This is a genomic window from Psychrobacter sp. GW64-MNA-CIBAN-0177, from assembly GCF_040309585.1.
Taxonomy (GTDB): Bacteria; Pseudomonadota; Gammaproteobacteria; order Pseudomonadales; family Moraxellaceae; genus Psychrobacter; species Psychrobacter okhotskensis.
In genome coordinates this window covers 1-57671 of sequence record NZ_JBEOOY010000006.1, presented here as the reverse complement: position 1 = coordinate 57671, position 57671 = coordinate 1, and the positions used below count along the sequence as shown (strand labels likewise).

General features: G+C 43.6%; 61 protein-coding genes and 1 tRNA gene. 30 read left to right on the top strand and 32 right to left on the bottom strand.

What is annotated here, in order from left to right; translation table 11 throughout:
* The first annotated feature begins 233 nt into the window (after positions 1 to 233).
* A complete protein-coding gene (gene miaB / locus AAEY79_RS05820) occupies positions 234 to 1727 on the top strand; it encodes a tRNA (N6-isopentenyl adenosine(37)-C2)-methylthiotransferase MiaB (protein WP_201606427.1) in 1494 nt (497 codons plus the stop codon).
* A gap of 103 nt (positions 1728 to 1830) precedes the next feature.
* On the opposite strand, the gene AAEY79_RS05815 is transcribed toward miaB, so the two are convergent.
* From AAEY79_RS05815 to AAEY79_RS05800, 4 genes are all read right to left on the bottom strand, one after another.
* Entirely contained in the window at positions 1831 to 2568 is a 738-nt protein-coding gene (locus AAEY79_RS05815) for a LysE family translocator (protein ID WP_201565474.1), read from the bottom strand.
* Positions 2569 to 2709: 141 nt separating this feature from the next.
* Positions 2710 to 3960 (bottom strand): acetylornithine deacetylase, encoded by a 1251-nt coding sequence (gene argE / locus AAEY79_RS05810; protein WP_025652390.1) that lies wholly within the window; start codon positions 3958 to 3960, stop codon positions 2710 to 2712.
* A 33-nt stretch (positions 3961 to 3993) separates the two neighbouring features.
* The gene (locus tag AAEY79_RS05805; protein WP_025652389.1) at positions 3994 to 4476 is read right to left on the bottom strand and encodes a nucleoside deaminase; all 483 of its coding nucleotides are present in this window, start codon (positions 4474 to 4476) and stop codon (positions 3994 to 3996) included.
* Positions 4477 to 4535: 59 nt separating this feature from the next.
* Positions 4536 to 5201: a UPF0149 family protein gene (locus AAEY79_RS05800; RefSeq protein ID WP_025652388.1), complete on the bottom strand. Its 666-nt coding sequence runs from the start codon at positions 5199 to 5201 to the stop codon at positions 4536 to 4538.
* 207 nt (positions 5202 to 5408) lie between these two features.
* Here AAEY79_RS05800 and AAEY79_RS05795 point away from each other — a divergent pair, with 207 nt between their 5' ends.
* Together AAEY79_RS05795 and AAEY79_RS05790 are read left to right on the top strand one after the other, a co-directional pair.
* A complete protein-coding gene (locus AAEY79_RS05795) occupies positions 5409 to 5849 on the top strand; it encodes a hypothetical protein (RefSeq protein WP_025652387.1) in 441 nt (146 codons plus the stop codon).
* Between the two features lie 255 nt (positions 5850 to 6104).
* Positions 6105 to 6581, top strand: a complete 477-nt coding sequence (locus AAEY79_RS05790) for a cell division protein ZapA (protein WP_101212328.1) — start codon at positions 6105 to 6107, stop codon at positions 6579 to 6581.
* Positions 6582 to 6677: 96 nt separating this feature from the next.
* Here AAEY79_RS05790 and AAEY79_RS05785 read toward each other — a convergent pair whose 3' ends face one another.
* From AAEY79_RS05785 to AAEY79_RS05770, 4 genes are all read right to left on the bottom strand, one after another.
* Positions 6678 to 7055 (bottom strand): hypothetical protein, encoded by a 378-nt coding sequence (locus AAEY79_RS05785; protein WP_352287609.1) that lies wholly within the window; start codon positions 7053 to 7055, stop codon positions 6678 to 6680.
* A 108-nt stretch (positions 7056 to 7163) separates the two neighbouring features.
* Positions 7164 to 9257, bottom strand: coding sequence for a glycine--tRNA ligase subunit beta (glyS, locus tag AAEY79_RS05780; RefSeq protein WP_350587896.1), 2094 nt, complete (start codon positions 9255 to 9257; stop codon positions 7164 to 7166).
* Between the two features lie 9 nt (positions 9258 to 9266).
* Positions 9267 to 10253, bottom strand: coding sequence for a glycine--tRNA ligase subunit alpha (gene glyQ / locus AAEY79_RS05775; RefSeq protein ID WP_025652383.1), 987 nt, complete (start codon positions 10251 to 10253; stop codon positions 9267 to 9269).
* Between the two features lie 539 nt (positions 10254 to 10792).
* The gene (locus tag AAEY79_RS05770; RefSeq protein ID WP_101212324.1) at positions 10793 to 11005 is read right to left on the bottom strand and encodes a PspC domain-containing protein; all 213 of its coding nucleotides are present in this window, start codon (positions 11003 to 11005) and stop codon (positions 10793 to 10795) included.
* Between the two features lie 569 nt (positions 11006 to 11574).
* Between AAEY79_RS05770 and nadR the strand changes: the two genes are divergently transcribed.
* The 3 genes from nadR to AAEY79_RS05755 all read left to right on the top strand — a co-directional run bounded on the left by nadR (position 11575) and on the right by AAEY79_RS05755 (position 14079).
* Positions 11575 to 12621 (top strand): multifunctional transcriptional regulator/nicotinamide-nucleotide adenylyltransferase/ribosylnicotinamide kinase NadR, encoded by a 1047-nt coding sequence (gene nadR / locus AAEY79_RS05765; RefSeq protein ID WP_352287605.1) that lies wholly within the window; start codon positions 11575 to 11577, stop codon positions 12619 to 12621.
* A 120-nt stretch (positions 12622 to 12741) separates the two neighbouring features.
* Positions 12742 to 13476 carry a nicotinamide riboside transporter PnuC gene (pnuC, locus tag AAEY79_RS05760; protein ID WP_352287602.1) on the top strand — a complete coding sequence of 245 codons (735 nt, stop codon included), beginning with the start codon at positions 12742 to 12744 and terminating at the stop codon, positions 13474 to 13476.
* A 162-nt stretch (positions 13477 to 13638) separates the two neighbouring features.
* Complete coding sequence (locus tag AAEY79_RS05755; RefSeq protein ID WP_352287600.1) at positions 13639 to 14079, top strand: Mpo1-like protein; 441 nt, start codon at positions 13639 to 13641, stop codon at positions 14077 to 14079.
* A 260-nt stretch (positions 14080 to 14339) separates the two neighbouring features.
* Here AAEY79_RS05755 and AAEY79_RS05750 read toward each other — a convergent pair whose 3' ends face one another.
* The 3 genes from AAEY79_RS05750 to AAEY79_RS05740 form a co-directional block, all read right to left on the bottom strand.
* Positions 14340 to 14948, bottom strand: a complete 609-nt coding sequence (locus AAEY79_RS05750; RefSeq protein WP_352287597.1) for a nitroreductase family protein — start codon at positions 14946 to 14948, stop codon at positions 14340 to 14342.
* Positions 14949 to 15174: 226 nt separating this feature from the next.
* Complete coding sequence (locus AAEY79_RS05745) at positions 15175 to 16113, bottom strand: pirin family protein (protein ID WP_352287594.1); 939 nt, start codon at positions 16111 to 16113, stop codon at positions 15175 to 15177.
* Positions 16114 to 16294: 181 nt separating this feature from the next.
* On the bottom strand, positions 16295 to 17002 hold the full coding sequence (locus tag AAEY79_RS05740; RefSeq protein WP_101212313.1) for a pirin family protein: 708 nt from the start codon (positions 17000 to 17002) through the stop codon (positions 16295 to 16297).
* Positions 17003 to 17303: 301 nt separating this feature from the next.
* Between AAEY79_RS05740 and AAEY79_RS05735 the strand changes: the two genes are divergently transcribed.
* Positions 17304 to 17630: a GNAT family N-acetyltransferase gene (locus AAEY79_RS05735; protein WP_025652375.1), complete on the top strand. Its 327-nt coding sequence runs from the start codon at positions 17304 to 17306 to the stop codon at positions 17628 to 17630.
* A 224-nt stretch (positions 17631 to 17854) separates the two neighbouring features.
* Here the strand turns inward: AAEY79_RS05735 and AAEY79_RS05730 are convergent, their stop codons facing one another.
* Genes AAEY79_RS05730 through AAEY79_RS05720 form a run of 3 tightly spaced genes read right to left on the bottom strand, consistent with a single transcriptional unit; the run spans position 17855 to position 19585 of the window.
* Complete coding sequence (locus AAEY79_RS05730; protein WP_025652374.1) at positions 17855 to 18586, bottom strand: YoaK family protein; 732 nt, start codon at positions 18584 to 18586, stop codon at positions 17855 to 17857.
* A 13-nt stretch (positions 18587 to 18599) separates the two neighbouring features.
* Complete coding sequence (locus tag AAEY79_RS05725) at positions 18600 to 19154, bottom strand: NADPH-dependent FMN reductase (protein ID WP_201576939.1); 555 nt, start codon at positions 19152 to 19154, stop codon at positions 18600 to 18602.
* Positions 19155 to 19186: 32 nt separating this feature from the next.
* Positions 19187 to 19585 carry a DoxX family protein gene (locus AAEY79_RS05720; protein ID WP_350587900.1) on the bottom strand — a complete coding sequence of 133 codons (399 nt, stop codon included), beginning with the start codon at positions 19583 to 19585 and terminating at the stop codon, positions 19187 to 19189.
* A gap of 135 nt (positions 19586 to 19720) precedes the next feature.
* On the opposite strand from AAEY79_RS05720, the gene AAEY79_RS05715 reads away from it, so the two are divergent.
* From AAEY79_RS05715 to AAEY79_RS05700, 4 genes are all read left to right on the top strand, one after another.
* On the top strand, positions 19721 to 20626 hold the full coding sequence (locus tag AAEY79_RS05715; protein WP_101212305.1) for a LysR family transcriptional regulator: 906 nt from the start codon (positions 19721 to 19723) through the stop codon (positions 20624 to 20626).
* Between the two features lie 151 nt (positions 20627 to 20777).
* Positions 20778 to 21491 (top strand): hypothetical protein, encoded by a 714-nt coding sequence (locus AAEY79_RS05710; RefSeq protein ID WP_350587901.1) that lies wholly within the window; start codon positions 20778 to 20780, stop codon positions 21489 to 21491.
* On the top strand, positions 21491 to 21895 hold the full coding sequence (locus tag AAEY79_RS05705; protein WP_350587902.1) for a hypothetical protein: 405 nt from the start codon (positions 21491 to 21493) through the stop codon (positions 21893 to 21895). The genes AAEY79_RS05710 and AAEY79_RS05705 overlap by 1 nt, the downstream gene beginning before the upstream one ends.
* Positions 21895 to 22698 carry an SDR family NAD(P)-dependent oxidoreductase gene (locus AAEY79_RS05700; protein ID WP_173238801.1) on the top strand — a complete coding sequence of 268 codons (804 nt, stop codon included), beginning with the start codon at positions 21895 to 21897 and terminating at the stop codon, positions 22696 to 22698. Before AAEY79_RS05705 ends, AAEY79_RS05700 begins: the two co-directional genes overlap by 1 nt.
* A gap of 205 nt (positions 22699 to 22903) precedes the next feature.
* Here the strand turns inward: AAEY79_RS05700 and AAEY79_RS05695 are convergent.
* Positions 22904 to 22978, bottom strand: a tRNA-Gly gene (locus tag AAEY79_RS05695).
* Positions 22979 to 23615: 637 nt separating this feature from the next.
* Between AAEY79_RS05695 and AAEY79_RS05690 the strand changes: the two genes are divergently transcribed.
* From AAEY79_RS05690 to AAEY79_RS05675, 4 genes are all read left to right on the top strand, one after another.
* A complete protein-coding gene (locus tag AAEY79_RS05690; protein WP_025652368.1) occupies positions 23616 to 24428 on the top strand; it encodes a M48 family metallopeptidase in 813 nt (270 codons plus the stop codon).
* Between the two features lie 282 nt (positions 24429 to 24710).
* Positions 24711 to 25037, top strand: a complete 327-nt coding sequence (locus AAEY79_RS05685) for a BolA family transcriptional regulator (protein ID WP_025652367.1) — start codon at positions 24711 to 24713, stop codon at positions 25035 to 25037.
* Between the two features lie 138 nt (positions 25038 to 25175).
* Positions 25176 to 25535: a SirB2 family protein gene (locus AAEY79_RS05680; RefSeq protein WP_201565496.1), complete on the top strand. Its 360-nt coding sequence runs from the start codon at positions 25176 to 25178 to the stop codon at positions 25533 to 25535.
* Positions 25536 to 25960: 425 nt separating this feature from the next.
* Positions 25961 to 26362 (top strand): hypothetical protein, encoded by a 402-nt coding sequence (locus AAEY79_RS05675; protein WP_025652365.1) that lies wholly within the window; start codon positions 25961 to 25963, stop codon positions 26360 to 26362.
* 134 nt (positions 26363 to 26496) lie between these two features.
* On the opposite strand, the gene trxA is transcribed toward AAEY79_RS05675, so the two are convergent.
* Both trxA and AAEY79_RS05665 read right to left on the bottom strand, forming a co-directional pair.
* Entirely contained in the window at positions 26497 to 26934 is a 438-nt protein-coding gene (gene trxA / locus AAEY79_RS05670) for a thioredoxin (protein ID WP_173238799.1), read from the bottom strand.
* A gap of 150 nt (positions 26935 to 27084) precedes the next feature.
* Positions 27085 to 27957, bottom strand: a complete 873-nt coding sequence (locus AAEY79_RS05665; protein ID WP_025652362.1) for an MBL fold metallo-hydrolase — start codon at positions 27955 to 27957, stop codon at positions 27085 to 27087.
* A gap of 395 nt (positions 27958 to 28352) precedes the next feature.
* Here AAEY79_RS05665 and AAEY79_RS05660 point away from each other — a divergent pair, with 395 nt between their 5' ends.
* The 5 genes from AAEY79_RS05660 (at position 28353) to AAEY79_RS05640 (ending at position 32448) form a co-directional block, all read left to right on the top strand.
* Complete coding sequence (locus AAEY79_RS05660; RefSeq protein ID WP_307783250.1) at positions 28353 to 28724, top strand: metalloregulator ArsR/SmtB family transcription factor; 372 nt, start codon at positions 28353 to 28355, stop codon at positions 28722 to 28724.
* Positions 28725 to 28780: 56 nt separating this feature from the next.
* A complete protein-coding gene (locus AAEY79_RS05655) occupies positions 28781 to 30490 on the top strand; it encodes a SulP family inorganic anion transporter (RefSeq protein WP_101212295.1) in 1710 nt (569 codons plus the stop codon).
* A 291-nt stretch (positions 30491 to 30781) separates the two neighbouring features.
* Entirely contained in the window at positions 30782 to 31108 is a 327-nt protein-coding gene (locus tag AAEY79_RS05650) for a beta-lactamase hydrolase domain-containing protein (protein WP_025652359.1), read from the top strand.
* Between the two features lie 119 nt (positions 31109 to 31227).
* Positions 31228 to 31560, top strand: a complete 333-nt coding sequence (locus tag AAEY79_RS05645; RefSeq protein ID WP_350587904.1) for a TIGR01244 family sulfur transferase — start codon at positions 31228 to 31230, stop codon at positions 31558 to 31560.
* Positions 31561 to 31713: 153 nt separating this feature from the next.
* Positions 31714 to 32448 (top strand): glutathione S-transferase family protein, encoded by a 735-nt coding sequence (locus AAEY79_RS05640; protein ID WP_352287585.1) that lies wholly within the window; start codon positions 31714 to 31716, stop codon positions 32446 to 32448.
* A 94-nt stretch (positions 32449 to 32542) separates the two neighbouring features.
* Here AAEY79_RS05640 and AAEY79_RS05635 read toward each other — a convergent pair whose 3' ends face one another.
* The 3 genes from AAEY79_RS05635 to ahpF all read right to left on the bottom strand — a co-directional run bounded on the left by AAEY79_RS05635 (position 32543) and on the right by ahpF (position 36025).
* Entirely contained in the window at positions 32543 to 33388 is an 846-nt protein-coding gene (locus AAEY79_RS05635) for a hypothetical protein (RefSeq protein ID WP_101212289.1), read from the bottom strand.
* A gap of 93 nt (positions 33389 to 33481) precedes the next feature.
* A complete protein-coding gene (locus tag AAEY79_RS05630) occupies positions 33482 to 34300 on the bottom strand; it encodes a hypothetical protein (protein ID WP_173238795.1) in 819 nt (272 codons plus the stop codon).
* A gap of 144 nt (positions 34301 to 34444) precedes the next feature.
* Positions 34445 to 36025, bottom strand: a complete 1581-nt coding sequence (ahpF, locus tag AAEY79_RS05625) for an alkyl hydroperoxide reductase subunit F (protein WP_352287580.1) — start codon at positions 36023 to 36025, stop codon at positions 34445 to 34447.
* Between the two features lie 488 nt (positions 36026 to 36513).
* Here ahpF and AAEY79_RS05620 point away from each other — a divergent pair, with 488 nt between their 5' ends.
* Together AAEY79_RS05620 and AAEY79_RS05615 are read left to right on the top strand one after the other, a co-directional pair.
* The gene (locus AAEY79_RS05620) at positions 36514 to 36762 is read left to right on the top strand and encodes a YdcH family protein (RefSeq protein WP_025652353.1); all 249 of its coding nucleotides are present in this window, start codon (positions 36514 to 36516) and stop codon (positions 36760 to 36762) included.
* 385 nt (positions 36763 to 37147) lie between these two features.
* A complete protein-coding gene (locus AAEY79_RS05615; protein ID WP_201565502.1) occupies positions 37148 to 37396 on the top strand; it encodes a YdcH family protein in 249 nt (82 codons plus the stop codon).
* A 172-nt stretch (positions 37397 to 37568) separates the two neighbouring features.
* Here AAEY79_RS05615 and ahpC read toward each other — a convergent pair whose 3' ends face one another.
* Positions 37569 to 38135: an alkyl hydroperoxide reductase subunit C gene (ahpC, locus tag AAEY79_RS05610; RefSeq protein WP_025652351.1), complete on the bottom strand. Its 567-nt coding sequence runs from the start codon at positions 38133 to 38135 to the stop codon at positions 37569 to 37571.
* 278 nt (positions 38136 to 38413) lie between these two features.
* On the opposite strand from ahpC, the gene AAEY79_RS05605 reads away from it, so the two are divergent.
* Both AAEY79_RS05605 and AAEY79_RS05600 read left to right on the top strand, forming a co-directional pair.
* Positions 38414 to 39322 carry a hydrogen peroxide-inducible genes activator gene (locus tag AAEY79_RS05605; RefSeq protein WP_025652350.1) on the top strand — a complete coding sequence of 303 codons (909 nt, stop codon included), beginning with the start codon at positions 38414 to 38416 and terminating at the stop codon, positions 39320 to 39322.
* 53 nt (positions 39323 to 39375) lie between these two features.
* Positions 39376 to 40044, top strand: coding sequence for a hypothetical protein (locus tag AAEY79_RS05600; RefSeq protein WP_025652349.1), 669 nt, complete (start codon positions 39376 to 39378; stop codon positions 40042 to 40044).
* On the opposite strand, the gene AAEY79_RS05595 is transcribed toward AAEY79_RS05600, so the two are convergent.
* The 7 genes from AAEY79_RS05595 to AAEY79_RS05565 form a co-directional block, all read right to left on the bottom strand.
* A complete protein-coding gene (locus AAEY79_RS05595) occupies positions 40025 to 40627 on the bottom strand; it encodes a methyltransferase domain-containing protein (RefSeq protein WP_025652348.1) in 603 nt (200 codons plus the stop codon). The genes AAEY79_RS05600 and AAEY79_RS05595 overlap by 20 nt on opposite strands.
* 106 nt (positions 40628 to 40733) lie before the next feature.
* Positions 40734 to 41396, bottom strand: coding sequence for a M48 family metallopeptidase (locus AAEY79_RS05590; protein WP_201576969.1), 663 nt, complete (start codon positions 41394 to 41396; stop codon positions 40734 to 40736).
* A gap of 24 nt (positions 41397 to 41420) precedes the next feature.
* Entirely contained in the window at positions 41421 to 43046 is a 1626-nt protein-coding gene (locus AAEY79_RS05585) for a DUF1513 domain-containing protein (protein ID WP_201576972.1), read from the bottom strand.
* Positions 43047 to 43049: 3 nt separating this feature from the next.
* Positions 43050 to 44198, bottom strand: a complete 1149-nt coding sequence (locus AAEY79_RS05580; protein ID WP_201576975.1) for an imelysin family protein — start codon at positions 44196 to 44198, stop codon at positions 43050 to 43052.
* 41 nt (positions 44199 to 44239) lie between these two features.
* Complete coding sequence (locus tag AAEY79_RS05575) at positions 44240 to 45901, bottom strand: di-heme oxidoredictase family protein (RefSeq protein WP_350642685.1); 1662 nt, start codon at positions 45899 to 45901, stop codon at positions 44240 to 44242.
* 265 nt (positions 45902 to 46166) lie between these two features.
* On the bottom strand, positions 46167 to 47621 hold the full coding sequence (locus AAEY79_RS05570) for an imelysin family protein (RefSeq protein WP_201565506.1): 1455 nt from the start codon (positions 47619 to 47621) through the stop codon (positions 46167 to 46169).
* Between the two features lie 320 nt (positions 47622 to 47941).
* Complete coding sequence (locus tag AAEY79_RS05565) at positions 47942 to 48598, bottom strand: OmpA family protein (RefSeq protein ID WP_025652341.1); 657 nt, start codon at positions 48596 to 48598, stop codon at positions 47942 to 47944.
* A gap of 402 nt (positions 48599 to 49000) precedes the next feature.
* Here AAEY79_RS05565 and AAEY79_RS05560 point away from each other — a divergent pair, with 402 nt between their 5' ends.
* The 5 genes from AAEY79_RS05560 (at position 49001) to minE (ending at position 54088) form a co-directional block, all read left to right on the top strand.
* Positions 49001 to 49957, top strand: a complete 957-nt coding sequence (locus tag AAEY79_RS05560) for an acyltransferase (protein ID WP_025652340.1) — start codon at positions 49001 to 49003, stop codon at positions 49955 to 49957.
* Between the two features lie 486 nt (positions 49958 to 50443).
* A complete protein-coding gene (locus AAEY79_RS05555) occupies positions 50444 to 51523 on the top strand; it encodes a hypothetical protein (protein WP_407074180.1) in 1080 nt (359 codons plus the stop codon).
* Between the two features lie 127 nt (positions 51524 to 51650).
* The gene (gene minC, locus AAEY79_RS05550) at positions 51651 to 52493 is read left to right on the top strand and encodes a septum site-determining protein MinC (RefSeq protein WP_025652338.1); all 843 of its coding nucleotides are present in this window, start codon (positions 51651 to 51653) and stop codon (positions 52491 to 52493) included.
* 489 nt (positions 52494 to 52982) lie between these two features.
* Complete coding sequence (gene minD, locus AAEY79_RS05545) at positions 52983 to 53795, top strand: septum site-determining protein MinD (protein WP_010201589.1); 813 nt, start codon at positions 52983 to 52985, stop codon at positions 53793 to 53795.
* 2 nt (positions 53796 to 53797) lie between these two features.
* Complete coding sequence (gene minE / locus AAEY79_RS05540; protein ID WP_025652337.1) at positions 53798 to 54088, top strand: cell division topological specificity factor MinE; 291 nt, start codon at positions 53798 to 53800, stop codon at positions 54086 to 54088.
* A 121-nt stretch (positions 54089 to 54209) separates the two neighbouring features.
* Here minE and AAEY79_RS05535 read toward each other — a convergent pair whose 3' ends face one another.
* Genes AAEY79_RS05535 through AAEY79_RS05520 form a run of 4 tightly spaced genes read right to left on the bottom strand, consistent with a single transcriptional unit; the run spans position 54210 to position 57339 of the window.
* Positions 54210 to 54818 (bottom strand): cytochrome b, encoded by a 609-nt coding sequence (locus AAEY79_RS05535; RefSeq protein WP_320158111.1) that lies wholly within the window; start codon positions 54816 to 54818, stop codon positions 54210 to 54212.
* Positions 54819 to 54870: 52 nt separating this feature from the next.
* The gene (locus tag AAEY79_RS05530) at positions 54871 to 55452 is read right to left on the bottom strand and encodes a hypothetical protein (protein ID WP_201577784.1); all 582 of its coding nucleotides are present in this window, start codon (positions 55450 to 55452) and stop codon (positions 54871 to 54873) included.
* 17 nt (positions 55453 to 55469) lie between these two features.
* A complete protein-coding gene (locus AAEY79_RS05525; RefSeq protein WP_201565509.1) occupies positions 55470 to 56471 on the bottom strand; it encodes a chemotaxis protein CheB in 1002 nt (333 codons plus the stop codon).
* On the bottom strand, positions 56461 to 57339 hold the full coding sequence (locus tag AAEY79_RS05520; protein WP_352287571.1) for a response regulator: 879 nt from the start codon (positions 57337 to 57339) through the stop codon (positions 56461 to 56463). Before AAEY79_RS05520 ends, AAEY79_RS05525 begins: the two co-directional genes overlap by 11 nt.
* Positions 57340 to 57393: 54 nt before the next feature.
* Here AAEY79_RS05520 and AAEY79_RS05515 point away from each other — a divergent pair.
* Positions 57394 to 57671 (top strand): transposase (locus AAEY79_RS05515; RefSeq protein ID WP_352287568.1); only part of this gene is annotated, 278 nt, incomplete at its 3' end.

Here is a 57671-nt window from a genome sequence, read left to right as displayed (position 1 = left end):
GCATGCCTACCTTTAGCATCAACAACAGTACAAGCTAAATACTTTATGAAAGGTTAGCGATTTTCAATCTCTGCTCTATTATTGATAAGCAATTGATACTATTATGAATAATTTATCCTGATTATAATCGAAAGCACACGCTTACTTTTCACATTGGCACAGGGTTGTGATAAAATACGCCACCTGTTAATCGCTTACCCCGCTACATTTTAGTCAATCATGGACTTATCCTTATGAGTGTTACTGTATTTAATCCCCGCATTAATGACGCTGCCGTTGCTGAGACGACTGTCACCGCGCCTGCTGTCACTGCACTCAACGAGCCAAGTTCAGCCCAAACGCCTGTCAATAAAGCGCCGACTAAAAAGGTGTTTGTCACCACGCAGGGCTGTCAGATGAATGTCTATGACTCTGGCAAAATGCTCGACGTGCTGGGTGATTCACACGGTATGGAAGTGACGCACGATATCGACGAAGCCGATGTGCTGCTAATGAACACCTGCTCCATTCGTGAAAAAGCGCAAGAAAAAGTCTTTTCAGAATTAGGTCGCTGGCGCAAGTTAAAAGAAAAACGTCCTGACCTCGTGATCGGTGTCGGCGGCTGTGTGGCCTCGCAAGAAGGCGATAACATTCAAAAGCGCGCACCTTATGTCGATATGGTTTTTGGCCCACAAACCTTGCATCGTTTGCCTGAACTCTATGATCAATCAAACGAGCAACGTGAAATTGCGCCTAAGAATCGTATCGGTACGGTAGATGTATCCTTCCCTAGTATCGAGAAGTTTGACTTTTTACCTGAGCCGCGCGTTGAAGGCTATAAGGCCTTTGTATCCATTATGGAAGGCTGCTCAAAGTATTGTTCATTCTGCGTTGTTCCTTATACGCGCGGTGAAGAGTTATCGCGTCCACTGGATGATGTATTAGCAGAGATTGACAGCTTAGCTGAGCAAGGCGTGCGTGAAATCAATCTATTGGGTCAAAACGTCAACGGCTATCGCGGTCAAAAAGACGATGGCAGTATTTGCCGTTTCGCTGAATTATTACACTATGTCTCACATGTCGATGGTGTCGAGCGCATTCGCTATACCACCAGTCATCCGCTAGAGTTCACTGATGACATCATTGACGCTTATGCCAAATTACCAGAGCTGGTATCGCACTTGCATCTACCGGTTCAAAGTGGCTCAAACGCTATCTTGGCGGCAATGAAACGTAACCATACTATTGACGTTTATATCAATCAGATCAATAAGCTTAAAGCCATTCGTCCTGATATCCATTTGTCGAGTGACTTTATTATTGGTTTCCCCGGTGAGACTGAGCAAGACTTCCAAGATACGTTGAACTTAGCAAAAGAGTTAAATTTCGATCACTCTTACAGCTTTATCTATTCGAAACGTCCGGGTACGCCAGCAGCAGAATTACCCGATGATGTGAGCTTCAAGACTAAAAAAGAGCGCTTGGCTGAATTCCAAAAAGTCATCATCGACTCAACGCTCGCCAAAACCCATGAAATGGTTGGCACTACTACTCGCGTATTGGTTGAGCAAGTCGCCAATCGTCATCCTGATTGCTTAATCGGTACGGCGGATAATACACGTACGGTCATGTTCCCTTATGACGTTGATACAATGGATGAAATGTTGGGTAAAATCGTGAGCGTACGTATTACTGACTTTGTGAGTCCGCATATGGTGAAAGGTGAGCTAGTCGAGGTATTGGCTTAAATTTTTAGAAAAATTGAATGAATGAAAAAGCCGTTCTCTATTTAATAGTGAACGGCTTTTTTATGAGTAAGCCCAAGGCCTGTTAAATTACTGACAAAGACCTTTAAGCCATAAAACTATTCAACACTTCAGCCAACAAAGCCACGGCAATTAAGAGAAAGATTACCCCACACGCACGATTTAACCACGCCAAGCGATTACTCACATTGAGCCAACTTGCCAGCTTTTTACCACCTAAGGTATAAATAATCTGCCAAATTGTCTCACTCAAAAACAACCCTACCGTCAATAGAATATATTGTGGCCATAGCGGCGCGCTGAAATTAATGAATTTAGGAAAGAAAGCGGCAAAGAACAAAATAGCTTTAGGGTTAGACAGCGATACCCAAATACCCGTACGAAACAAGGTAGTATTACTTGGCGATACTCTAACTGCTGCACTAGAAAGGGAGCGTGGCTGCGGCGTATTTTTATCATTAACAGACTCAATCGTATCAGGATAGTCAGCCGCCACTTCTTCGCCCATTTCGCGAGCATCATTCATCAAGCTGCCCTCGCCTGCATCACGCCAAGAGCTAATACCCAAGTAGATTAAATATACAGCGCCGACGGCTTTAATCACTGTCAGCAACCAAGGTGATTGGCGACTGATCACATCCAATCCAAGCAACGTAGAAAGTAGCAGAATGAACAAACCGAGGCTTAACCCTGCCAGCGTCCATAGCGTCCGCTTCACGCCGTAGTTCATACCATATTGAAACGCTAAGAGCATGTTGGGACCAGGGGTCGCCGAGATAAAAAACGTACTTGCAAAAAATACCGCAAACAGATGCCAAGACATCGACCAACCCCTACTCTTTTATTTAGAATAAATTAAATACGCGAAAAAATTAAAAAAATAAACACCGCCATAAAGACGGTGTATTTTATGCTAGCTCGCGACTTACTGATAATAGAAAAAAGCTGTTTCTGATTTAATCCATCAGTTGACTGTGCAGCTGTCTAATAACTTCTGTAAAAACCCATCACAACGCGCAATTTCACTCAGTTCAACGTATTCATCAGCTTTGTGCGCCTGCTCAATACTACCAGGACCACAGATGATCGTTGGGATACCACTATTGGTAAACTGACCACCCTCAGTCGCATAAGCCACTTTATGACGTTGGTCGTCTCCTGTCAGTGCTGCTATTAACGCTTGTAGCTCAGCGCTGTCGCTATCGGTCATTGCTGGTACGCTTTCTTCTTGCATCAGCTCAATACCCGTCTCCGGCGCGCGTGCTTGCATTTGTGCGCTGAGCTCTGTAACCTTCGCCTGAATCGGCGCAAGGATATCGTCTTGGGTCATGTGCGGCAGATTGCGATAGTCAAAGGTAAACTCGCATAGATTGGGGACAATATTGGTCGCCGTGCCACCTTTTATTGTGCCTACAGACAGTGTCGAATAAGGCACATCAAACAGTGCATCATTATCACTACGATGACTGATCTCTTCCGCTAAGGTATCAACATAACCGATCAAACGACTGGCATAGCTGATAGCGTTGACGCCCTGTGCAGTCAATGACGAATGCGCAGACTTGCCATGCACACGGCAACGATAAACCGCGATGCCTTTATGTGCCACCACCATCGTCATCTTGGTCGGCTCGCCAACGATACAATAATCAGGGGTGATACCCCGTGCTTTTAAATCTGCCAATATTAATGGTGCACCCAAACAGCCTACTTCTTCATCAAATGATAAAGCCAAATGTAATGGACGACGTAGCTGACCATTTTTAGATAGTTTTACCGCTTGTGGCAATAAAGTTAATGCACAGGCGATGAAGCCTTTCATATCACAAGCGCCGCGTCCGTATAGCTTGTCGCCACGTATCGTCGCGGTGAACGGCTCGGACGTCCATTCTTGCCCATCGACTGGCACGACATCAGTATGACCAGATAGCACGAGACCGTGATTGACTTCGTCAGCGTTTGCCCCTGCTGGCACAGTAACGAACAGATTGGCTTTATTTTTGGCTTCATTAAAGGTCAAGTCTACTGTTAAGCCCAATTGCTCATAGTAAGCTTGCACATCTTCAATTAATGCTAAGTTTGAATACCGACTGACGGTATCAAAGCCAATTAAGCGCGTTAGCCAATCAATACTTTGGGTGGGATAAGCAGTAGTTGCCAAGGTTTGTCTGTTATTATCAGTGCTATTATTATCGATGCTGTTCTTTATAGTCATAAAACATCCTTATTACGGTATAAAATAAAAGAGCTACCCTCTTTGCAATGAGCGACGCTGTAACGCTTTGACTTCTTCATCCAAGCCTGCAATCGGACCTTCTACTGGTACGTTTGGCGTAATTTCTTGAATACTCAATGAGTTGATGGGCGATGTTGAGGTCACGCCCATCTCCTCCATCCATTTTCCTAACTGCTTTGAGGAGCTAACGTAGACGATACGACCAAGACCTGCCCATGCATGAGCCGCCGAGCACATGGCACAATGCTCACCTGAGGTATAAACCACGGCTTTGGCACGCGCATCCGCTGTCATGTTTTGCGCGGCCCATTGTGCAACAGCAATTTCAGGATGATAAGTCGCGTCGACCGAATTAGCACGGTTACGATCTTCGCGTAATACCTGACCATCACTATCGACCAATACGCTACCAAAAGGTTTATCACCCGCTTCTAGCGCTTCGGCTGCAAGCGCCACACAGCGACGCAAATGCTGCATATCATGGTCAGTTATCATCTCAGACTCCTCTTTATTCTTTTACCGCAACACATCATTTGTATTGCCAATCACATCACTTATGATGGATGATTTTGATTCATAATATCAACGACTGGCGGCATTGGTTTTGGCTTAGTATTAGAAGCCTTACCTTCAGCTTGTAGCTCTTTGGTGGTTTTGGCATCGATAGCCAGTCCCGAAATCAGCGCAATATCTTTGACAGGCTTACGCTGGCGGGTGGCAAAGCTCACTGGTACCATACGCGCAAACTCATAGATATGCAGATAAGACTCTTCACCACCTTCAAAGTCTTCGTCATCTTCTAAACGAATCCCGCCGATTTTAGCCAAATCCGATAGCATCTCGTTTTCTTCGCCACTCAGACGGCAGTCAGTAATACCAAAACCCGTCATAAAGCCATTCGCCCACTGTTTCAGTGCCATCACGCGCTCGTACAAGTCATGTTCATCATCTGGTACCAGCGGCGTATACGAATAAGCGTCGTCTTTGTCTTTTAACTGAAACACGGTGTCCTCTGCTTCTTCAGTCAACAAGGTTAGTGCTTCATCAGGCAATGGCGCAAAACTCAGCTCCTCAAACACCTTGGCCCATACCTTTTCATCAGGTGCATCGCAAGCGGTCATCAGTCCCGTCATTAAGCCGTGTACCTCACTGATAGACACGTCAGTCCAATCGTCAAACGCGGCCAGCCATGTATTCCAGCCAGAGATATTATCATTCATAATAGATGTCCTAGTAATTGATTAGTAGTGTTAAATAGAAACAGATGCCGCGCACTATCATTAATAAAGCGGCGGCTGATAGAAGTTACGAAACAAAGCGGCATACAATTACTTTGTTGATATAGATATTATGCGGTCACCTATGGCATTATTAAACGCAGAGAACAAAATTCATTCACGCTTACTTGTTAAGGATAAAAACTGACTATGTATGATCAACTTAGAATATTAGAAAAAATGATACTCGACATCAAAAAACAGTATCAGCTTGTCAGTGCTGAACTTAGCAGCCTCAAACAACACCCTGTTACCGATCCCAAAGAACTTACCGCACTGCAGAGCAAGCTGGATAGCAGTTATACAGAACGTGACGGTGCCAAAAAACAGCTGAACGATCTCGATAAGCGCTATCAAAATCTGGCAGAGGCCCATCATATGATCGGTGAAGAGCAAGATAAACTGCAAAAGCAAATCAGCCAATTACAACAAGAAAACAGCGAGCTGCTACAGCATAATAATGAATTAAAGCAGCAGTACAGCGATATCAAACAGCAAAACAGCGACTTACAAAAGAAGAATCAGTTGGCCGCTGAACGGACGCAAGTGGTGTTAAAACGCTTAACCCGTATCGATCAAGCAGAAGGTTGATACATAGCGGCACGAGATAGTCAGTGGTGAGTTTGGCTTAAGTCTTTTTGCTTAAATAACTTTATTATCGATAAAAGCCACGTTGACTAAGTGCCTTTATTATCAACTGTCTTAGCTATCAAGTGCTTTAGCTATTAAGTGCTTTAGTTATCAAGTACCTTCATTATTAAAAATACAGCGTTGATTAAGCCACTAGACTCACACTTATAATCTCTTATATTACTCACTTTAATGACATATATTGTAGGATTTATCATGACTGATGACCAGACCAACCCTTTAAACAAGCAAGCGCCAAACAATCCATCACAAAATAACCAACTACCAACCAATGGGCTTAAATCCCAAAGAATCGCGCCAAATACTTCAGCTGCAAATACTTCAGCTCCACAGAGCGGCGCTGCTAAACCTGCGCCTAAAACAAACAGCACTCCTGAGCCACAAATCAAAAAAGTAGATATTGCGATTGCTGGGGTGACCTATCCCATCTATTGCCCAGTGCACGAGCAAGAAGAGCTACACTCAGCCGTCTCTTATATCAATAATTATGCGCTCGACCTAAAACGCGATGCGCCAAGCCTAAGCCAAGAGAGCTTGCTAGTACTGTGCTGCTTAAATTTATACGAGAAAATTCATACTTATCAAAGAAGCGATGAAGATCGTATTCAAGGAGATAAACAGTCTGAAGCATTGCTCAATAAAATCATGAAAGATGCACACTCTATCTTGTAAGTTTGTACTGATATTAAATTAGCATTCTAAAAAGACAAGCGCTTAGCTGATGACAGCTAAGCGCTTATTTTTTGACGATAACCAGTAAACACTGCGTTAATCTGCAGAGCTATAAACCTTGCCAGCATGAAAGTCCGCTTGATGCTCGTAGTTGCAAAAGAACAGTTCTTTATTAACTTGCGGATTGCTGTCACTTGAATTACTGTCACTTGAATTACTGTCACTTGAATTACTGTCACTTGAATTACTGTCACTTAAATGACTGGCACTGTCGCTACTTGCCACCAAGTTCGGCTTAGTTTCTAAGACGCCGCGATATTCAGCCAAGCTGTTACCACAAAAATCGCAGTGACGCGGTGTGGTCACATCACCATCTTTTGGCATCATGCTTCTAGGCGCACGCGGGTACATAAACTTATAAAAGCCCCACATCACAATCCAGATAATAATTATCATCATAATAGCAGCGAACACAGCATTGCTCCTTAGAGTATGGATTAAGACTTTATAAACTTAACGCTGCAGGCTGAGCGCATAGATACGGAAGATACTGAACGAATAGATACTCAGATTGTCTTCAAACTATAGCTGCAGCTCACTAATATCAGCGACGGTTAGGAACAATGCACGAACTTGCTTAAGCAATGCCAAGCGATTGTTCTTTAGCGCCGCATCTTCACTATTGACCATGACATCAGCAAAGAACTGCGTCAACGGCTCATCTAGACTAACGAGCGTTTGCAATACTTGCGTATAGTCAGCCTGCTCCAGCATTGGCGTGACTGCCGTTTGTGCTTGCAGCACACTCGTGTACAAAGCTTGCTCGGCAGGCTCGGACAATAACGCTTCATCAACATTGTCGGCGACACTTACTTCTGATTTGGCTAAAATATTGGCGACACGTTTGTTTGAATCAGCCAACATCGACGCTTGTGGTAATGCGCTAAACGCTTGTACCGCCCGAATACGCTGATCAAAATCAAGCGGCATATGCGGATTAATCGCTTGCACTGACTGAATGGTATCGACACTAACGCCTTGCTCGGTATACATCGCCCGATAACGCGAATTTAGAAACGCCATGACTTGGGTAAAGGTATCGCCCATCTTGGCAATCTTGCTGCCATCGCTCGTGCTATAACCTTTAATCGCCTGCTCAACGAGCGCTACCAAATTAATCGGTAACTGCTTTTCAATCAAAATACGCAAGATACCAATCGCTGAGCGACGTAAGCTAAACGGATCTTTTGAGCCCGTCGGTGCTTGGTCAATCGCAAAAATACCAACGAGCGTATCTAAACGGTCGGCTAGTGCTAAGCAAATACCAATTGGCGTCTGTGGTAATACATCACCACTGAACTTGGGCAGATATTGCTCTTCTAAACTTGCGGCGACCGCTTCATGCTCATCATTCAAACGCGCATAATAGGTACCGGCGATACCTTGCAATTCGGGATATTCCCCAACCAATGAGCTTGCCAAATCGGCTTTGGACAAAATGCCCGCACGTACCGTTTCATCGATATCAATCTGCTGACCCTGCTGTTGCATCAAGGCGGCAATAAAGGCGGCAAGCTTAGCAATACGCTCAGACTTCTCCCAAATCGTACCTAGCTTGTCTTGGAATACACGAGTTTTTAGACTTTCTGTCAGCGCAAATAGTGGCTGCTTTTGATCTTGTAAGAAGAAAAATTCTGCATCGGCCAAGCGTGGACGCACGACTTTCTCATTACCTTCAATAATTTGATTGGGGTCTTTTGACTCGATATTAGTAATAAAAATAAAGTACGGTTGTAGTTTGCCTGTTTTATCCGTTAAGCAAAAATACTTTTGATCCGCTTGCATGGTCGAGATAAGCGCTTCTTGCGGTACTTGTAAAAAGCGTGCTTCAAAGCTTGCTCGTAAGGCAATCGGAAAATCAACCAAGGCAGTCACTTCATCTAACAAGTCTTGCGGCACAATAGCATCAGAATTGACTTCATCAGCCAAGGCTTTGACTTGGTTTTTGATGAGCATTTGACGCTTATCAAAATCAGCAACTACTTTTAAACCACTTAGTAATTCTTCATAGTCATTGGCATGACCAATATCGTGATAATCAGGACTGTGGAAGCGATGACCACGGGTTTGTGTGCCGGTCTGATGCCCTTGGATGGTCGCATCAATGACAGTGCTATCCTGCATCAATACCGCCCATTGTACGGGACGCACGAATTCATTGCGGCTTGCACCTGAACGCATACGCTTAGCAATGGGTAGATTATCCAGCGCCGTCTGAAAAATGGATGGCAGCAATTCAGTCGTTGCTTGACCCTGAATGGTTTGCTCATAACCGACATAATCACCTTTATCGGTGTTGATTGTTATCAGCTCACTGGCCTCAATACCCAAGCCTTTAGCAAAACCCATCGCCGCACGCGTTGGATTGCCATCAGCATCAAATGCGGCTTTAATCGCTGGACCACGTTTTTGCTCGCTACGATCCGGTTGCTTGTCGCTGATACCCTCAATTTGAAGCGCCAAACGACGCGGCGCGGCAAAGGCTTTAATATTATCGAAGCCAATTTCAGCTTCATTTAACTGCTCGGTGACACTGGCTTGTAGCGCATCACGTAAAGGTTTTAGGCTTTTTGGAGGTAGCTCTTCACACCCCAGTTCAAATAGAATAGTACTCATGGGATGCTCCTATTTATTAGTAGTTTGGTTGTTGTCAGTAGCTTGATTGTTTTCTGCACTTTCAGTTGCAGCGTCTTCTTTGGGCAAATACTTATCGAGCGCCGCTTGACGATGCGCCTCATCGGCTAATGGGAAGCCCAGCTTGGCACGCGCTTCCACATAACCAATGGCAACTTTACGCGCCAATGTACGTACACGCAGAATAAAGCGCTGACGTTCGGTCACCGAAATTGCACCGCGTGCATCCAGTAAATTAAAAGCATGTGATGCTTTTAATACCATTTCATAGGCAGGTAATGGCAACCCTTCAGCAACCAATTTATCTGCTTGCTGCTCATAAAAGTCAAACATCTGACCCATCATTGGCACATCAGCGTGCTCAAAGTTATAGGTAGACTGTTCCACTTCATTTTGATGAAAAACATCGCCATAAGTCACACGACCAAATTCACCATCTGCCCAAACCAAATCGTAAACGCTATCAACGCCTTGCACATACATCGCCAAGCGTTCAAGACCATAAGTGATTTCGCCAGTCACTGGGAAACACTCAATGCCGCCCACTTGCTGGAAGTAGGTAAACTGGGTCACTTCCATACCGTTAAGCCAAATCTCCCAACCAAGTCCCCACGCACCTAGCGTAGGCGACTCCCAGTTGTCTTCGACGAAACGCACATCATGTACCAACGGATCGATACCAATGGCTCTTAGTGAGTCCAAATATAGCTCTTGAATATTAGGTGGATTCGGCTTGAGCACTACTTGAAATTGATAATAATGCTGCAAGCGATTTGGATTGTCACCATAGCGCCCATCCGTAGGACGGCGAGATGGCTGTACATAGGCAGCATTCCAACGCTCAGGACCTAAGGAGCGCAAAAACGTCGCAGTGTGAAAAGTACCCGCACCGACTTCCATATCATAAGGCTGTAATATTACACAGCCCTTGTCGGCCCAATAATTCTGTAGGGTTAGGATTAAATCTTGAAAAGTCATCGGTTGAGAGTTTTTCGCTTCAGTTGTCATATTTTGAGTTGTCATAGTTTGGGGCATCGTCATAAAGCCACTGTGGAGTTTGTATTATGAAATAAAATATTGATAGTACTCGTATAGCCTATTCGGCAACGACTCTATTCGCCTGCTCACCTTACTAAAAAATGACTATTTTATCCATATTTACATTAACTAAATTTATCAGGCAACTGAAGAAACAACCTAGAAATATTGCATCTAGTCAAAATATACTAAAAACGTGACAGTATTGCTGATATATCGATATTACTTTTCACTCACTATATTTGCTCATCGAGCAATAAAAACATCACTAACGAGGTGATGAAGCCAACCTTAAATGGCAAAAAAATACCCAAATGCGTGAACATTTGGGCAGGAGGAAAAGTATGTCTTTGGTATCCTGATTGGTCAGGCTTTTTGTTTTTAATGGGCTCTAGCTTTGATATTAACCTTTTTGTTCTTAACGCTATTACTGATTACATTTACATTGATGATTTTACGATTGCTTTGTTAAAGACCTATTACTGGTACGACTCGCTAGAGGCTTTTGGCATAATTATCCATAGGATAATGTATATCAAAATACCGGGTACAGCTGCACTCAATGAAGAAACAATGACGAATAACAACCTGACCCAAGTAGGTGACCAGCCGACATATTCTGCAATGCCGCCCATCACACCGGCTATCATGCGATTATTCTGTGAGCGATGTAATTTTGCTAACTTAGCCAAATCAAATACCTCTCTGATATAGTTTATCTTTTACTTATTTTTAGTTTCATATGAGAACTTATTGTTAAAAAAACTTATTTTCTTAAAAACACTTATTCTCAAAAATGCTTAGCGTTCTCAACTTATGAATAATTATAGCAATGTTTAAAATATTATCTGTTGAGTATGTAGACGTACTTTGTGAGTTTATGCTACTTAAACTTGCCCTAATCTGTCATTAGGCCTCGTAAACCCCTGATTTTAAATAGATATTTCAAAATGTTTCAGAGTGAGGTTTATTTCTATAACCTTACGGCTTTACTACAGCGACTCTAACCTTTTGATATTCCAATCAATTATGACATATTGTAAACATAACCATAAAAGCAGAAAAACATTAAATCATGCAGGATAAATTTGGTAGATTTATGGTATTTTTCTAAGCATAAAACGGCTGTTTACAATAACCTACCTGTAACTATGTTCAAACCTTTATACCATGCTGATAAATTAACAAAGCCGCATCAGACCCATATTAGATAAGCAGTAAAATATAACAAAATCAAAATAAGACATATATAAGGACAGCTATGTACGAGACGGGTTTAATGATTGGGCATTTTGAGCCTCTACACTTGGGGCAGATGCGCAGTATATTGGAAGCAGCAGGACAAGCGAAGACCTTGCATATCGTCATCATGGCGCATCCATCACCGCATCCAGACTTTACCATTACCTTACAGGACAAAGCGCGTTGGCTACAGATGGCCTGCGCTGACTTAGCATTTATTCATATTCATACCACTGATCAAATTGAGCTACCACTGCACGAGCATGTCGCTGATGTTCATATTGATGTCGCTGTTAGTAATGCCAAGTTGCAACGTTTGGCAGAGGCATTAGCACTACCGGAAAAGACGGTATTATTCGTGGCGGATAACCATCCATTGGCGCAAAGCGGCATCCAAGAGCAACTGCAGATGCAAGTAGTCACTACCTCATTACAGCCTGAGTTTGACTCTTTTGCTATCGCTCGTAATCCTGTGGCGTACTGGTCAGCGCTTCATCCACAAGCACGCGGCGACTATACCAAGACCGTTGCTATCGTTGGTGGCGAAAGCTCAGGTAAGACCACACTGGTGCATAAGTTGGCCAATTATTATGGTGCCAGCTTTGCGCTTGAGATGGGAAGGCTGTATGTCGGTACAGATTTGGGCGGCAGCGAGATTGGGCTACAGTATAGCGATTATGGCCCTATTGCCCTCAACCATGCGCAGGCAATACGAGAAGCAGCGGCTGAGGCCACGGCCCCTGTCACCATCGTCGATACCGACTTTGTGACCACTCAAGCATTTTGTGAAGAGTACGAAGGTCGCCGCCATCCTTTTGTCGCTGCCTGTATCGATGAGTTTCGTTTAGATCATACGATTATGCTAGATAATAATACGCCGTGGGTGGACGATGGCATGCGCTCATTAGGCACGCCTGAGGCGCGTGGACGCTTTGAGCAGCGCCTCGTCGATATTTTTGCCCGTCATGATATTAAGCCGTACATGGTTGATCAGCCTGATTACGATGCGCGCTACCAGCAAGCATTGCTATATATCGATCAGCATATTTATGGTAAAAAACCATAGAGTAATAAAATATACCCAAAATTCATGAATTTATAATAACATTGCGGCTGTTAGGGCGTGCCCTAGCGTCTTTTATCAGCACCTTGTTGATAGCCATATTTATTTTAGGAAAAAACAGTTATGCGCATTCAGCTATTAGACAATATTACTGGGAAATGGGCGCTACAATGGATCATAACGTGGTTTATTTGCGGTGTTATTGCCTTATCAGCAGGGTTTTGGCTCACTACCGAACATAGCACTCTTGATTGGTTTTATTTAGCGGTCTCATTTATTGGTTTGATCTGTGTGGTATCACTGTCATTCCGAAAAAACGTCATGGGCAATGGCTTTGGGATGGGCGCAACTGCTGGCGAGGTCGTGGTACAAGCCACTTCGGGGGCAGTCGGCCTAATGTTAGCACCATTATTTAACTTCTTTACCCATGTATACGGTATCTTTTATTGGTCAAAGCACACTGACCCTGATGGCGATATGATACCAAAATCTGCTAGCAAAGCGGTTTGGTTAATTACCGCAGCAGTTATTGTTATCGGCTTGGTACTCTTCCCCACCGTCAATGATTTACTGGCTAGTTACGGATATGCAGTCGTAGAAGATGATAACAGTCTATTCTTAGGCTTTATCTCCTTCTTTTGGATTAATGTCATTGCTTTTGTATTGTCTATTACTGCACAAGCCGCAATGATTCTGCGTTATTCTTTTAGCTGGTGGCTATGGATTATCGTTAATTTTGTTTGGCTGATTGTGAACCTCATGTCAGGCAACTATATCTTTGCCATTCAAACCATCATCTACCAAGTCAACTCTTTCGTTGGTCTTTATGAATGGTATCGCAGCGAGCAACACTATTAGCATAAAATGGATTATCTTACACTCGATAATATAAGCAGTTTAACTGTGCGGTTTACCAGATAAAATGGCAGATTGTGCAAATTAGTGCTACAACTGGTAGTCGTCGTTAGATTCATTCATTGAACGACTACCAGTCATCCATTTACTAACACGGAGGTTAGTATGTCTCGCACTCATCAAAAAAAGATGTCTAAACGTACCCTTGAGCAATGGCTGAGCGAGTATTCTGTCAGTCATCAAAATCTAGTGAACAAAAAAATCCATTGGCTCTGTGTCCCGACTATTTTCGTCAGTCTGTTAGGAATGGGCATGTCATTATCAGTTTGGTTTACTTTGGTGCTTAGCGCCTTAGTACTACTGTTTTATATGCAACTCTCGACGCCTTTATTTTTGGCAATGGGTATATTTATTCTTATTTGCTTATCAGTGATGACGCTATTACCTTTAGGCTTTAAAGTTTGGGCAGCTATTTTTATCGTTGCATGGATTGGCCAGTTTATCGGCCATAAAATCGAAGGCAAAAAACCTTCGTTTTTTGAAGATTTACAGTTTTTATTAATTGGTCCAGCGTGGGTCGCTAACAGTCTCATGCGACGTAAATAGTGGCTTACTAAGCGGATTACTATCAGTACAAGCCCGCATGACTAGACACTCGTTATAGTTAAAACATCCTAAAAACTCGATGGTATTACTGATATATCAATCTTACTTTTCACTGACTATAGTCGTTATCAATCATTTATAAGCAGCTACTAACTAGAACAGCTCATTGATAGTTTTTATAAAAAAAAGCGCCGCTCAACGGATGGTTGGGCGGCGCTTTTTTATTCTTATTTATCTACATTTTAGCTAAATACAATGGCTTAACCAAATACTTTCATACGCGCTTCAACAGGCATGAATTCTTTGTCGCCTGCTGACTGCTCGATGCCACCGAAGACCATTTGTGCGGTCAGATCCCAATGGTCATTAATGTTCCAAGTGCTCGCTACTTTATTATCGATGACTGGATTATAATGCTGCAAGTTAGCACCAACATCGATGCTAGCAAGTGCTGTCCATATCACATACTGATGCATGGCATTGGTATGCTCGGCCCATACAGGGAATTTATCAGCATACAATGGCGCGGCTTCTTGTAAATTTCTCACCGATGTTTGATCTTCAAAGAACAAAATCGTACCTGCACCAGCTTTAAAACCACCGATTTTTTGCTTGGTTGGGGCAAAATCTTGTTCCTCACTCACGATATCACGTAGAGCAGCTTCGGTTATATCCCAAAGTTTTTGATGATCGTCACCGAACAACACAACGATACGCGTTGATTGTGAGTTAAATGATGAGGGCGTATGTAAAATAGCATGCTCAACCAATTTAACCACTTCTTCTTTTTCGACGGGCAGTTGATCGTTTAACGCATAGATAGAACGACGCTTTTCAGCAAGTTCATGTAATTTCTGTAAATCTGACATAGTCATTCTCCATGATATTTATATAAATTGATTGAGACCAATAGGATAAAGGTTAGATGGGTGTGATTACTTACTAACATTGTCGCATTCACATTAACGAGCGCTAGTGAACAATCATACCCCAATCCAATCTGCTTTATTATAAGAAACAACGGATTAAATCCCTATTCCTTTTTTGTAAAAAAAATTAATAGTTGTCAATATTAAATAAGTTTTATTACATAATTCAACCTTTAAAACCTTCTGGTAGTTCTGGTGCCGGTAGACGTTTCATATCAGAATCGACCTCACCAAAGCGCTCATGACCATTATTCCAGTCAATGATCGATTGCTCAAGCTCTTGCTTATTGTCAGCAACAAAGTTCCACCACAGTAGCACTTGGTTGTTTAAAGGCTCACCGCCAATAAACATTAGGCGTGTGCCTTTTTTTGCGATCAGCTTAATACGACTGTTGCTAGCCACATCGGTATCATGGAAGCGGAACAATTGATTTTGTTCGCACACGTTGCCCTCAGACTCAATCTCGCCTTCTAAGACTAAGATACCGTATTCAAAGTCTGGCTCTAAGTTGAGCGTCACGTCACCATCTTGCGTGAAGTTGACGTCGATACCGATCAATTTTGAATACTGTATGGTAGGCGCTTCATAGTGCTTGCCAGTTACGCTAGTATAACTACCCGTGGTGAGAATCATATCAACATTATCTTCGCTCCACATTGGCAGCTCTGGATAATGATGGAAGTTGCGCTCGATTTGCTGATCTGTCGGTAGCGCAATCCACAACTGTACCATGCTGATGCCACGGGCGGCATCTGCTGAGCCACCAGTGTCAGGAAACACGCTCTGCTCGGTGTGGCTGATACCTTGATTGAGACCTGTACCTGCGGTCATGACATTGACTTGGTTTTTGGAGATGACTTGCTCGTTACCCAAGCTGTCTTTATGTAAAACCTCGCCCTCAATCATCCAACTAAAGGTCTGCAAATTGGTATGCGGATGTCTGCCGACTTGCATGCCTGACTCGTCTTCACCAAATTCAGCAGGGCCAGCATGATCCAAAAAGCACCAAGCACCGATAGGCTTTTTGCCTCTGTTCGGCAATAAGCGCGCAATCGGTATACCACCGACATCAGCAATGCGTGGTTCAAACTTTTTAATTGTCATGAGTCACCTCTTATTATGTGATAGGGGATGCATTTGTCTCTCAGTTCTGACTATTAGATGTTCGCTGCTAGCATCTGGCTTTTAGACTTTATTAACAGATAGCTACCGACTCCGATAACTATCTTGTTAGTTTTTTTTAGCTAGACTCAGGGCGACCTGAAACCACCTAAGTTGCCTAAAATTACATAGGTACTTCCATCAATAGGACTTTAGCGTCATCGATGACGTCCATTGTGAAGTTCTTAGTATCCCAGATACCGAGACCATCACGAGTATTCAAAGTGTTGTCATTTACGACGACTTTACCGCTAATGACAAAGATATAAACGCCATTGTTTGGGTCTTTTAGCTCATAAGTCTGCGTCACGTTTTTATCAAAGTCACCCATGCTGAACCAAGCATTCTGATGAATCCAGACACCCGCATCGTCAGCATTTGGTGATAGCACTTGATTAAACTCATTAGGCTGCATGATTTCATCCATGCGTACTTGCTGATAACGAGGCTCAACATTCATTTTGTTTGGGATAACCCAAATTTGTAAGAATTTTACGTCTTCTTTGTCATCGCCATTCATCTCACTATGAGTGATACCAGTACCGGCCGACATCACTTGGATTTCACCTGTTTCAATGATGCCATTGTTGCCGATGTTGTCACCATGACCAAGCTTGCCAGACAATGGAATACTGATAATTTCCATATCGCGGTGTGAGTGTTTGCCAAAGCCTTGACCACCGATAACGAAGTCATCGTTAATCACACGCAAGGCACCAAAGCCCATACGTTCTGGATTGTGATAGTTAGCGAAGCTAAAGGTGTGACGGCTTTTTAACCAACCGTGGTTAGCGTCGCCACGAGAATCTGCTGCATGATAGATAGTTTTCATAAGTTATCCTTGGTTATCAATAGGTTTATAAATTTATTATTAGTGAATGTATTTAAACAATGGAGCTATTATAATTGTTGTCTAAGGATAGATAAACCAAGATAATCGCAAATGACTATTCTAATTCAGAGAACAATAAAGCGGTTTAGATAAGGTAATATAATCATAACAGAGACAGTATTTTTAACTGTTACTATGATTGAGATCGACTCAGAAACGTTAGGGTCTGTTGAATAGTGATAATCAAAAACATTAATAAAGCACTAAAAAAGTAAGCGTTACTATACAAAGGAGTTTAAGTATGTCAACCAAGCAACCATTGGATTATGAAGTGGTCGATAACACTGAACAACAACGTTTTGAAATTGACGTGGATGGTCATATCGCCTTTGAAGACTATGAGTTTTTTACTACCAGTCAAGGCGAAAAAGGCATTGATTATAAACATACTGAAGTGCCAGAAGCGCTTGGCGGACGTGGTATTGCAGGCTATTTAGTCAAGACTATCCTAGACGATGCCGCGGCTAAGCACCTACGAGTCAAACCAACTTGTCCTTATGTAAAAGCTTATATTGATAAACATCCAGAGTACCAAGACAACTCTGTGTTCCATAACGCAACGCCTTAAGTGTTTACTATGCTGAAATCCATATATAGTTAAAATATCTTAAAAGCGCGACGGTATTGCTGATATATCGATATTGCTTTTCACTGACTATAACTTGAAAACAAAAAACGCCCTATCTGCTAGATAAGGCGTTTTTTGTTTTTACAGTTTCAATACTGCTAGCACGGTATAGGCTTCAAAACAGTTAGTCCAACAGCGATCGACTGTTAATAGCGTAAAAACACTTAACCAATATGACTTAAAAAGTCTTTATCACGTGCCATAACCGATAAATATAATACTGGTAGCACGAACAAGCCAACGGCCCAAAAGCTCAACTTGAGATATAACAGCGCGCCCACTAGCGCCCCCAGCAAAAAGCTCAATACCAACGCTGAGCTATTAACCAATTTTTTAGCATTGTCAGGCGTTCGATTACGCAAATAATCCGTCAGATTGATACCAAGCTGTGTGGTGTTGCCGGTCATCAATACCGTCGGACTCATATGTTTGATCACTGTTTTACTGGCTGTATTGCGAATGGCCAAAGCAATCAAGCCTAAACCGCCAGTTATGGCAACCGTGATATCACCAGCATCTGTAAAAGGCTGGAAATATAGACCGGCTACCATAAATGCAGTTAAGAAAAGCGCCTCTGCCAAAAACAAATGGCTCAACATCAACTGTGGTTTATGACTTTTATCGATAAATATCTTGGTTACCATCACCGTCAAAATAAACAACGGTAAAGCTGCAAGCTTGATCCAAAGTCCATCTTCACCGTTGACCAATCCACTACCAGCCATCACCAAGTTACCTGTGACATGGGCCGTAAAAAAGCCGAACAAGGTGATAAAACCAATCGTATCAATAGCACCGCCAACCAGCGTTAATAAAACAGGCGCTTGATAACGCTGCCAAAAACTTAACGGCGCTGGTTGATTATTGCCGTGCGCGCTATGCTTAGAGGCGCTGATGTCAGGTACTGAATTAGACACCGCTGTTTTCTGCAAATTTGGCCAGCTCACTAGCAAATTTTTGCAAAAACTTCTGCGTGCGCTCACTGCTGACACCACCTTCATCAAGGCTGTCAGTAGCATGACTCAAGTAAACTTCAGGGCTAATCATCATTTTTGCGGATAGCATCTGCATACTCTTGCGCACATCAAGGCCACTACTTCTACCACCATAAGTACCTGGAGAAGCCGTGACCACAGCGACTTTTTTGTCAGTCCAGACGCTACTACCATACGGACGTGAACCGATATCTATCACATTTTTCAGCGCTGCTGGCATCGTACGGTTGTGCTCGGGTGTCACCATCAACACGGCATCAGCATCTTTAATTTGCTGACGCACCCGCTCATAGCTTTCAATCGTTGTGCCATCATAGTCTTGATTATAAAGGGGCAAGTCTGCAATATTGACTTCATTTACCGTGACACTTTCTGGTAACTGCGACACAATATATTCTGCAAACTTGCGGTTAATCGACTCTTCTCGCAAACTACCGATGACTAAGGCAATGGTCGTTGCTGCGCTCATAGCGACTCCTTTTTGTGATGAAATTTCAATGACTATACTGAGGTTTTGCGAGTATGGCTATTATCAATTGAATAAGCCCCCGGACCATGAGCAAATATCATTAGGAAACCACCAGCCATCGCAATGTTTTTCATGAATGGGTTCATTTGTGACTCATCCAACCAAAATTGGTGGAACATAAACGCTGATAAAATACTGAAACCTGCAATTAAGACAGCAAACAAACGAGTTTTAAAGCCGATTAGAATAGCGATACCACCTAGCAATTCAAGCGCAATGACTAGCGGTAATAGCATACCAGGCACACCCATCGAATCCATATAACCTTGCGTCGCTGCATAACCTGAGATTTTGCCAAAGCCTGAAAAGATAAAAATCATCGATAAAAATAGGCGACCAATTGGTGCGCTAAGATTCTGTAAATTGTTCATAAGTATTCTCCAGTAAAGTGTTTGTTAGTGTTTGACTAAGTAATAGCGCCATTGTATATATTGACTGAACCTAGATAAACGGCAATAATCACAAATATGAGTTCTGATTTTGATAACAATTGTGAGGCATCAATAATGGGACAGCTAGAGGATATGGCGATGTTTGTACGCATCGTCGAAGCAGGTAGTATCACTAAAGCTGCAGAACAGCTAAACATTGCCAAGTCTGCCGTCAGCCGTCGTTTAAAGGATTTGGAAACACGTTTGGGTAGCCAATTAATCAGCCGAACCACGCGCCAATCCAACTTAACGCAGGCTGGTGAGCAATATTATCAGCAAGTGAACAATATCTTGAGTGAGGTGGATGCGCTCAATGAGCAAACCAGTGGTGCCCCCACGCGTATTGAAGGCACGCTAAAAATGACCGCGCCCTTGTCATTTGGACTGATGCACTTAAATGATGTCATCGCAGAATACGCCGACCAGCATCCTAACCTGAACTTTGAATTAGACTTTTCTGATCGACACGTTGACTTGATTGAAGAAGGATATGAGTTGGCCATTCGTATTAGGGAGCTACAAGACTCCAGTTATCAAGCAAAGCGGATGGCGCTGATTCGTTATGCACTCTGCGCAAGCCCTGAGTATTTAGAAAAGATGGGTATGCCTGAGACACTAGAAGAGCTACAAGAACATGAGTTTTTGCAGTATGGTCTTAGTAAAACCAGCAATCTCGAGCTGACTGATGCGACAGGAAAAAAACATAACCATACTATTAATGCCAAGATCAAAGCGACTAATGGTGAGTTCTTAGTTGATTTGGCGGTAAAAGGCCACGGCATCGTTTTTATCCCAACTTTTATCGCTTATAAAAGATTGGCCAAAGGTGAGCTAGTACCTATTCTCAAGCAATATAAATTACCCGCACTCCATGCCTATGCCGTTTACCCAAAGAACCGCTTTTTATCACAGCGCTGCCGCTATCTAATTGAATTTATTGCAGAACGTTTTGGTGATAACCCTTATTGGGATGAATTTTGATACGCTCAATAGAACTATTTAATATGCCTTATTAACCTACTTGATAAAACTTGGTAAACCTAGCAGTATTCTAAATACTGCTATCAAGAACAAAATAATGTTGCTACTATAATCTTCAGAAATCTATCCATCAGTCATAAGGAAATGCAACATGGATTTAACATCACTCGGCATGAAAGCCATTCAGGAGTTTGATGATATTCGTCAAAGTCCATTACCACAAGAGCGCCTCAACATCGCCCGCAAGCAAGCACTGGCATTTAGAGAGCGCTTTATCGATGAGCCCTGCGTTCAGTTTTACCAAAGTGCGGACATGGTTAGAGTCCCCTATCCCACTTGGTACGCCTACAGTGGCGTCTATACGCAGAGCACTTATAAATTCCCCTACCTTCACATCCTCAATCGTCTGTTCATCGTGCAGTTCCGTAACTTTTTGGGCGAATTAAAGACCTTGCTATTTTCGCCATCTGACATCGATGCTGACCGTGAGACGCCTTTTTTTAAACGCCTAACGAATAAGATGCCGAATTGGTCACCGCTCGAAAACATGGTCGCCCCCATCACTCGTGACGTCACACAGGCACTAGCAGAAGTGGGTCTCGCCCCAGAAGATATTGACTACATCAGCTACGATCACTTGCATACTCAAGACGTCCGTCAATGGCTAGGCACGACGGCTGATACGACCGACCCGCTTACTTTCCCAATGCCAAGCTATTGGTACACGAAAAAGAATGGCTTAGCGCCACAGCCCTACTGCCCGTGCAGGCGGAGTGGTATTGCCCTAATGGTATCGACGGCGTTGATCCTGCCAAAGTCATTAAGTTTACTGGCAGCATTCAGCTGGGCGAAGGCTTGGCGCTAGTGCATACTCCCGGTCATACCGAAGGCAACCATTCATTGGTCGCGCGCGTACCAGACGGCATACACGTGACTTCAGAAAACGGCGTCGGCGCAGACGCTTATGCACCTATGAACTCAAAGGTCAATGCTATCCGTGATTATGCTAAAAGCACTGGTATGGAAGTCATCTTAAACGGTAACACCTTAGAAGGCAGTAATGAGCAATATATCTCTATGGTCGTCGAAAAAACCATTGCGGGTCCGTCGAAAAACCCCGACTTTCCTAACTGTGCCTCAAGCAGTGAAGCAACTCCCTATTGGCTTATCCCCGGTCATAAAGTCAGCCATTTGATTGGTGAAGCCAAGTTCGGCACCTTACAGGCAGAGGCTTTAAGAAGTAATTCATTACAGAAGGAAAGCGCTTAATGGGTTACTTCACAAACAAAACGGTCTATATCACTGGTGCCGCTTCAGGCATCGGCTTTGAGACCGCCAAGCAGCTAATCAAGCAAGGTTCAAATCTAGTATTGTTCGACGTACAGTCGCTTGATAAGGCGGTGTCCGCCTTGCAAGCCATGAATAAAAACGATGCCTCGATTGCAACTTATAAGCTCGATGTCACTGATGCAGAGATGACTACCAAGCAAATGGCCACTGCCGCCGACACGCTAGCGCCAGATATCTTGATGCATTTCGTGGGCATCACAGGTCCTTGGACGTTTGATGACATGAGTCAAGAGCAATTTGAGCGTGTCATGACTATCAATCTATTTGGCACGCGCAACGTCTTAGCAGCGATACGTCCGTTCTTATCACGTGGCAAGCAAGTAATGGTGACTGCCTCGATGGCATCGTTCACTGGCAGCTATGGTTACAGCTCTTACAGCGCCTCCAAATTTGCTATCTGGGGCATGATGCAGTCAATCAGCTTTGAATGGAAACCACTCGGTATCGACATCACCGTTTTTGCGCCGCCGCCGATAGACACACCACTCACGCAAGCCGAAGTCGGTGTCATGGCAGAAGCTGGCGTCGGTATGAAAAAGCTGGCAGGCGAGCTCAAAATTGAAGATGCGGTCAAATCCATGCTAAAAGGCGTAGAAAAACGGGAGTTCCTCGTGGTGCCAGGTGTCATGGCAAATTTAATTAGACTGCAGTTACGCTTTTTCCCCGTCAGTTGGGTCAATTGGATCGGCAATAAAACTGTAGCATGGTCTATGAAAAAGTAAGCAGTTTGAGGTTTGGATTCTAAAGATAAGCTGAGCGAATTGCTCGGCTTTTTTTATGAAAAAACAATCAGTAGTGCGTGATGTATCGATATTAGGGTCTGGAATAACTTTAGTGCTCAACATCTCCTAACAGCACTCTCAAATTTTACCCATAAAAAAAGCCTCACTGTGAAGTGAGGCTTTAGTGCTCTAAACGAGCCATATTTGGAGCGGGAAAAGAGATTCGAACTCTCGACCCCAACCTTGGCAAGGTTATGCTCTACCACTGAGCTATTCCCGCTTAATATCAAAGCGTAATGTTGCTAACAACTTGTTAACTACTACGTCTCGATAGGCTGGCTATTTTAGCAAATATTCTGTGTGTGTCAATCACTTTTTTCACATTTCTATCCAGTCTCAGCGTTTTTTGGTTGTATTTGTATGCACGCTTATCATAAACGTTTGATTTTACAATCAATCCAGCCATCAGAACTGTTAAAATTATTTAATAAAATAATAGCAAAATAACCACTATTTCTCTTTGTTTTTTTATCTGCCATGAATCTGACTATTAACAAGTCATTATCAACCCGCTGTTATATAGTCTTACGAAAAAAGATGAAAGGATGAAAAATGAATAAAAGTGACGTCATTCTTGTCGATACCTATTTCATTTGATCAATACCGCTTTATTACTGCCACTTACAATCATACGCTGTATTGTTACTTTTTCTGCCTTGGTTTTAGGTTGTTAACATTATTATACTTATGGCTTATTGTCATTCGGGTAAAATTTCACTGATCAAGTAGATTGGTAGACGGTAGTAAAACTTTAATAATAAACCGCCCTTCTATCCGCTCTGCTGTTACCGGACTACTCCGCTACTACTAACTTTGTTTAACTTTACTTTTTATCATTTACAGCGAGGATGTTTATTATGAAAAAAATACTTACCACCACCGTGATGGCCGCGTCATTGTCGGCACTTACTTTGACTGGCTGTACCAGCACTACCACTACTGGTGCTGTCGGCGTTGATCGTCAACAGCTACTTTTGGTCTCTAGTGAACAAGTACAGCAACTATCAGCGCAAAGCTATAATAAAAACTTGCAAGAGGCCAGTAAGCGCGGCGTGCTCGATACCAATAAAGCGCAGCTCAATCGCTTAAAAAGCATCTCTAACCGTCTGATCGGTCAAGTGGGTGTATATCGTCCTGATGCGGCTAATTGGAAATGGGAAGTACATACCATTAAATCCAATGAGCTGAACGCCTTTGTCATGCCGGGCGGTAAAATCATGTTTTACTCAGGTATTATCGATCGTCTAAACCTGACGGATGATGAGATTGCCGCGATTATGGGTCATGAGATGTCTCATGCCCTGCGTGAGCACTCACGTGAGCGTCTGTCACGCGAGTATGCTACTCAGACGGGTATCGGCGTCGCAGCGAGTATCTTTGGGCTATCACAAGGTCAGGCTGAGCTAGCAAACGTCGCTGGGGATTTAGGTTTGAGTCGTCCACACAGTCGTACCCAAGAAGCGGAAGCGGATCAAATCGGTCTTGAGCTAATGGCACGTGCAGGCTACAATCCGCAAGCAGCTATCAGCTTGTGGCAAAAAATGCAGCGCGCCAGTCAAGGCGAGCCACCACAATTCTTAAGCACTCACCCAAACAGTAGCAATCGCATTAGCCAACTGCAAGCATTGATGCCTAAAGTGATGCCACTGTACCAAAAGTCACGTCGTTAATAGCTATTTTGGCTAGTAGTTATCGGCTGTCAGTTATCAGCTGTCAATGTCTTATATAGAGGTTGATAGCTTACCAAAAGCAGAGTACAGCCCATGGGTTGTACTCTGCTTTTTTAGGTTTTTGACTGACAACTTAATGGCGGCATTAGTTTAAAGCGATTGGCTGTGTTATGGTCCGTCTAATAGCTTTCTGTACAGTTATCAGCGTCTGCTATAATGGTCATCATACGGTCTCAAATATTGCTTCAAAGACTGCTAAGCTTCACAAAATAAAGGATTCTTATGAGTACCCACTCACCGACTGCCGACGCGCTCCATCAGGAGCTACAGGGCTTACAACCGCAGCATATCGAATTAATCAATGAATCGATGAATCATGCAGGTTATTTCGAGGGTAAAGAAAGCCATTTTAAACTGACTATTGTGAGCGATGCCTTTGAAGGCAAACGTTTGGTCGCGCGTCATCAGCTCATATATGGCTTGGTTAACGCCTTATTGACCTCACAGGGTGGTCAAGTACATGCCTTGGCGATTCATGCTTATACGCCAACCGAATGGCAAGGTCAAAGTCCTGATAGCCCGCTATGTGCCGGACAAAATAAAAGCTAGGTAAGCTGTAGCCAATTTTTAAGTTAAATAACAATTATTAGAAACATGTTGCTCACGATGTGCTTGCCACTTAAACAGCTGACATCGCGTGCTTTTTTACAAACTTGCAAATTGCCCCGTTAAAGGAAATGACACTCGATGAAACATTTACATATGCTCATGGCAGTATTGGTGATTGTGCTATTTTTATACCAAAGCTATCTGGCATTAAGCGCCAATCGACGAGCGCCACGCGTGTTCAAAATGGCCACCCATGTCCTCTATGCGTTGCTCATCGTGTCAGGCACCGTGATGCTGATGCAACTGATGAATGCCAATGCGCCAGTACAATGGGTATTTGCCAAAATAATCCTACTCGTAGCGGCTATTAGCGCCAGTATCAAAGCTTTTCATCCTCACGCGACACCGGGGCAAACCAAAATAGGCATTCTTATCGCTGCCGTGGCTTATATCGGCATTGTATTACTGGCCTTTAGCAAACCTGATAATTTATTTTAATCGCCACTCTATATCTGACTGAGCTTGAATAAAGTGATGGCGGGATTGCAAGATAAACGGCTACTAGGGCGTATATTTTTAATATCTTAATCCCGTTATTTTTGCTATCTTAAATAAATATAATGCCTTGCATGCTTGTTTAAGGCATGCTGCTTATTAAAAAGAGTCATTTGCAAGCTAATAATTATTAGGGCGTGTCTTCATTGCAAAAATGGTGATAAAAATGAGATAAATTGCCGTCAAACAAGAAAAACAGCGTAGATAATATCGAGATATTAACCAGCTATTTGACGATGTTTGGCAAGATTTAGCCCATTTAGATGACTATCGATAAATTGAAGACACGCCCTAGCAAAGCAATTACGATTATTTGACTTAAAAGTTTAGCAACTGCACCTATCATTACTTAGCCCTATGGAGCCATTATGAAAAACCTTACTATAGCGACACTCTTGGCATCAGCCGGTATGTTGGCTCTCTCAGGCTGCGCCTCTACTGGTAATATCACGCCGCAATATGTGCCGCCAAGTACGTATCAGAGCTATGACTGCCAAGCACTGAGCCAAGAGTACACCCGCGTCAATCGTTACGTTGATGCCGCGCGTAATGAGCAATCAACCTTATCCGCGTCAGGCGTCGGTGTTGGAGTTTCAGCAGGACGCTGGGGCATCTCACCGAATATCAGCTTTGGTGTGGGCAAAAGCAACAATACCAAAGCCCGCGATGCCAAACTATCACGGCTTTATGGTGAGCGTGATGCGATTGTCCAATCGGCCCGTATTCAGCGTTGTAGCTTCGTCAATGGTGTTAAGATTTATGGTGAATAAAATCACTTGATGCTTATTCGCTATCGTTTTGATAGTATGCAGATACCACTGTTTCAGCATTAAAAAAGCCAATACATTGATAGCGTATTGGCTTTTTTGTGTCCAATCATTATGAGTAAAAACTCAAGCAATGCTTAAGAATTTAGGCTTCTTATCCACTGGACAATTTGATTGCTAGGAAGCGCCCCTGATTGACGCGCCACTTCTTTACCGTTTTTGAAGGCCACCATCGTCGGTAGACTACGGATATTATAGGGCGCTGCCGCCTGCTCATATTTATCCGTTTGGATTTTGGCAAACACTACTTGCGGCAGCTGACCAGCAGCGGCTTTGAACTCCGGTGCCATCATAATACAAGGCTGACACCAGCTCGCCCAAAAGTCTACGACAGTCAATAGCTCATTTTTTTGAATAACTTTATTAATACTTTGTCCGTTTAGCTCATGCGGGCTAGCGGTCAATAATGGCTGACCACACTTACCGCAGTTTGGAGCAGCCGCCAACTTGGCAGCGGGTACGCGATTGGTGGCTTGGCAATGTGGGCATACCACGTGCGAGTTTTGCTCACTCATTGTATATCTCCTATTCTAATTATTTTGATGGTTTTATTGTCTTAAAAATTCAACTTTGGCATTTTCATCTATAAGCTATTTGCCCAAGTTGGTTGCATCTGAACCGCTGGATCGACACAGATAATATCACTTATTGCAGCACTATTTAGCTTATCCACCAAGGACATTGATCGGTACTTTCAAATAACGCGTGCCATTGTCTTCCGGTGCAGGAAAGTGTCCGGCATCGATATTAACTTGGACAGACGGGATAATCAGACGCGGCATCTCAAGAGTCGAATCGCGGCGCTCACGCATCTGCACAAACTCTGCCTCATTGATACCATCTTTCACATGAATATTTCCTAGCTTCTGCGCCGCTACTGTAGTGGTTGGACAGTGCTTGCGTCCTTGGCCTGGGTAGTCATGACACAGATAGATGACTGTATTATCATCGAGCGCGAGTAGCTTTTGAATAGAATGATAGAGCATTTTGGCATCGCCACCGGGAAAGTCGCAGCGTGCTGTACCGACGTCAGGCGCGAACAAGGTATCGCCAACGAAGACCACTGTTTTTTCTTTGTCAGCCGCCAGATAAGCCATATCCGCCCGTGTGTGACCGGGCACATACATGGCTGTGATCGTAATATCGCCAAGCGCTAACGTGTCGCCTTCGTCGGTCAAAATATCGAATTGGCTGGCATCGGTGCGAAAGCTAGTATCAAAGTTAAAAATTTGCTTAAATATTTTTTGTACTTCGGTAATATGCTGACCGATGACCAATTCTCCGCCGAGATTTTCTTTAACATGGATAGCCGCTGAGAGATGATCGGCATGCGCATGGGTTTCGATGACATACAGCAGTTGCCAACCGTGCTCACGTACAAACTCAATGACCTCGTCTACGCTCTTGGTGCTCGTACGTCCTGACTTTGAGTCAAAGTCCAATACCGGATCGATAATGGCGCACAGCTGCTGCTGAACGTCTGCGAGTACATGGGTATAAGTCTCGGTGTCGCTATGTAAGAACGAATGAACTTGCATGGCCGCCTCTCTGTTTTTATAGGATGATGTCAATCTTCCACCCATTCTTTCAGTATAATGGGTGGTCATATACAATGTTTAATACGTAAACGAACACATCTTGAAAATGGTTATAAATAGTTGCCGTTAATCTTAACGCTGACGGCAACATCAAGAACAATGTCGACATTAGCCTTCAGGTTTTAAACCTGTCCTAATATGCTTTCGTAACGTTAATACCAATATAGCAACCGTCATACAATTTATCAATTTATATAATGTAAATAATGATAACTTGCTATGGATTGCGATATCATTGATAATTAACGGTAATCATACATTACTTTTATACAAGCCGCACGACCTCTATCGCGGTTTTATATAAGGAGCTCACTCTGACAACTTCCACCTCAGCATTGGCTAGCTCTACTGACCGTACTATCGAGTCTGCGTCAGATAGTAACGCAGACTTTGCGCCGATAGATCTTGCCAAACAAATGCAAAAAGCGTCTATGCAAGCCAGCCAATTATTAAAGTCGCTCTCACATCCTGATCGCTTGCTCCTCCTTTGTCAGCTGACACAAGGCGAGTATTGCGTCAGTGAGCTTGAGGGTTTGGTCGGTGTTGGGCAGCCGAGCCTATCACAGCAGTTAGGTATCTTGCGCAAGGATGAGCTGGTCACGACACGGCGCGACGGCAAGCAAATCTATTATAGTATCGCCAGCGACGACGCTTTGGCGGTGCTACGTTTACTGTATGAGCGCTTTTGTGCCAAAACAGATGCCTAACTGGTTATTGAGTTCTTAGCTGTTTTTAACTTTATTTATTGTGATGATGTATTGATATGACCTCTATCGCCGCTCGCCTCATTCCCATTTGGCTGCGTCAGTATCAGCTGGCTGCCTTGCCGACTGACGTCATCGCTGGACTGGTGGTGGGCGTACTGGTGATACCGCAGAGTCTTGGCTACGCCGTACTTGCAGGCTTACCACCCGTCTACGGTCTATACGCAGCGATTTTGCCTGTCATCGTTTACGCTTGGCTCGGCTCTAGCAATGTGCAAGCAGTCGGACCGGTTGCCATCACCGCTATTATGACTGCCAGTAGTTTGTTGCCTTACGCTGATCGGGGCCCGGAACAATATGCCCTAATGGCAAGTTTATTGGCACTGATGGTAGGGTCGCTGCTTTGGATCGCAGGATGGCTCAAGCTTGGCTGGATTATGCAGTTTATCAGCCGCGGCGTATCGGCAGGGTTTGTGAGCGGCGCGGCGGTTCTTATCTTCGTCAGTCAGCTAAAATACTTAACGGATATTCCGATAGCAGGTAGTAGCCTAATTAGCTATCTATCGACCATGCAGTTATATGCGCGCCAGCTACACCTGCTGACCTTACTGATTGGCGTGATCGCCTTTGCTCTCTTATTCACGAATCGCTACGGTAGCAAATGGGTGTGGCGAACGTGGCTGTCTTCTTCCTCTGCCAAATGGGCGGAGCGCTTGTTTCCGCTTATTTTACTGGGAATTGCCATTTTACTCAGTATGGCACTGCATTGGGATGCGCGTGGCGTCGCCACTATCGGTAGTATTCCGCAAGGGCTACCGAGTTTTACCCTGCCCCATCTACCAGATATCCAAGAAGCACTTAAACTCTTACCAACCGCAGGACTCATGGCGCTTATTATCTTTGTCTCCAGCAGTTCCGTCGCCAGTACTTATGCGCGGCTACGCGGTGAGAAGTTTGATGCCAATCGTGAACTAACGGGGCTTGGACTCGCCAATATTTCCGGCGGACTTTTTCAGAGCTTTGCCGTGGCAGGCGGGTTTTCACGGACGGCTATCAACGTCGACTCAGGTGCCAAGACGCCACTTGCCAGTCTCATGACGGTACTGGTCATGGTTTTAGCGCTGATAGCATTTAGCAATGCGCTTGCCCCGCTACCCTATGCCTTACTTGGCGCAACCATCATGGCATCCATCATTGGTTTAATCGATATTGCCACCTTAAAGTCCGCTTGGCAACGAGATCGCTTAGATGGGGCAAGCTTTATCGCCGCGTTTACTGGGGTACTGATATTTGGGCTAAATACTGGCCTTGTCATCGGTCTCATGGTGTCATTTGCCAGTCTCATCTGGCAGTCGAGCCAACCTCATGTCGCCATCGTTGGTCAATTGGCTGGCACGGGCCACTTTCGCAATATCAATCGTCACGATGTTGTCACTTTTCATAATTTATTGATGCTACGTATCGATGAGAGTCTGTTCTTTGGTAATAGCGAATCGGTACATCGGCGTATTTTAAATGCTTTACAACAGTATCCAGAAGCGCATGAGCTGGTTCTTATTATGTCTGCTGTCAACCACATTGATCTGACTGCGCAAGAAATGCTCAGCACCTTGAATCAAGAGCTTGCCCTACAAGACAAGCATTTACACTTTAGCTTTATCAAAGGCCCAGTTATGGATATCATCGAGCACACACCACTGATCACTGAGCTATCAGGACAGGTGTATCTTAGTACCATGGACGCCGTCAATGAACTAAAGCAAATTTGAATATTTAAGTTGAACATTTAATTTAAATACTGAAGCTGAATACTCAAGCCGTATTGAACATCCCCTAATATTTGCGTCAACCATACAATCACTATTGATGTCTGCAACAAAATATCGTTATGATAGAGCGTATAGTATGCTAGCTTGTTGTATAACTAAATTGAATCTCAACAAGCTAAGCTAAGCTAAGCCAAGCTAAACCAAGCCAAAACGACATAAAACAGCCTCTAAACGTCAAATTGACGCCTTATTGTTTTTTACATTCCTTAATAAACGCAAACGACCCCTTTTATGACCAATGATTTAACGATTTATAAGCAAATTTATCCGAGCCAATGCATCAAGATTGCGGAACTGGGTTATCGCTCAGTGCTCAATATACGCCCTGATGCCGAGGTCGACACTCAGCCCAACAGCTGCGACTTTATTAATGCAACGGCAAAAGCGAATTTGACTTATCACCATCTGCCCTTTGATGATGAGCGCCTGAGTATGCTGACTGTAGAACAGTTTGCCGCCTTTTATCACGCGATGCCAAAACCCATATTGATGTTTTGTGGTACGGGTGCACGTGCCAAACTGCTGTATCAAAGCGCATTGATGCAAGGTCTGCTATAAAACGACTATAACGCTTACATACGGTCTCTTTAGAAATGACTGCAATAAGCCTACCCTTATATGCTGTATTTTTATAACAAACATTTTACTCTTTCATATAAACAATAAAAGGAGCTCCTATGAGCCACGAAATCAGTATTACGGGACAAATTACCCCTGATCAAGTCCCTATGCTTGCCGAAAACGGCTTCAAAACCATTATCAATAATCGTCCTGATGGCGAAGAACTGGGACAACCGACCAGTGCTGAGATTGAAGCAGCTGCCAAGGAAGCAGGACTTGCTTATAAAGAAGTCTCATTCGCTGGTAGCGAGCTCAATCAAAACCACGTCGAGGAGTTTGCTGACTTTTTTAATCAAGCCGAGCAACCCGTCTTGATATTTTGCCGTACTGGTAATCGCTCAACCGGTATCTATGAAGCCGCTAAGCGCATGGATTTGTTAGACGATTGATATTGATCTAAATACAATTACCGCTGTTTTAAAAACGCCCGTCCAAATTTTGGATGGGCATTTTTTATTGGGATTACTAAACTATAGACTGGTCAATTTTCAGCATTGGGTACATAATCAAATTTTATTTATATAATTTGATAGGATTTTATGATGCAAAAACCACTTCTCATCATCGGCAATAAAAACTATTCCTCTTGGTCATTACGAGCTTGGCTATTACTCAAAGCCTTTAATATTGATTTTGAGGAGCAAGTGATTGAGCTGTTTCATCCCTCAGCGACACCGATTCTCGATGAGCATGCGCCAACAGGTAAAGTACCCGTTTTAGTCTATGGCGAGAATGATGAAAGAGTTATGGTATGGGATACTTTAGCGATTGCCATTCACGCCAATGATTATTTGACAAACTTGGATATTTGGATAGGACTGAATAAGTCCAATATTGATAATAGCAACAGAATAAATAGCGCCTACTGCCAAAGTATCGTCGCCGAAATGCATTCAGGGCTGATGGGCATTCGTAGTGACATGCCGATGAATATCCGAGCTACAGCAAGGATACAACCCAGCGCTGCTTGCCTGACTGACATTGCTCGTGTCGAAGAGATTTTTGCGGATTGTTTAAAAAATCGCTCAAAAAACAGTTATCTATTTGGTCAATTTACGGCTGCCGATGCTTTTTTTGCGCCAGTAGTGCTACGCTTGCAGACTTATACTGATGCCTCTAACATAGTATTAAAACCAACGACCAAACAGTATTGTGAAACGATGTTAAACAATCCTCATCTACAAGCTTGGATCGATTCAGCGTTAAAAGAGACACGCGTCATCAAAGAAGATGAAGCAGGTGAGATTTTATCTTTGAATGGCGTTTTAGGTCATTAGCACAACTCCATGTATAGTAAGTTGCTATGCCATCAATAAGAATCATGATGAGACGGTAGTTCTCAATGAAACACCTAACTAGCTGTAGATGACATCATCGTAGTGGATACTCCTTAGGCGCTTGATACCCTTTTTTTGGCTCGTATTTTATTTTATAGACCTGATTGTTATAGGTCTTTTTTTCTGAACCGTTATAGTTATACTCATGACCATTGACCGTAATCTCTAGCGGGTAAAAACCATTTATTAACGTCGTTTTATCGATATTGAGCTTGGCTTTCAATAATGTGCAATATTCTACCTTTCTATCTTTACTACAGCCAGATGGTGCTGTTGGTGTGTTAGAAAATGTAGACTTTCCCCCTATATGGCTTTTTATTATCTTACCTGATTTATGGTCTGGCGCTAGTAACAAGTATTCAGAAAACGACATACTACCGTGCGAATCACTATGAATATTAATAAATCCCCAAATATCAGGGGCGACTTGTATCAGCTTCCAGTCTTTTAGTCCTCCACCAGAAGCACCTGCATTCATCACTGGATTAGCGTATTCCACCTCCCAGCCTGAATCTTGTGGCTTTAGAACAAACATACCGACTAGTCCAGTATCGGCATGAGATCCAGAATCATTTCCGCCTTCTTTATTAAATGATACCTCTCCAATGACTACCACATATAAACGTTTGCCTTGCTTGGTTTTTACCTCTAGTTGTCTATCAATCTTAATACAGTAGCCACTTTTTAGGTAAACGTCCTCATCAATTCTAGAACCGTTATTAGCTATAATACCTTGGCACTGTTGAGCCTTATTATAGATAGGATAGTATTCCTTGATAATTTCATTGACGGTTTTTGCTGAGGCAACATTTGATAAGCTCATAAACATAATCGCACCAACAGTGCTGAAAATTATTGTTGATATTTTAGATTTTGCCATGTTTTGTCTTTTCCTGGAGGCTTACGTATTCTGTTATTTTTCGACAGCTGATATGTTTATCACATAGATCCTGTCATATTTTTATACAATCGTCTAATACTTATAGTGTAGTGGATAGTCCTTAGAGGGCGTGTATCCTTTGTCTTTTTGATAATTAATAGGATAAGTAGCGTTATTATATTTCTTGCCTTTCACGAGTCCATTGAGTGTTATTTCTAAAGGATAAAACCCATTAACGGTTTTATGACTATCGATAGTAAAGGTAGTTCTGGTATTATCGCACTCTGACATGTCCTCTTCACATTTCCCAACGTCTTCGTTGTTATGATCCATGCCTATCCAACTCTCTTTGATACCTCCTCCATCGGGTATTAATATGACTAGGTAATCGTTGTAGTACCCTTGGATTACGTTGCTATGCTTATTTAAAAACCCCCACGCATTCGGTCCGAACTTCTGTAAACGCCATTTAGAAAGACCGAAACCAAAACTTCCAGCGTTAATGGTAGGATTTGCTGATTCTACTTGCCAGCTACTACCTTGTGGCTTTAGAACAAACATACCGACCAAACCACTGTCAAAGCGAGTGTCGGTATACTCCAAGGCTTCACCATCCCTGTTAAAACTAGCGTCACCTTTCACCATTACATACAAACGCTTACCTTTAGCAGTTTCTATTACTTTTTGTCTGTCGATTTCAATGCAATAACCTGTAAACTCCAGTTCTTCAGCTGAACCATTAGAAGACCCTGAGGGTGCAATAATACCTTGACACTGCTTAGCCTTATTGTAGATAGGATAGTATTCCTTGATAATTTCATTGACAGTTTGCCCTGCATAAACATTGGTCACGTTGAATATTAAAAATGTGAAAACTAAGCCTTTAACCCAAGTATTACTTTTGATAGTCATATATTTTTTTCACTTTTAAGGTTTTCGTAAAAATTTTACCAAACATAAGTTAATCCATAGATTTTTACAAGCACTAAAATATTTTCCACAAAAAAACCACCTCAAAAGAGGTGGCTTCTAAAACTAACTTTAAAGCAAAATAAGTTACTGCATGACCAAGTATTCAAACGCCGATAACGCAGCTTTCGAACCTTCGCCCATCGCAATGTTAATTTGCTTAAATGGCACAGTCGTGACGTCACCACAAGCAAAGATACCTTTGCGATCCGTACGGCAGCGCTCATCAATCTCAATTTCACCAAAGCGGTTTAAATCAACGAAGCCTTTTACAAAGCTAGTATTAGGAACTAAACCAATCTGTACAAAGACACCGGACAAATCACGCTCATGGGTTTCACCTGTTTTGCGATCTTCAAAGACGATAGAGCTGACTTTACCATCAGTAGCCTTAATCTCTTTGGTCGCCGCCCCAGTGATAAACTCGATGTTTGACTTCTCTTTGGCTTTGTTAATCAATACCTGATCCGCTTTTAGATCATCAGCGAACTCAAGCACCGTCACATGCTGCACGATACCCGCAAGGTCTAACGCCGCTTCGACACCGGAGTTACCACCACCGATGACAGAGATTTCTTTACCTTTAAAGAAGGGTCCATCACAGTGCGCACAGTAAGCCACGCCTTTACCAATGTTTTCTTCTTCGCCCGGTACACCAAGCTTACGCCACTGAGCACCCGTCGCTAGGATGATACTACGCGTCTCAAACGTCTCACCAGTGTTGAGGTGAATACTATAGTTCTCTTCCTTAGTCTCGCCAATTTCTTTGACGCTGACGTGTTCTTTCAGCGTGATATTGTATTCGCCTAAATGTTTGACAAAGTCTGCTGATAGATGCGTACCTGTCGTCAATGGTACAGAAATCAAGTTTTCGATATCTTGGGTATCTTTGACCTGCCCACCGATACGATCAGCGACCATGGTCACTTTTAGGCCTTTACGCGCGGTATAGATAGCAGCGGCAACGCCAGCAGGGCCTGCACCGATAATAGTGACATCTTGCTGCTCTAATTGCTCAGCATCGTCTGCACTACCCTCTGCCAACAAGTCAGGGAACTGCTCTTGCAACTTGGTAATCAACTTGGCCGTATCAATCAAACCATTAGCAAAAGGTTTACCATTTAAAAATACCGCTGGTACGCCTTGGATGTTATTTGCTTCTACTTGCTCTTGGAATAACGCGCCATCGATCATCTCATTGCTGATGCCGTCATTCAATAAGGCAAATTGATTCAACGCTTGCACGACTTCTGGGCAACTGTGGCAAGATAACGACACGTAAGTCTGGAACTGTAGTGGCTTATTAAAACGCTTAATCAGCTTTTGAATGCCTTCGTCTAGTTTTAGCGTATGACCACCCGCTTGCAAGATTGCCAAGATAAGCGAGGTAAACTCATGACCACCAGGAATACCGCTAAAGACGATACCCGTATCAGTCAACGCGTCATCAGCATGGCTGACGACTTTAAAGCTAATGGGACTCGATAAGCTGTCGTCATTAGCGTCGACATCAAAATTAATCTTGTCAGTCGTACCAGCAATTTTGGTCAAAAAATCAATCAACTCTGCGCGCTTTGCATGCTCACCGCTACCCAATACAAAGGTAATGGGACGGGTCATATTCTCGCTATAGCTTTTGACAGCATCTAATAAACTTTGATCTATCATGTTTGTTCCTCATTATTATTCAATATGTAACGACAACTAAGTGGTTGCACGTGTAAAGATGGAAAATCTGGAGTCAGTAATATTGTTTAAAGTGTTATTTGGATAAGGCTTGTACCTTTCGATGTCCCTATTATCATAGGTTTCATGAGTTTGAGCAAGCTGAGAAACCCAAATCTTATGTTTTATAAAACCAATCATTAACTGTCATTTTTAATTAAATTTAAACTTACAAGAAGATTATTCTCATAGTATCAACAGGGTTTTTTCGCTACAATCGAGTAAGAGCAATAGGAATAATTCCTGTTTTCTAGCGGAAACCTGGCTTTTATGCATGCTTATTAAAGGCTATTTTTGCTTGTATTAAGCCTTATCACTATTGAGAGTAATAGCGGTTTGGTTCAATAATAATCGAGTCTCACAATCATAGATCTTAACGACAATGCGCTGATGCTAATCGTTAGCTTGCGCTTCATAACAAGGATGACCAGATGAGAAAGACTGATACAAGGACAGATAACAAAGAAATCATTGCTGAACTTAAGCAAAAAGACAGTCATTTTGCGAGTATTTTTGCCGAGCATACTCAGCTTGATGAAAAGATCAATTATCTTGAGAAGGATTTAATAAAACATAGCAGCTGTGATGATGAAATAGAACAAATGAAGCGGCGCAAGCTACATCTTAAAGATGAGATTTATAAGATAATCGATAAAAACAAAACGCAATCTCACGCTTAATGCTTCATTTATTAGGGCGTATCTTCATTTTGATCTCATCTGAGCATACTCATTCAGATTAAGGAGACGCCCTAAAATTACTGCTAAGAATTTCTTACATCTAGGGAATGTCATCAATTAGCACATTGATACATTTAGTGGTCTTAAAATGGCTAAATTTAGTCAAACATCGTCAGAAATCTTGTCAATATGTTCATATTTACGGCAATTCCTTCCTTGTTTGGCTGCAATTTTCCTCATTTTAAGCCTCACAATCTAAATGATGACACGCCCTAGTTTTATAAATCTTAATTTTATAATCAACAAGTCTCACAATCATAATCTGCCTTAACCACAACGCGTCACTGCTTATGTTAAGCACACGCTAAATAACAAGGATGACAACATGACCATGACTGATAAATGGCAAGACCACAGCGACATCATCGATGAGCTCAAACAAAAAAATACGCACTTTGCGAGTATCTTCGATGAACACACCACGCTGGATAGGCAAATCAACAAGCTCGAAAATGACGTGGTCAAACACGCCAGCCGCGATGAAGAAATCGAACAAATGAAGCGGCGCAAGCTACATCTTAAAGATGAGATTTATAAGATAATCGATAAAAACAAAACGCAATCTCAAGCATAATCGTTCATCTATTATCGACAAACAACAATAAAAATCTAAACTATTAATATAAAAAGACCCCATCAACGTATGCTGATGGGGTCTTTATTTATAGCACTGGTTCAGATTAAAAAATCATAAAAACAGCGCACCTCTCGCTAAATAGTTGGATAACTACTTAGATTTTGCCGACTTAGATCTTACCAACTAGGTCAAGACTTGGCTTCAATGTATCGCCACCTTGTTCCCAAGCTGCTGGGCAAACTTCGCCGTCGTTTTCACGAACATACTGTGCTGCTTTTACTTTACGTAGCATGTCTTTTGCACTACGGCCGATACCGCCAGCATGAATCTCAGCAACTTGAATCAAACCATCTGGATCGATTAAGAAAGTACCGCGCTCAGCCAAACCTGCTTCTTCGATCATCACGTTAAAACCACGAGTGATTTTACCAGTAGGATCACCGATCATTGGATAGGTCACTTTACCGATAGCCTCTGAAGAGTCATGCCATGCTTTGTGCGTGAAATGAGTGTCAGTCGATACTGAATACACTTCTACGCCCAAACCTTTAAGCTCTTCATAATGGTTTGCCATGTCTTCAAGTTCAGTTGGGCAAACAAAGGTAAAGTCAGCTGGGTAAAATAGGAAAATCGCCCAGTCACCTTTTACGTCTTCTGAAGTGATGGTTTTGAATTCACCGTTTACATATGCATCTGCTGAAAATTCTGGGATTTCTTGATTGATAATAGACGCCATGATTGGCTCCTTTTTTGATTAAGTATGATTGAATAAAATTGTGATTATTTATTTGATTGTTTCCGTTAAGCCTTGAACTATCTGGGCTACCTGACAAACTATACGCGAATTCTATGGTTAATCCAGTTAAAAGTTTTTAATGTGATGTTTTGTTTTATTAAACTTGTTAAACTATTCTATCTACTTCCTGTCATCAGTGCGCTATCGGTAAGTTTCGATAATGACCAAGAGACATAAGTATCATCACTTGCATAAAAACCAACAATAAAAGAGGTCTTATGATTACCTTACGTCAACTTGAATTTGCCTTAGCAGTCGCTAAACACCGCCATTTCAAACGGGCAGCGGAAGATTGTAATATTTCGCAGTCTGCGCTGAGCTTAGGTATCGCAGAATTAGAAAAACAATTAGACACGCAGATTTTTGAGCGTAATAACAAACAAGTACTTATCACTCCTATTGGGCAAGATATCCTCACGCGGGCGCAGCGTGTATTCTCTGAAGTGAGCGACTTGACCACCCGTGCGCATAGTCATCAAACGCCACTTGCCTACCCGATGACTGTCGGTATTATTCCAACGATTGCGCCTTATTTACTACCAAAAGTCCTGCCAGCGCTGCGAGCCAATTATCCAGAATTTCGTATGACCATCGTTGAGCAGCAAACCGAACGCTTACTCGAGCAAGTGCGTTACGGTCATATTGACACAGCCATCATTGCGCTACCCTATGCCGTAGAGGGCTTGCACAGTTTTGAATTTTGGAGTGAAGACTTCTTTGCGGTATTCCCAAAAGACGATGTCCATGCCAAGCTTGAGACCATTAATTCTGACGAGCTCGCTACGGCCAATCTTATGCTGTTAGGTGAAGGACATTGCCTAACCGATCAGACGCTATCAGTATGTCATTTTGATCGCGCACAGATGAAGTCGAGCTTTTCTGACGCCAGTCTCAACACCCTCATTCAGATGGCACTTGCCAATATGGGTACAACCTTAGTACCTGAAATGGCGCTGGATCAATTACATCTACAAAACCAAAATGCAGTCGCAGTGCCATTGGCAGAAAAAGGCCCACATCGCCACATCGCCTTTGTCACCCGTTTGAATTATGCGCGTGTCGACGATGTAAATTTACTGGGCAAAGTGTTTAAACAAGCTTTTGAAGAATCAGCTAATAAAAGCTGAGTGAACTGTTGAGATTATGAGGCGTTAATCATGTTAGGCAAGTGAGGGTAAATATGAATGATGTCTCGCACGTAACGTCCGACCTTGGTCAGCGCTTCGCCATGCATTTAGCTGCCATTGCTAATAATATTGATCCAAGGGAAGTACAAGCGCTTTGGCAAGCAGTCGCTATCCGCTACAACGAACCTCAACGCGCTTATCATACCTTGCGCCATATTGAGCAGTTGTTTGCCCAATTTGAGCAAGTTAAATCTCATCTTTATGAGCCGCATATTATCGCTTTAGCATTGTATTATCACGATGTGATATACGAGCCGACGCGCTCAGATAATGAGCTTAAAAGTGCAAAATATGCGGTGGAATCGTTAAGTCCTTATCTGACTACTGAGCAATGCCAACTTATCTACGCGCTGATTATGATGACGGCTACCCATCAACTTGATGAATTACTGGATGCTAATAAACGCAGCGATGCGGCTTATTTGTTAGATATGGATTTAAGTATGTTGGGTGCTGCGTGGTCTGAATATGAACTGTATGCATCTGCAGTACGCCAAGAATATGCACATGTGCCAGTGACAGATTACCGTATCGGACGCACAGCTGTGCTAAAAGGACTACTGGCGCACTCAAGACTGTATTTGACTGATTTTTACTTTGAGCGATTAGAAAAGCCAGCTCGGGACAATATCAAGCGTGAGATTACTGCGCTTGCAGCTTGATAAATAACTCGCTGCCTTGGCGTGCAGGATGCGAATTATAGCTGGCCTCCATAATCTCTATATCAAAATACGCCTCAAAGCGCTGCTGATATTCCTCTATTGTGCCACCAAACGGTGGTTCATCACGCCCAAAATCCACATTAAAAAGTAGGCCAACCAGCTTGCCTTGCGGCTTCAATAACGCTGCCATCTGCTCGACATATTCATCACGACGTGACGGATTTATCGCACAAAAGAACGTCTGTTCGAGTATCCAATCAAATTGATATTGCTCAGCTGATAAATGAAAAAAATCTGCACAAATTAAATGCTTGGAGGGAAAATCAGGATAACGTTCAGCAAAAGTCTCAATCGGCGCAGCAGCGAAATCGACCAACGTAACATTGGTAAAACCCTGCTCATGTAGATAACCTACCTCATACGCATTGCCTGCACCCGGCACTAAAATGGCCTGATCTTTCGCAGTGGCTGGCAGTTGGTCGATATAAGCTTTTAGCGGTGGTGACACCTGTCCCATATCCCACTGTATGCTACCAGTCTCATAACGCTGCTGCCAAAATTCGGCTTGATTGACATTTTTCATCTGACATCCTTGTATCTGGCTTGATTATTTAAATAACAGGCGGTGTACCATGAGCATTTATCATATCAGGCTGCGCGCTTATCTTTATATGATTTGCGTGAGACCTTTAGTCTAACTGACCCGTTTTACCCGCCAGCATATTGTGCCACTGCTGATAATCTGGCATCGCTGCTGCTACCGTCTGCCAAAATGCCTTGCTATGATTGGCATGATGCAGGTGACACAGCTCGTGGACGATGACGTATTCGGTGCATTCAATCGGATAAGCAGGAAGATACACGGACAACCAAATTCGGCGCGCGCGAGTGTTACAACTGCCCCAGCGCGTATGCATTTTTTTCAGTCGTACTTCGTTAGCGGTAGCACCGACTATTGGCTGCCATTTAGCGAATAGCGTCGGATTTACTTCCGTAAGTTGTTGCCGATAATAAGCCATTTTTTCATCGTGACTGAGGGTGAACGATTGTACGATACCCCACAAGCTAACGGGGCTGTCTACGCTTGAAGCTTCAGGTTTCGGGGTTTGGTTGCGATGGTAGCGTGCCAATACTTGCGGATGGTGGTCTAGCGCCCATGAGACACGCTTATCGACAGCTTGAGCGATTTGGCTGGCGCTGATAGACATCGGTACAGAAACCATAAGCGCATAAGGCTTTAGGCGAAAATTTATATTTTTGACGCGTTTTTTACTCACGTGTAGCGCAATACCCGCTTGTGCCAGCTGTTGTCTGGCCAAATCTAATACGAGCGACGTACTCGGTTGCGGCATCGTGATTTTATCCTTTTATACCACTTATGCTAAGACTGCCTGCAGATGATTGTCAAAAGACATATTATGTATCTGACTGTCCTGCACAATAATAGCAGCTGTATTCTTGGAATCTAACTCTGCTACCTCCGATGTCTCTACTGATAGCGTATTGACCCACAATCTTGTCAGTTTCCCGTGCCCGTCGCTGACGATAAAACCTGATGCTCCATCCTTGTTTTTGGCCTGACCAGATACCTGACCCGCGAATAGCGAGGCTCCTGCACAATCTGGCAAACGCACAGCATCAATCAGCATACGTGTGTTTAAATCATAAATCGCCGCACAGCCGCCAATTGGTGTGGTCACACACAACAGATTGCGCTCACTATCAACCGCGACACTGGCAATGTACTGATAGAAGCGTTGCCATTGATTGCTGGGCATAATCAAGGGTTTAAAGTCAGAGTCGCCACGATGATGGGTTAAGACTAGCGGCACATTGATATGTTTTTCACCTTGGAACTGAATACCAACCATCACCGTGCCATCGTCATGTATGGCCAAATGGCGCACACTCATCTGATTGTGCTCAGGAGTAATTTGCTCAAGCAGCGTCCCGTCATGACGATTAAGATAAGCCAAAGATGGACGCATGGTATCGAGATTCAACTCTTCACGAGAGGCTTGTTCTGTTTTGATACCGCCATTAGCGATGACCAACGTCTCGCCATCTGGATGCATGATCAACTCATGTGGCCCAATACCATGCGTGTCAAACTCGGCTACTTTGCTATAATTATTACGAGCATCGTAGATACCGACTTTACCCGCCAAGCTTATCGTATCATTCTCAGTGACGTATAGCGTTGAGCCGTCCAAACTGTAGCAAGCATGTCCATAAAAATGGCGATTATCAGCCGCTGTAATAGCGAATTTTACTTGCCCTATCGACGTATCTAATACCCAAAACTTTTCACTGGGGCGGCGACCCAGCACCACAACATCGCGTGGACAGTTATGAGCATTTAATCTGTTTTGATCGTTTTGTCTATTTTGAATATTAGGGATTGGCTGGACAACGATATCGTGGACACGCTCAGGCATGGTCGTCTGCCAAACGATTTGTCGGTCTGCATCGATACCAACCACCCCAAAGCCAGTTTCATCATTACTACTATCATCATTGCTATCGTCGTTATTTATCAATGAGCGGTTCTGTGGCATCGACGCTACGCCACTGACCCAGCATACTGGACGCGCCAACATAATGGTGCTATGTATTGCCGTCAGCTCAGTGACGATATTTTTACTATCACGATTTTTATCATCGATATCATCATGATAAGCTCGTTGCCACGCAGCAGATGCTTGCTGATAGGCATAGCGAAGGCGGGTCAACTGGGGCTTTGGCGATGCTTGCAATGTATGCAGCTGAGCACGCACACCCGACACATAATCCTGCAATCGTGCTTCAGGCTGATGCTGCTTGCGATAGTGATGATGGATACCAACCAATGCCGCCGTTCCCAGTACGCTACCAAGCGTAGTCAAAGCCGAAGTCATCAGCGGCTCATGATTTGAGCGCTTGTCTGTTATTCTAGGCGTTGCTTTAGGCGACGTGCTATGAGATTTTGCTATTGCAGCGGTATGGGCTTCAGAGATTTGCATGACTTAATCACCATCGTTGCTGTTAAAGCCAACACGGATACCGAGGGTCGGAATCAATTGGCGTTTCAGCAGGCGGGTAATGGTCGTAAAATGATCAAACAATTCTTGCTGCTTGGCTTTATCGGCAGTCGCTAAATCCTCTGGCATCTGCGCCAATAGCGTAGTCGTATCAGCAAGCTCGCTTGATAGACTGGCCGCAATAGCATTCTCATCATTACTACCAAGAATCGCCGTCAATACCGGATCAGTCAGCGTCTTATTCAAGGTAGCCAGCTTAGCATTGATAATAGCGCGGCTTTGTCCAGCGGTAGCAGCAGGCAGATGACCCTTGGCTTTGCCTGTAAGACCTAATGGCTCATCAATAGCATTGGTCTTCATCGTCTCAATCAATGACAATAAAGCGTTAAACCACTGGTTCAAACCTTGATCGCTATCAGCCGTTTTATCAATCGCCAGTAAAGTCGTGGCGTTCTGCTGCCAGTTACTTTCGATGTCTTTTAATCGCGTGCTTAGTGCCGCGCTGGCGCTGACTACATAAGCACATTGAGCAGCATTCAAGCTGTCATTGGCAAATAGCGCCTCTTCCAGACCTGGTACGCCTTGCACAATAGCGCTCTCGTTAGCGAGCTGCTCTGGGGTTAGTTTTGGATTGGCCGCGATTAGCTCTGCAACCCCACTGTGTACCAAGCCGCGCTCGTCAGGATAATAGTTAATGTACAAGTTGCTCATACTAGCAGTCGCAGGACCGAAGTTGATCATCTCAGCACTCGCCCATGCTTGCGCCAGCACCAGCCACTGAGCACGTAACGCTTGCAACTCATCACTGCTGACAGGCGCTTGCTGACAATGCTTCTGCGCCAACTCATGCAACAAACCACTTTGCTTCGCCGCATCCGCATAAGCTGGAATGACAATGTCTTCAGCCACATGCGTCAGATAGGTCTTTTCGGTCTCCGCGCTGATATCTATGGCGACTATCTGTTCGTCATTCGTGCTATCGGCGGCCGTACTGTTTGAGGCAGCGCCATCTTGCGCGACGGTTTGGCTATCCACCTCTGCTGTTTTATTCTCATCGGCAGGCTTGACACAACTGATGAGTAATCCAGCACTCAGTGCCGATAACGCCATTGCTAATGCAGGGTTTATTTTCATAAGTTTCTCGGTAATGGGATAAGTAATAATTTATATCATTTTTATAATGATTTTAAGAAGGCGTTTAATTCAGCGCGTCCTTGCTTATCTAATTTCAATACTTTTTGGCGTTGGTTTTCTGCTTCACCGCCATGCCATAGCACTGCTTCCATCAGCGTGCGCGCGCGACCATCATGTAAAAAGGTCGCTTGTGGATCGACGTTTTGAGCCAGACCAATCCCCCACAATGCCGGCGTACGCCATTCATATGAGTTGGCCAAAAACTCAACTTGCGTATCTTTTGCCGGTAGCTTACCCGCTATCGTACGATCGGCAAGGTCATCACCCATGTCATGCAGCAGCAAATCTGTGTAAGGATAAATGACTTGTCCATGCTGCTCAAGATGATCATCGTCAGTTTTTGGCAACTGATATCTTGGCGTATGACAACTCTGGCAGCCCATATCATAAAAGCGTTTTTTACCAGCCAGCACCAATTTATCATCGGCATTGCGGCGATGTGGCACCGCTAAGTTCCGCGTATAAAATTCTACAAACTTCGCGACTTCATCATTCACTTCGACCGGTGTCTTGCCATTACCTTGCTCATCAGCGCCAGTGGTCGCTTTAATACAAGCGGTTTGGCTCGGCATGCAAGACTCATGAGGACGAATGTTTGAGGTCAACCCCATATCCTCATTAAAGGCACTTTGGTTTTGCGTAATCAGCTTGGTCTGACCGGCCTTCCAACCAAAACGACCGAGCGCATGCTTGCCCGTTTGCGGGTCCATCACCCAATTAAACTTACCACTGATGCCATCGCTATTTTTATTATTAGGCGTTTGGCTGGCTTGTTTTTTAATGTCTGCGTCTGGAATTTGCTCAAGTAGGCCCAGACCAATCATTGGCAAGGCGATGCGCGGCGAGACCATCATCTCATCATCGAATGCGCCATAGCCGGGTTTGGTCAACTCAAAGGTCGGCGCACGTAGGGTTTCAACATAACCATCAGCAAAGGTCACTGGCTTATCAGTCCACTGTACCGCAATTTGCGCTTCGGCCGGTACACCCTGAATACCGCGATCCTGTAACTGACCGCCATACATAGGATGCACCACTTTTTCGATCTGGGAATCCTGCAATTGCTGACGCTGCTCATCCGTTGTCGCTGGCATAGACAGACGTATTAATAAACTATCAGCATCGTCCTCACTGCTCATCGGCGCGTGACCACGACCGTCTTTGACGTGGCACGATTGGCAGGCAGCGACATTGAATAACGCACCAAGACCGTCACGGCTGTCCGTGCTAGCAGGCGCTACCACCCACGGTTGTTGAAAGAATGCATTACCAATAAAAAAAGAGCCTTTACGTGAGGCGGTGAGGTTTGACGAGGGTTTTGAGTAGCTCTCAGCGCTGGTAATACTGATACCAGTATCACCGCCTTGCTTAATCTCTTGCGGGTCAAAGGAAGCAAGCTGCTGCATGGATACCCCAGCCAGCGCTTCGATGTTTTGACTGCGCTCAGTAGACAATGAACTATCATCCTGCTTACCAGCCTGCGTGTCATTCTTATCAGCGGATGAGCTGTCAGTCGGTTGACAAGCCGCAAGTGACCATATGCAGAGCGCACTAAGCGCAAGCTTTAGAGGTGCATTTTTAGACAATAAAAAGGTATGAAGAGACATAGATGATCTGTCTTTCGTGGCAGGAAGGGCGTTCATAAGCATTGCCTTAGCGCTAGTATAGAACCATCAAAATCGCGCACCATAACAATATGTCGTTACAGTCAACAGGGTACAACTGTAAGAAAGCTGGCTGGTAGCGTTATTTTAATAGGGCATAAAAAAACACGTTGCCAACCGAGATTGACAACGTGTGTATTATACATAAATTACTTTCCTATGAAAATAATTCTCATTCACTTATAAAGACTTATCAGGCATTATAAATGAATACAACTGACGCTAGTAAGCGTATAAGCTGAGCTTAAAACTGTGAACCTGCATCAGCATCTAGATTGTCAATGCCAGCCGCTTTTGCCGCATTTTCAATACCAGTCGTCAATTCTTGCAAGCTGGTAATGGCAGTCTCAACCCAACCACGACGCGTATTTTGCTCTTCAGCAGAGATACCTTGTTTACTGGCTTGACCAACAGTCGCAATCATTTGATCAATCTTGATGCCTTCTTTTTCGCCCTTTTCGACGATGATATTAAAATCACTTTCCACCTTACTAAAATCAGCCGCCAGCTTATCAGCAACGTCTTTATGACCAGTATCAATTAGGTAGTTCTTCACGCCATAGCCACCCACGGTTTTACCCGCGACGGTCTTATAGCTACCATTAAAGACATTTTGAATACCGCGAGCATTATTGGCATAACTTAGATGGGTCAAGTCACTAAAGCACTCGTGCTCATCTTCGGTAGAGCCCGTGACAAAGGCGACTTGCATACGCTGAGAGGCCAGCTCGCCAAGTGCTAAACTGCCCATCTGGTACAAAATCTGGCGCAGACCATTGTTATCTTTACGCGCTATCATATCGCTGCGTAAGGTATGTTCGCTATCAGGCTGCCATTGGGCTTCCATTGCGGTTAAATCATCAACCAATAATTGCGCAGCAGCTTTTAAGAACTCGCCACGACGCTCACAAATACTTGCTTCTGTATTTGCGCTTTCGCCACTGGTACATTCACCATCGGTGGTAATATAGTCGCTAACCGGGCGGTTGCCTGCACCCTCACCGACGCCATTGGTATCTTGTCCCCATAGCATAAACTCAATCGCGTGATAGCCAGTCGTTACGTTGGCTTCACTACCACCAATCTCATTCATGTCTGCTAACAATTGCGGCGTAATGGTGCTGGTATCTTGCTTGATGCTACCGACGGCGATGCTATCACTATTGATGATATTGTCTTGACTGTTATATTCACCTTCGTAATCGTCGCTGACGTAATCAATGAGCGCTTCATCGAGCGGCCATGCATTGACCTGTCCTTCCCAGCTATCGACGCTGCCAATCTCACGCTGGTCATCAGCAGTCACAAAGGCTTCATCAAAACGGAACACTTCAGTTTGTGAGTAAGGCTGACGCGCCGCTTTATAGGCAGCTTTTGCCGCGTCAAGGTTCGCTTCAGTTGGCGTATCTACATAAGTATTTACAGCGGTCTGCAAGGTTTTTGCGCTATCTAATGAGTCTTTATAGGTAGCATGAGCCATATTTGCATAACTAATCACCAAGCGATCGATATTGGCTTTTTCTGCACCGGACGTGGTTTTATTATTAGCGGCTTCTGTGTCTTGTACCTCCGCTTGTGCATCAGTGGCGGCATCGTCATTGGCTTGTTTGGTACAACCCGATACTAGCAGTATCCCTGCAAGCGCAGCGGCTAAAGTAGTCGGTAAAATTTTACGGCTCGTCACTGTGGTCATATTCATACACGTCCTCGATGAGATACATTAGAAAAAGGGTAAATACAGTAAATAACGAATGTCCAGAATAATAATTACTGTCAAATCTGCCAAACGGTATCATTAATATTACTGAAATATTATTGCTAGAATATTCAAATATTTGCGAATTATAATGTTATTGATAACTATTATCAAACATAATTTGCCGTTTTGGTCTAGTCGGTACTCTTGATAATTTAGTGGCGCAAATTTTAAGCACAAAAAAGGCCAGCATATTGCTGACCCTTTTTAACAGTGTTCTTAATGTAAATAGATACTAATATAAATAGCTACTAAGTAATGGCTTAGTTTACGCTCTGTGGCGAGTTAATCGTTAGCTCAACACGGCGGTTTTGTTGACGACCATAATCAGTGTTGTTATCCGCTACTGGGCGTGATTCGCCATAAGCAACAACATTAACACGGTTAGAAGCCACACCGCGAGCTGTCAGATAGTTAGCTACTGAGTAAGCACGATCACGTGATAGACCCATGTTGTATGATGCTGAACCTTTGCTATCAGTGTGACCTGCGATGTTAACAGTGGTCTTATTATACTGATTCATCGTCGATGCTAGCTTATCAAGGGTTGGCTTGAAAGATGAGCTCAATGTAGCATCATCAAATGAGAAGGTAATGCTACCTGGCATAACCAAGTCAATGTTACCAGTCGTAGGGTTTTGTTCAACCGTGACGCCTGTACCAGCCATTTGTTGTTCAAGCTGCTTAGCTTGACGCTCCATGTAGTAACCAACGCCTGCACCCAATGCTGCACCAATAGCAGCATCACGACCAGTTTTGTCGCCGCCCGTTGCTTTTGAGATAGTCGCACCACCTAAAGCACCCGCTAGTGTACCAACAGCCGTTTTATTCAAACGTTGCTGTCCAGTGTTTGGATCTGTTGTACAACCACTCAATGCTAGACCAGATGCGACTGCGGCAATCATTAATGTATTACGCATAATATTTCCTCTTAAGTTTAAAAAAATGGTTAAATTGTACTTTTTATAGAAGATTATTCATTAATCTTATTTAGGTGCTTATTTACACTCGTCATTATTATGGCAATTACCATCTATTCATGTGTAATATTTTGTCACATCTATGTATGAGAAGTGCAGAAGGCTTGCCAGTTTTTTTCTAACGCTAGCGATGTCTGCCATGACTAGTCACGTTTACAGTCGTACACTATCATTAATTTCTGCTAAAATCATGCAATAAAGTTGACCCTAAAGTAGCGCTAATAAAAGCTATAAGCATATAGCACGCGTTCAACCTTAACAAAACGCCAAAAACTTCGACGATAGCGACTCCAGAAATGGAGCATTTATATATTAATAATATCGATAGAAAAGGGATTAAACATGCGCCTGACCTCTACTATTCAAAAAATACATCAACGCGCGCCTAAATTGGGCAAAGCGGTCTCGCTGACCACCGCAGCCAGTGTCATCGCAGCCAATAGCTTTGGTTATAGTATTCCCTTATGGCTAATGGGTGCGACCAAAATAATTACTGGCGCCCCTATTGCGGATAAAACCGTGATAAAAATTGCTGCCCACTGGATTAGTAGTAATAATGCTTTAATCGATAATATGTTGCCACGCAAAGATTGGCGTATCAATTTGCCCAATGATGTTCATATGGATGGCAAATATCTACTGGTTAGCAATCATCAGTCGTGGGTCGATACCAGTATCGTGCAATACATTGGTGAAAAGCGCCTGCCCCTCACCCGATTTTTTACCAAGTTTGAGCTGATTTATATCCCAATCGTTGGCCAAGCTTTTTATTTTTTAGACTTCCCGATGATGCGCCGCCATTCTAAAGAAAAGGTTGCCAAAAACCCTGCCCTAAAAGGCAAAGACATCGAAGAAGCCAAACGTGCTTGTGCGCTCTTAAAAGACAAGCCATTTACCTTATTGAACTACCTAGAAGGCACGCGCTTTACCCAAGAAAAACACGCCAAACAAGGCTCGCCTTATACGCATTTACTGAAACCGCGTGCAGGTGGTTTGGCGCTCGCAGTCAATGCACTAGGAGATGATATCGACGGTATTTTGGACATGACCATCGTTTATCCTGATGGCGTGCCAACCTATGGTGATTTGTGGAAAGGCAATATTAAGCGCTTGGGCGTTGATGTTCGACACATTAAGATACCTGATGAATTGTTTGCTGGTATCAAAAATGGTGGCTACGAAGAAGATGAGTCAATCAAGGCGAAGATGTTTGATTGGGTTGAGCAGATATGGCGTCAAAAAGATGACCTTATTACGACGATGCTGGCTGACTTTGCAGACAATCCGCAGAGCAAATAGGCTAAAGATAACTTATTTTTTCAGTAAACCTTCAAACCACAATGGTGCCATACTTTTTACGCTGCTATTTAAATACTAAAGACTGGCTGTGGCGTGTCCTCATTTTGAAAATAGTGATAAAAATAAGATAAATGGCAGCTGAACAGAGAAAATAGTACGGATAATATCGAGAGATTAGCAAGCTACTTGACGAAGTTTGGCAAATATTTAGCCGTTTTTAGCGCATTTACTGCTTAAGGTTCAGATTGAGAACACACCCTAATATCAAGGTTACTCAATTTGTATAAAATACCAAATTATAATGGTTGATGGGTTGTTTTTTGATGCCATTCATTGATAATGTGAATAGTCATTAAAACGCTCGCTTATTTAGTAATCATGTCCTCACTAGCAGTGCCTACTGATGACATGATTTCTTATGCCATTTCTTACTAATAAGGTATGACTGTGCCCGCCTCTCCCACTAAAAGCTCGCCGATAGCAGCAATGCCAAATGAGTCATCGAACTTAGCAAACAGTCAGTCTCCGAGCACTCATTCCTCGATCGAGCAGCCGCCACGATTAAATCGTCCCAAGCCAAGTCGCTTTAAGCTGACGTATGACATCTTGATGATTGTTGCTATTAGTATTGATCTTTTATTGATCAGTATCGATGCCATCTTGATGAGTGGTTTTAGTAGTAATGTCGCAGGATGGCTGGCATTGAGTGATGCGCTCAACTGGTATCAGAATACCTTGCACGATCCATTGCGTACGGCGGGTGGCTTTTTTACCATATTTTTAATCGTAGAACTGTTGGTACGTTGGGCGATTGCCGTTAAGCAAAAAGCCTATTATCGCTGGTTCTTTTTTCCCTTTGTCCATTGGTATGAAGTGTTAGGCTGTTTTCCACAGCTACGCGCGCTACGGTTATTTCGGGTAGTGGTCATCGGCCGCCGGCTATATCAGCTTGGCTATCAAGTACTGCCGCAGTCATGGATTGCTCGTATCAAGTTCTATATTGAGCTGTTATTAGAAGAGTTGTCAGATAGGGTAATTTTGACGACCATCGACAACTTTCGTCAGCAACTTACCAACCCTGAAACGCACAAGTCCTTTATCGAATCAACGATTGCGCGCAATCGCCATGAGATTGAAGCCGCCCTGTTGTCGCTACTACGCACAGAACTGGCGCCAAAACTACAAGCGCTGACCGCCTCGCCGGGAGGTAGCAATATGATAGCCGGTGCGATGGGCGAAGCGATTAAGGAAGGTTTGGCCAATACGCCTGAGTTGCGTCGCTACTTGCGCATGATACCAATCGCCGGCGGCTTGATTGAGTCACAATTGCAGCATGTCGGACACAATATCGGTGAAAACGTAGTCATTGCTCTAAACGAGCGGCTACTCGATGCAGAACGCCTCGATGCATTGATGGTCGCTATTGCCAGCGGCGTGGCGCAAATCGATACCAATAACACAGCGCTGGATACTTTAATTTCGAGTATCATTGAGGACAGTTTGACAGAGTTTGAGGCACAGGTAAAAGTACAGCAATGGAAGCACCAAGATATGCTTAACTTATAAAATCTTGCTAAAAATAGCTGACAAATAGCTAGTACCTGATAGATAACCAGCACCTAATAAATAACCACTAAATAATAATAAATATAGTACGCATGCAGCAATACGACATTTTTTGAGGATCAATCTTATGACGGTTTCAGACAACGACAGCAGCGCACAAGCCCCGAGTAGCATCCCTGCTCTCGCCTTTTATGGCAAGATGCTCACCTTTTCGCGTTTGCAGTTCAGTACCAATGATTTGAGCGCTATCGAATCTCAGCTTGCCGAAACGCTCAGCAACAAATCCAGCAATATCCCTATCCTTATCGATAGCGAGGTCGAACAAGACCTGTCAGCATTGGTAGAGCTATTATGGTCATGGGGCGTACAACCTATCGGTGTCGTAACAGGTGTATTAGATGCCCAAGCGCGAGAACAACGATTGGCAATCTTCCCTGCTGATGGCAAACGTATCGAGCGTATTTTACCCAGCAAAAAAGCCACTGCTCAGGTCAGTAAAGCATCAGAAGCCAAAAGTACAGAGTCAACCAGCACGAATGACGTAGCCGCAGCGTCTGAACCCGCACTTGAGACAGCGACCGAGACGACTCTCTCTAATATTCCAGCAGAGACTTTAGTCAGCGCTGAGCATATTACCAGCCTCATCTATGATCAAATGCTGCGCTCAGGACAAAGCCTTAACCATGTCGGTGGGGATTTGATTTTGACCAACAGTGTCAATAGTGGCGCTGAAGCCATTACCGACAACAGCTTGCATGTTTATGGCCGCGCCCAAGGTCGTTTGGTCGCAGGAGCCACGGGTGATAAAGATGCTCGTATTTTTTGTCAGGTCTTTAACCCCTCCTTGGTATCGGTCGCCGGCACTTACTGCCTACGAGATAACTTACCCGAACACGTGATCGACAAGCCCGTACAAGTACGCTTTATAGAGGGTCAAGGCTTGGTCTTTACCGTGATGGATGAGGCTTAGACGCCTAGTGGTATATTGCTGCTTATGTATAAATGCCCAAGAAAATCTCTGTAGTGGCTATCTATAGTAGCTACCTTCTGTAATAACTATAGATAGTCACTACTTAGATGGTCACTACTTAGATGGTCACTACTTAGATGGTCACTACTTAGATGGTCACTACTTGATAGTCATAATGCGTTTAGGGCTAGGCGACTCGTTTAATATTGTAGTAAGTTTATTTAACAAAACTGCCCTATGCTAATCTGCTGTCTCTGCCACTATTTACTATGTTTGCGAGCGCTGACAGCCAGTAGCAGCAGTACTTAACACAGATATTGGCTGTTTTTGAGCTTTAGTGCAGACTTGCTATAAATTTTTGTTTATATATGCTAGGCTTACGCTCGCAGGTAGCGCATATATTGCATGTGAATAATAAGTATGCAAAGCATAAGTAAATGCGCTATTTTATTTAATAGATATCCCATTGATTCATAGGAGTGTGCCATTGTGGCGAAGATTGTTGTAATCACTTCAGGTAAAGGCGGTGTGGGCAAAACCACCACGAGTGCCTCTTTTGCTGCCGGTTTGGCGTTGCGTGGCTATAAGACGGTTGTTATCGATTTTGATGTAGGTCTACGTAACCTAGACTTGATCATGGGCTGTGAAAATCGAATTGTTTATGACTTTGTAGACGTCATCAGCGGTAACGCTCGCTTATCACAAGCACTGGTCAAAGATAAGCAGCTTGAAAACTTATATATCCTGCCTGCCAGTCAGACGCGTGATAAAGATGCACTGACCGACGAAGGGGTGTCCGAAGTAATGGCTGAGCTGTCTAAGCAGTTCGACTATATCATTTGTGATTCGCCTGCTGGCATCGAGCGCGGTGCTCAGTTAGCGATGTATCATGCTGATGAAGCGATCATCGTGACCAACCCTGAGATCTCCTCAGTACGTGACTCGGATCGTATCATCGGTATTTTACAAAGCCGCACCAAAAAAATCGAAGAGAACCAAGGCTCTATCCGTGAGCATTTGGTTATCACTCGCTATAATGCCGAACGTGCAGCAGCGAATGAGATGATGGACATCGATACCATCTCTAACGATATCTTAAAAGTACCCCTACTTGGCGTTATTCCTGAAAGCCATTCAGTGCTTGAAGCATCTAACCACGGTGAGCCGGTGATCCATTATACCGATTCTATCGCTGGTCAATGTTATGATGACATTGTCGCCCGTTTCTTAGGCGAAGAGCGTCCATTACGTCATATTGATGTGAAGAAAAAGAGTCTATTACAGCGCTGGTTTGGGGGTTAATGATGAGTAAGAAAAAAGGATTTTGGAGTAGTTTGTTCGGTACTGATGATGGCAACACTGTCGGTAGCGCCAACCTAGCCACTGAGCGTCTCAAGGTTATCGTTGCGAGCGAAAATCGCTTAAACAACCGCTTAACAGCGGATCGTATCGAAAAAATGAAACGTGAAATACTAGAAGTGGTGAATAAGTACGTCAATGGCGTGCAAATTGATGATGTAAATATCAATCATCGTTCTGAAGATAGCTTAGATGTGTTAGAGATGAATATCAATTTGCCTGAGCACAAAAAATAATCTGCGCAAAAGTACAGGGAACAAGTGCTCGTTAAGCTCTAATTTAAAAAGAACTAGTCTAAAAAGCCCTCAGTATGATACTGAGGGCTTTTTTGTGGGCGCATATGTCCTAGATTAATTATTATTTCATACGAGCCATCAAGTTGTCTTTCTTTACTAGCTGATGATAAAAGGCTGCTGCGATATGCAATAAAGTAAAAGCAATAATCATGGGCCAAATAATATCGGTATGTAAGTCATTATAAAAACGCGCTAAACCCCTATCTGGCGTGACAAAGATAGGAATCTGAAATAAGCCAAATATGTCTACTGGTCGACCACCATAGACGGACATCAGCAAGCCAGCTAGTGGCATCGCAATTAACAAAGCATAGAGCACAAAGTGCGACAGCTTTGACATCAATAGCTGCCATTTTGGCATCGGTAACGCTGGTGGTGCTTTGGTAAAGACGCGATTAATAACCCGCGCTATCATCCAACATAACAAGCTGATGCCAAACGCCTTATGCAAACCAATATAGAGATTGCTATCAAGATTTTGGTATAACAGGATCATGATCCACGTTACCAGTAATAAAACCGCACTGATCCAGTGAAATAAGCGGCTAGCGACTGACCACTTGGAAACACTCGCATTGATATTATTCATAAGCTGCCCTACTACCTCTGACCAACATTTATAGATAAAGACAGCAGCTAACGGCATGACCATCGCGGCTGGGTTAGTCATAACTAGGTTTATAATGAATCGTTATTCACTATCAGCCCTCTTACTAAACAAGCTAGCTGTCTAAATCAACCAATTGATGCGCAATTTTATCCAAATCGGGCACCAAGTAAGGAATACTATCGATAATCACGGTTTGAAACAAGTAAGATTGTATAACATTTTCTTGGAAGCGGTCTTTGACATAATCGACTTCGCTACTGGTAGGATTTTCATCAGTCGCTTCAACAGTCTTATTATCGCTATTTTTCGCTTTTTTAGCATCGTTATGGCTTATATTATCAGCGTGATATTGCTCTGGAAGCTCACCATCCTTAACCTCAGAGATACGCACCTGTCGTTGGCGCAGTTCACCAGCTGTCTGTAAAGCCATGCGATGGGCCGCCGTATTGCCTTCTAATACGATGATTTTATCTGGCACCTGCTCGCTAGATAGCAAATGGAATACAGCCACTTCTTGTTGTTGCCACAGATAAGTCCAGATATGCTCATCAAGAGGATCCACACTCAAAATCAAACTGCTCGGAATGATCCAATCAGGCTGATTGAATGCTGGGACGATAGTGACATCGAGCATACCGTTGTTCGTGGTCAGCAAACTTACTGCTTCAAACGAATGCTTTAGAATTTCTTTCATAAGTCGCTCACAATAGATTAATACGAAGAGGCAACCGCCACTCTTTCACCAATATAGTCGGTAAGTTTTTGTGCTAAAGCCACTGGGCTACCAATAAAATCGCAGTATCCAGAATCAATAATTGCCTGTGGTTGGCTGGGACAAGCACTTACCTTTGGATCTTGTACCCATAACTGACTGTCATTGTCTTGAATTAAGTCCAGATGCTGAGCCCCATCGTTGCCCATACCTGAAAAAATAATGTTAATCAGCTCACTACCATATACATCGCTGGTGTTTTTTAGGATTTGACCGATAGCAGGCTTATAATCACCATCCCATGCTTTATCAAGCAATATAATCCGACCAGTCGAATCGCAGACAATTTGCTTGTCAATAGGAGCAATTAAACACTGACCTGACTGCAAACGTTGTGATGAGGTAATCACCTGACAGCGCCAGTCATTATGGCGATTAAGTATACGTGGCAGCGTACCAATCATGGTCTGATTGAAATGATGCGCCAATAAGATACAAATGGGTAGCGTGGGTGACAAATTATCTAAGAATTCTTTGACAGCGCTAGGGCCACCCATAGACGCCCCCAAGAACACCACGTAACGCCAATCGCTGGTATCACTCTGGTAAGCTTGGGTATCCACCAATGCTGGTAGAGACAACATCTGCGCAAGTTTACGCTTTAGTTTACGTTGCCATTTAGCATACTGCTGCGCCTCATTTAGATAAGGCGCTTGACTAAAACCCACCAACACTCCAATCGATTGAGACACAGTAGTAGCCGTGGCAACGCCGTCATCATAATCACTGTCTATTAGCCAGATATCAATAGGTGCTTCATAAAGTTCAAACTTGGTATTCAGCTGCGCCCGTGTCACACAATCAACCAATATAAAACCACAACTGCGTACGGTATCCGAAAAGGCCATGCGCTGGTGATGGTCTTCTGCGACCACCAGCACCTTGATATCATTTTGGTTTTTTTCTTTGAGCGCTAATAGAGCAGGTACATTATCCTTCATGAGTCAAGCTGACCTCTTCACCCAATAGCGTTTGGATTTTATTGAGTAGCTCGTTTTCTTGGAAGGGTTTACCCATATAATCGTTCACCCCAATTTCCAGAGCACGCTCGCGATGCTTTTCACCAGTACGTGAGGTAATCATGATAATTGGGATATGCTGCAAGCGTTTATTATGACGTATTTGAATGGCCACTTCGAAGCCATCCATGCGCGGCATCTCAATGTCCAAGAGGATGAGATCCGGTATCGTTTCTTGTAGTATCTCAATCGCATCGACACCGTCTTTGGCAACGGCAACTTTGTAGCCTTGACGCTCTAAGAAGCGCGACGTGACTTTACGTACCGTGACCGAGTCATCGACGACCATCACTGTTGACTGAGACTCCAAACGTCTGTGCTTAGAGCCAGTAGACGAGGCAACTTCTTTGAGCACTGGCGCATTACGCATCAAGGCAATCAAATCTAAGATAAGCATGACCGAGCCATCACCCATGATGGTAGCAGCGGAAATACCTGATAGGTTGGAGAATTGTTGCCCTAACGGTTTTACCACGACTTCGATACGCGAGCCAGCTATCTGATCGACCTGCAGGGCAATATTCTGTCCAGTACGGTTTTTAATGATAATCACCGGCAAGCTTGTATTGGTATTGACCACCAATTCATTGAGTTTATTGCCTGATAAAATCTCATTTAAATAACGCACGCGATAATCATTGTCTTCAAAGTTGAGGGTCGCATCATTTGACTGATAGTAGTCATAAAGCTTTTCTGGGTTAATACGTACCACACGCTCAATCTGAACCAATGGTATGGCATAGTAGCGATCTGCTGCCCGCACTACTAGGGCATCCGACTGTAGTGGCATAATAAAATTGGACAGCTTCTAAGAGGTTATAATAACCCAAAGAAGGAAACTAGTATGACCAACAATCGCAATCAATATACCCGAGAATTCAAGCTTGAAGCCATCAGCTTAGTGACTGAGCATAAGCGTAAAATACCTGATGTAGCAAGCTCACTTGGCATTGGCAAATCCACCCTGCAGAAATGGCTGAGTCAGTATCGACAAGAAACGAATGGCCAAGCACCTAAAGTCGGCAACGCTTTAACGGATGAACAGCGCGAGCTACAAGAATTGCGTAAGCAGGTTAAGCGACTCACTATGGAGCGCGACATATTAAAAAAGGCTTCTGCTCT

Bases quoted from the DNA above. Each gene is read 5' to 3' on its own strand.
- AAEY79_RS05690 (WP_025652368.1), top strand. From the start codon at position 23,616: ATGAAAAAAATACTTACCACCACCGTGATGGCCGCGTCATTGTCGGCA.
- AAEY79_RS05715 (WP_101212305.1), top strand. From the start codon at position 19,721: ATGGGACAGCTAGAGGATATGGCGATGTTTGTACGCATCGTCGAAGCA.
- AAEY79_RS05665 (WP_025652362.1), bottom strand. From the start codon at position 27,957: ATGCAAGTTCATTCGTTCTTACATAGCGACACCGAGACTTATACCCAT.
- AAEY79_RS05655 (WP_101212295.1), top strand. From the start codon at position 28,781: ATGACCTCTATCGCCGCTCGCCTCATTCCCATTTGGCTGCGTCAGTAT.
- AAEY79_RS05750 (WP_352287597.1), bottom strand. From the start codon at position 14,948: ATGTCAGATTTACAGAAATTACATGAACTTGCTGAAAAGCGTCGTTCT.
- miaB (WP_201606427.1), top strand. From the start codon at position 234: ATGAGTGTTACTGTATTTAATCCCCGCATTAATGACGCTGCCGTTGCT.
- minE (WP_025652337.1), top strand. From the start codon at position 53,798: ATGAGTAAGAAAAAAGGATTTTGGAGTAGTTTGTTCGGTACTGATGAT.
- AAEY79_RS05800 (WP_025652388.1), bottom strand. From the start codon at position 5,201: ATGAATGATAATATCTCTGGCTGGAATACATGGCTGGCCGCGTTTGAC.
- AAEY79_RS05520 (WP_352287571.1), bottom strand. From the start codon at position 57,339: ATGCCACTACAGTCGGATGCCCTAGTAGTGCGGGCAGCAGATCGCTAC.
- pnuC (WP_352287602.1), top strand. From the start codon at position 12,742: ATGCGCATTCAGCTATTAGACAATATTACTGGGAAATGGGCGCTACAA.
- minC (WP_025652338.1), top strand. From the start codon at position 51,651: ATGACGGTTTCAGACAACGACAGCAGCGCACAAGCCCCGAGTAGCATC.
- AAEY79_RS05560 (WP_025652340.1), top strand. From the start codon at position 49,001: ATGCGCCTGACCTCTACTATTCAAAAAATACATCAACGCGCGCCTAAA.
- AAEY79_RS05600 (WP_025652349.1), top strand. From the start codon at position 39,376: ATGAATGATGTCTCGCACGTAACGTCCGACCTTGGTCAGCGCTTCGCC.
- AAEY79_RS05565 (WP_025652341.1), bottom strand. From the start codon at position 48,598: ATGCGTAATACATTAATGATTGCCGCAGTCGCATCTGGTCTAGCATTG.
- AAEY79_RS05595 (WP_025652348.1), bottom strand. From the start codon at position 40,627: ATGAAAAATGTCAATCAAGCCGAATTTTGGCAGCAGCGTTATGAGACT.
- AAEY79_RS05790 (WP_101212328.1), top strand. From the start codon at position 6,105: ATGACTGATGACCAGACCAACCCTTTAAACAAGCAAGCGCCAAACAAT.
- trxA (WP_173238799.1), bottom strand. From the start codon at position 26,934: ATGAGTGAGCAAAACTCGCACGTGGTATGCCCACATTGCCAAGCCACC.
- glyQ (WP_025652383.1), bottom strand. From the start codon at position 10,253: ATGACTTTTCAAGATTTAATCCTAACCCTACAGAATTATTGGGCCGAC.
- AAEY79_RS05755 (WP_352287600.1), top strand. From the start codon at position 13,639: ATGTCTCGCACTCATCAAAAAAAGATGTCTAAACGTACCCTTGAGCAA.
- glyS (WP_350587896.1), bottom strand. From the start codon at position 9,257: ATGAGTACTATTCTATTTGAACTGGGGTGTGAAGAGCTACCTCCAAAA.
- AAEY79_RS05645 (WP_350587904.1), top strand. From the start codon at position 31,228: ATGAGCCACGAAATCAGTATTACGGGACAAATTACCCCTGATCAAGTC.
- ahpC (WP_025652351.1), bottom strand. From the start codon at position 38,135: ATGGCGTCTATTATCAATCAAGAAATCCCAGAATTTTCAGCAGATGCA.
- AAEY79_RS05805 (WP_025652389.1), bottom strand. From the start codon at position 4,476: ATGATAACTGACCATGATATGCAGCATTTGCGTCGCTGTGTGGCGCTT.
- nadR (WP_352287605.1), top strand. From the start codon at position 11,575: ATGTACGAGACGGGTTTAATGATTGGGCATTTTGAGCCTCTACACTTG.
- AAEY79_RS05530 (WP_201577784.1), bottom strand. From the start codon at position 55,452: ATGAAAGAAATTCTAAAGCATTCGTTTGAAGCAGTAAGTTTGCTGACC.
- AAEY79_RS05740 (WP_101212313.1), bottom strand. From the start codon at position 17,002: ATGAAAACTATCTATCATGCAGCAGATTCTCGTGGCGACGCTAACCAC.
- AAEY79_RS05815 (WP_201565474.1), bottom strand. From the start codon at position 2,568: ATGTCTTGGCATCTGTTTGCGGTATTTTTTGCAAGTACGTTTTTTATC.
- AAEY79_RS05675 (WP_025652365.1), top strand. From the start codon at position 25,961: ATGAAAAACCTTACTATAGCGACACTCTTGGCATCAGCCGGTATGTTG.
- AAEY79_RS05640 (WP_352287585.1), top strand. From the start codon at position 31,714: ATGCAAAAACCACTTCTCATCATCGGCAATAAAAACTATTCCTCTTGG.
- AAEY79_RS05700 (WP_173238801.1), top strand. From the start codon at position 21,895: ATGGGTTACTTCACAAACAAAACGGTCTATATCACTGGTGCCGCTTCA.
- AAEY79_RS05745 (WP_352287594.1), bottom strand. From the start codon at position 16,113: ATGACAATTAAAAAGTTTGAACCACGCATTGCTGATGTCGGTGGTATA.
- AAEY79_RS05555 (WP_407074180.1), top strand. From the start codon at position 50,444: ATGCCAAATGAGTCATCGAACTTAGCAAACAGTCAGTCTCCGAGCACT.
- AAEY79_RS05620 (WP_025652353.1), top strand. From the start codon at position 36,514: ATGAGAAAGACTGATACAAGGACAGATAACAAAGAAATCATTGCTGAA.
- AAEY79_RS05615 (WP_201565502.1), top strand. From the start codon at position 37,148: ATGACCATGACTGATAAATGGCAAGACCACAGCGACATCATCGATGAG.
- AAEY79_RS05720 (WP_350587900.1), bottom strand. From the start codon at position 19,585: ATGAACAATTTACAGAATCTTAGCGCACCAATTGGTCGCCTATTTTTA.
- AAEY79_RS05735 (WP_025652375.1), top strand. From the start codon at position 17,304: ATGTCAACCAAGCAACCATTGGATTATGAAGTGGTCGATAACACTGAA.
- AAEY79_RS05725 (WP_201576939.1), bottom strand. From the start codon at position 19,154: ATGAGCGCAGCAACGACCATTGCCTTAGTCATCGGTAGTTTGCGAGAA.
- AAEY79_RS05605 (WP_025652350.1), top strand. From the start codon at position 38,414: ATGATTACCTTACGTCAACTTGAATTTGCCTTAGCAGTCGCTAAACAC.
- AAEY79_RS05525 (WP_201565509.1), bottom strand. From the start codon at position 56,471: ATGAAGGATAATGTACCTGCTCTATTAGCGCTCAAAGAAAAAAACCAA.
- AAEY79_RS05590 (WP_201576969.1), bottom strand. From the start codon at position 41,396: ATGCCGCAACCGAGTACGTCGCTCGTATTAGATTTGGCCAGACAACAG.
- ahpF (WP_352287580.1), bottom strand. From the start codon at position 36,025: ATGATAGATCAAAGTTTATTAGATGCTGTCAAAAGCTATAGCGAGAAT.
- AAEY79_RS05685 (WP_025652367.1), top strand. From the start codon at position 24,711: ATGAGTACCCACTCACCGACTGCCGACGCGCTCCATCAGGAGCTACAG.
- AAEY79_RS05575 (WP_350642685.1), bottom strand. From the start codon at position 45,901: ATGAACGCCCTTCCTGCCACGAAAGACAGATCATCTATGTCTCTTCAT.
- AAEY79_RS05680 (WP_201565496.1), top strand. From the start codon at position 25,176: ATGAAACATTTACATATGCTCATGGCAGTATTGGTGATTGTGCTATTT.
- AAEY79_RS05535 (WP_320158111.1), bottom strand. From the start codon at position 54,818: ATGACTAACCCAGCCGCGATGGTCATGCCGTTAGCTGCTGTCTTTATC.
- AAEY79_RS05570 (WP_201565506.1), bottom strand. From the start codon at position 47,621: ATGAATATGACCACAGTGACGAGCCGTAAAATTTTACCGACTACTTTA.
- AAEY79_RS05580 (WP_201576975.1), bottom strand. From the start codon at position 44,198: ATGAAAATAAACCCTGCATTAGCAATGGCGTTATCGGCACTGAGTGCT.
- AAEY79_RS05795 (WP_025652387.1), top strand. From the start codon at position 5,409: ATGTATGATCAACTTAGAATATTAGAAAAAATGATACTCGACATCAAA.
- AAEY79_RS05585 (WP_201576972.1), bottom strand. From the start codon at position 43,046: ATGCAAATCTCTGAAGCCCATACCGCTGCAATAGCAAAATCTCATAGC.
- AAEY79_RS05630 (WP_173238795.1), bottom strand. From the start codon at position 34,300: ATGACTATCAAAAGTAATACTTGGGTTAAAGGCTTAGTTTTCACATTT.
- argE (WP_025652390.1), bottom strand. From the start codon at position 3,960: ATGACTATAAAGAACAGCATCGATAATAATAGCACTGATAATAACAGA.
- AAEY79_RS05635 (WP_101212289.1), bottom strand. From the start codon at position 33,388: ATGGCAAAATCTAAAATATCAACAATAATTTTCAGCACTGTTGGTGCG.
- AAEY79_RS05710 (WP_350587901.1), top strand. From the start codon at position 20,778: ATGGATTTAACATCACTCGGCATGAAAGCCATTCAGGAGTTTGATGAT.
- AAEY79_RS05650 (WP_025652359.1), top strand. From the start codon at position 30,782: ATGACCAATGATTTAACGATTTATAAGCAAATTTATCCGAGCCAATGC.